Here is a 53,475-nt window from a genome sequence, read left to right on the forward strand (position 1 = left end):
ACCGCAGCATCCGACAAATGCCCCAGCGCTCCTTCATCTCTATGAGAGGAAAAGTGTAGAGTCGTCCTAGCTCCCTATCCACATCCCTCCAGCCGGACAAGATACCCTCTAGCAACACACTACTGGCATAATTTTCCCAGGGGCGCAGTTAGCTCTGCAATTCTCCAAACCCTTTAGGTGGGCAGCAGACTGGGTGAGTCATGACGGAAAGACAGCCAGCCATCGAGTTCAGAGTTGCAGTCGAGCGGGCGATCGCCCATCCCGAAACAGCAAACCTGGAGCAAATCTGGCACTACGCAGAACAGCAAATTGCTCGACTGGAGCGGGAGGAAAAACTGCGGGTGGCGGGCGAGGCGATCGCCCAACTGTGTGAGGTTCACGCCTCTCGCGCCGAGTGGCTGCTGCATTCCTGGGAGCAGCGGTGGCGCGATCGCTTGGATAAGGAACCCGTGTTGACCGACGAAATGCTGTCCTCGTTTTTGCGCCAGACGATGAGCCTGGGGTTAGACGAAATGCTAGAGAATTTCCTGCAAACCCACAGCCGCAATGCAGGCGGTGCCAGCGGTCATTCCACCGTCGAAGAGATCGAAAAAGATAAATTACTGAATTGGCTAGATCAGGAAGAAGCACATCAAAAAGCGCTCGCCGTGGCGCATGCGGAAAACGTCAGCGAATGGGCAAACCTGATTCGGGATTGGTTAAACACGCATGGACAAAGCAGTCGGTTTAGCGATTTGGCGCGGGGACTACAGCAACAACATCCGGATATGACGTGGGTTGCCATCTGGCTGGGGCTGTTGCTGGGTGGCTTTGTCTTGCAGCCCGGAGAACAGTTCTATGATGAACATTTTCGGGTCAGGATGGCTGATTAAACTCAGGACTTACGAGTAAGATGCGGCATGAAAAGATAAGCATTCTGTTTATTCAACTTCAATTCTCGATTCTGGTCTTCAGGGGGCACGGCTGAATCGGGCAGGCTTCAACTGGCAGTTGCTTGATCACATCCTCAAACCGAGACACGCCAAATTGCTGATGTAACTGTTCCAAAACGGACTGAATGTAATCCGTCACCTGGTTTCCCCGCATTCCCATACAGTGCATTGGCGATAGGGCAAGCACCTGGCGATCGCCCTGCCAGATTTCTGCACCCACGGCATGAACTGGTGCATCCTTATGGTTGCGGTATAGCACCAGCACGGCGGCATAGACCGAGGGCGGCGCGGGTAGAGCCATTGGTTCACCATCTTGCACAGGGAACGTCCGCTGGTCGCCCGGAGTGCCTTCCCTGACAGCTTTGCGGAGCCTGCGGCGGGTGCGATTATTGTCCTCTCGATATCGATAGTGCGATCGCCGCCGATGGCAGTCATAGCCCCAGCCCTGCTCGTTCGCCGGATTCCAGCAGTTGTCGCCCGTTGGGCCGTGGAGGGCGATCGCCTCTTCGACAGCAAGAATGGCGCACTGCTGGCACTTAGCATTAACACGACGAGCCATAGGCAAATCCAACGAGGCAAAAATCTTGTTCCTATTTTAGTGTAATTTTAGTGTAAGTTTTTTTTGACCCGACTAGATTGCAGTGACTTGCAGGTTAGTGACTTGCAGGTTAGTGACTTGCAGGATACGTCAGCGTCAGCGACTATCTCCAACCCTTGCGAGGCATTGTATTAAGACTATGCCTTGCAACCAGCGATTCCTGACGAAGCAATCGGCTACGTTCTATCAGCTTGCGAGGCATTGTATTACGACTATGCCTTGCAACGCCTAGCAGAACTTGTCAAATTCAAGAAACGCTTTCGCACCTACTGAAGCAAAGCCTCCATTTCCTCAAGGAGTTGCTTGAGTCGGGCACTTTTCTCTGGATCTTGCCAGAGCTTTGCCCGTTTCACAGCCCTGCTCGCAGACGACAGGCGAGCAGAAACCCGGTCAGGTTCAGCATTTTTTTTAGCTTCATCTAGTTTTTGGGACTGCCGCAGTTCTCTGACCCGCGCCTGAATTGCGTCTACAGATAGATTAGCGGCGATCGCCTCATTCAAGAGATGTCGCTGCTGCTCTGGATCTTTCACCTTCAGCACTTCATTGACCTTGGTATAGCTCAGCTTACCCTGCTGAAGAATTGCCTGAATTGAGTCCGGCAGCTTGAGTAAGGGCACTCGGTGCTTCCGAAAACTCTCTGGAGTCAGCCGCCCTACCAAATTAAACACATCTTCAATCACTGCCCAATCCTCACTACGGACAACGTTGTCCGTAAGTCCCCGCCGCTGGTTGGATGCTCGATTGAGAATACTCACAACTTCTTCAGGCGACTTTTGCAGATTGCGGCAGAGCATCCCCATAATGGCGTGAGTCTCTTCCCACTTGTTCAAGTCACCGCGCTGGAGATTGGATATCGCTTTAATATCCTCAGCAATATCATCATCCACTTCAAACACTCGACAGGGAACTTCTGTGAGCTTTGCAATTTCCGCTGAGCGATGGCGTTTTTCACCTGCCAGCAGGTCATATTCTCCTGGACTTCTAGGTCTCGGACGCACCGAGAGCGGATCGATAATCCCCACTGCCTGCATCGACCGAGCCATCTTCGCCAGTTCTTCTGGATCAAAGTAGCGTCGCGCCTGGTCTGGATCACGATGGATTTTAGAATGAGCAATCCAAATCACTGCTGGGGAGGCTTGGGATTCGACTTCAGAAACCGTGGGCGCGGGCTGTAGCGACTGAACTTGTCTTTCAACCTTGGCCCCGTTCGACTCCCCGTTCAACTTCTTGTTCAACAGTTGAGATGGACTATCAGGCTGCTCCAATATTCCTTCATCCGAAGGAGCCAAGGTGGACAATGGGGTAGCCGAGTCTGCGGATGGATCTGAGGGGATATCGGGTGGCACGTCTGATGCTGGCGATGCCATCTCTCTCTCTGAAGGATTGCCAATGACCGCCATCAGGGTTTTGAAGCGACTGACTCGCTTTTCTGCTTGCTTTTCAGCCATTTAGAATTTCCTCTCCTATTGCACAATACTCGTTCCAGGCAATGCGAGAGCGGCGATCGCCCTTCACCTGGTTGACCAGAATTCCATCATTGGCAGCTTTCTGAAAGGCGACGGCTTCCCGAATCTTGCCGTCAAATACCGGAAAGCCCATCTCTGTCAAGAAATCTCGTGCGTCTTCTCCTTCCCGGCGAGGCGCAGGCGGCACCCTAGTCAGCAGCACGCGATACTTGCCCGTGCCAATTTTCTGTAAAAGCTCAACTGTCTGGACTAGCGCATCCAGAGACAGGGTATCGGGCGTAGTCGGAAGCACTAGGAGATCGCAACCTTCGACAATTTCTTTCAAATCCTCTACTTCGGCCCGGGCCTCTGTGTCAATGATGAAATGTTCACAGTTTCGATATCGAGCGGCCTGGTTGACCCCGACAACCTTAAACGGTAAAGGCTGGCTATTGGCAACGCCGCGTTCCGCCCATCGACAGGCAGAGCGATTTGGATCTCCGTCGATTAGGAGCGTCGAACCTTTCGTTTGGAAGTAGGCAGCGAGATGGATGGCTGTTGTGGTCTTGGCTACACCGCCTTTGAAGCTTGCAGTAGTAATAATCATGCTGTCCGTAGTAGCGCTTTCTCAAGTCTAGTACGGACATTCAGCCTTGAGCCATTGACTTGAGAGAAGTTCTTAGATTTTGGCTGTTTTGCGCTACCGTTCTTTCGCTACAGAGCAAATCTGATCAGCAATCCTGTCAGAGCAAGCGCACAAAGCAATCAAAATAAAAGCAATCAAAATAATAGATAGCCCTTACGGACAACGTTGTCCGTAAAGCCCGTTTCTGGCTTGAAGCCTTACCAGCCTGAAGCATTGCTTACTTGAAGTTAAATCCATCCTCTATCCAGGGTGGGCGTTTGCCTACATATTGACTGCGTAATCTCCCGCCTTCTTTCCAGTAGGCATACCAGTAGGGGCCATGCCCAACTGTGGATAGATTTCCTTCACTACAGCGGCAGGCAGACTTTCCACAGCGGCGCTTTTCGTGTTGATAGGTTTTACCTTCATAATGGCGGCGATCGCCCACTGAAACCGTCGAACGCTGCGGAACTTCGAGCAGCATTTGGGATTCTTGAGCGGCGATCGCCCCCGTTAGCCAGTCGCGAATTTTCCGCTTTTGGTCGAGATCCAGTTGTTCTAGCAGGGTGTAGAGATCCGCAGAGAAAGTTGAGTCCGGCACGGGTGTTCTAAAAGCTCTTGTGTAACATTCTAACCAGAGTCCACAAGTTACACAAGAATTTTTTTAACCGTTCCGCATGATGCGCTTTAACCATGCTTTGGTTAACAGCCCCTCCAGATCCGCCCCTGCATCCCCGACATCCAGTAATCTTCGGTATAGTGAGTGCGGAAATCCTCCAGCCAAATCTCGCCGATGACCCAAGACCTGCTGCCTGCCAGCTACGATGCGTTCCTGAGCGGACTGAAAGAGCGAATTCGTCATGCCCAGGTGCGAGCGGCTCTGGCGGTCAACCAGGAACTTGTGATGCTCTACTGGCAGGTCGGACGAGAAATCTTGATTCGGCAGCAGCAGCAAGGCTGGGGTGCAAAGGTCATCACCCGGCTGGCCAAAGACCTGCAAAAAGCGTTTCCAGAGATGAAGGGCTTCTCGCGCACGAACCTGCTCTACATGCGTGCCTTTGCAGAGGCTTACCCGGATGAGCAATTCGTCCAGCAGGTTGCTGGACAAATCCCCTGGTTTCACAACTGCACGCTGCTGGACAAAATCAAAGACCCAGATGAGCGGCAGTGGTATATCCAGCAGACCATCCAGCAGGGCTGGAGCCGCAGCACCCTAATCCAGCGCATCGAAAGCAGGCTATATCATCGCCAAGGCGAGGCGCTGACCAACTTTGAGCAGACCCTACCACAGCCCCAGTCGAACTTAGCACAGCAGGTCTTGCGAGATCCCTACAACTTTGATTTTTTGAGCCTGGGGCAAGAGGCTCAGGAACGAGATTTAGAAGCCGCCCTCATTCGCCACATTCGCGAGTTTTTACTCGAGCTGGGGGTGGGCTTTGCCTTCGTCGGCAGCCAGTACCCCCTCCAGGTCAGCGGCAAAGAGTATCGACTCGATCTGCTGTTTTATCATTTCCGGCTGCACTGCTTTGTGGTCATTGATCTGAAGACTGTGGAGTTTGAGCCAGAATTTTCGGGCAAGATGAATTTCTACGTTTCAGCCGTGGATGACTTGCTGCGCGGCCCCGCCGATCAACCCACGATCGGCATCGTGCTATGCAAAACTCAGGATCACACCGTTGTTGAGTACGCGCTGCGTGACTTGAATAAACCCATTGGCATTTCTACTTATCAACTCAAGGATTCTTTGCCGGAGCCGCTGAAGGGAAATTTGCCTACCATCGAAGAGCTAGAAACTCAGCTAAATGTTTTGTCCGTAGAGATTGAAGAGGAATTGGAGAATTCATAACCTGTTGGCTTATGAAGGCACAGCCCGCAGAATGGCGATCGCCCTCACGGGTTCTTGTGTAAACCCTCGACAGTTACACAAGAACCTTGCAAAGCCATCAACGCCCCAACCCAGAAAATTCTCGGTGAAAACGGTTTCTACCAGAGAATACACTTGCTAACCAGCATCAGAGCTAGCCATGAGCCGGGCCAGACTTTAGCTTATCCGGATTGATTTGAAACTGAATGCTGGGCGTTTTCTTCTTTCCAGGTAATTCCTGAGCGCCGAGGATATATCCACCCTGGCGCAACTCCTCTACCGTGCGCCAGAAAATCTGATTATTGCGAGATGAATTGCTCCCCAACAAATCCAGATTCTTAAACAGATATTGCTTGGAAATAATCAGGTATTGCCCATCCTGCGGCGTGTCCCACTTCAGTCGGCTGGCTAAGTAAACTAGCAGTTTGGTTCGGTAGTCATTTTTAGCATTGCTGCCCAGCTTTTGCGTGATGTCAATGTCGCTGGCGAATAGCACATAGTCGCCCGTGCGACTTGGCCCCTCAAAAAACTCCAGCGACACCGTATAGGAGTCCGCCAGCTCATAGGTATAGTCGGCTGCCTTTGCCAAATCGAACTCACGGGAGAGATTCTCGATTTTATAGCTCTTGATGCGAAGGATACTTTTAATAATGACCTCTGCACCAATCTTATTTCCCTCTCGCAAGGACTTTGCCAACACTAGCTCTACCCGGTGCAGCGCAACTAAATCTCGATTCAGCTGCGATCGCACTTTGGCATGAAAGCTCCCCCCCTTGCTGCGGGTATAGCCCAGGCTTTCTAGCAAGTCATTTGAGCGGAATGTGACCACCGGCCCGTTATTTTGCTCGGCCGCCAGCCGATACAGATACAGCACAATACCAACCTGGCGCGGATTCAAAAACGTGAGCAGCGCCATGAACAAGCGCTGAATCTTTCGATCGGAAATCTTTTCCAATCCTTTACCAATGCCTTGATCGACCAGCGCATGAAAATCCAGGTTTTCATACTGCTGTTTAACCTCTTCCCACTCGTCCTGCGTCAGATCTTCCAGCGGCACGCGACGGGTTACGGCGACCTCGCCTGCATCTTGCGGATCAGACTCTACGCGCATTTCTAGATAATATCCGTCGCCATCCGACCGCAGCAGTGGCAGCCGCACATCTGGATTATTCAGCGATGCCCCTGCTCTGGGCAGCACCATCAATAGCTGTCCATCCACTGGAAAAACGGAGTCGGTTGGAATCGCTGTCATCGCCACAGATCCATGAGTGATGCAGGAATTGTACTAGATATAGCGGAGGGCGATCGCCATAATTTGAGCAAACCGCTATAGGGCTATCACTCCGGCGTATGATTTTGGGGGTCTGTTCTATCACTCCAGCGTATGGCTTGCTCTATCACTCCGGCGTATAGTTTCGACTGGTTCTATCACTTCGGCGTATGGCTTGCTCTATCACTCCGGCGTATAAACTGATTTACCTGGTTGTCTGAGTTACTCTTCTTCACTAGACTTTTCAATTTTGTTCTATCACTCCGGCGTATAGCTTGCTCTATCACTCCGGCGAATCTTGCAGCCTTGTTCTATCACTCCAGCGTATTCAAAGTTTTATCACTCCGGCGTAGATTCGCTCTATCATGCCGCCGTATTTTCTAATTCTTACCCGATTTTAAAGTGTTTCAAACTGATTTTTTGAGTGTTTAATGGATCGCGTTACGCCTTAGTTCCCCTGTTCTATGGACAAGCCGATCCGTTTATCTACGATTCTGAAATTCGGCGCATAAAAAAGCCGGAACAGAGCCTCGCCAAAGTCTCCATCGTTCCGACTGATGCATCTTGGTCAAAGAAGTACCAGCTTTTTTGACCTGTTTTGTTACGCAACTGAATGATAGCAGCCTTCACAAGCTGTGGGTAATATCTGTCAGAGATTTTTCCAATCCCTGGTTATGTTTGTTGCGTATGCAGAGGCCTGCATTGGGTCGTGAATGGGTAGTACGCAAGGATCTCTGATCTGGCTCCGTTGGTTCGGGAGCCTATATGATTAGCACTCAATCTCAAACGTCCTTTCGGTTTGTTGAAGAAGATCACGAACCGTTCTTGTCGCTATTTCCCCATCGCTATGACTATATTTGGGCAGAGCATTCCCCGCTGGCGACATCTGGAAAGCTGGCGTGGAGAACAGAAAGCCGGCATCCCCTGAGCGATCGCCTGATTCTTCAAGGTCGAGCATTCTATGGTGTGCGGTTTGGCGCAGAAACTCGCTACTGCCTTCTGGATATTGATGCCAATAGTTCCTATCATCCGGGCTGTGATCCCTTTGCCATTAGCCGTTTGGTTGCTGCATTAGAACCTCTAGGATTGGTTAGCTTTGTTGCCTGCACGTCTAGCTATAGCGGTGGCATCCATCTCTACTTTCCCTTCGACCAACCTGTCAAAACCTGGCAGTTGGCGATCGCCCTTCAGTTTGCTTTAGAAAGTGCCGGGTTTTGCATTGCGCTCGGTCAGCTTGAAATCTTTCCCAATCCCAAACTTTATGTATCTGGTGGGGAACCTAGCCTGTATGCAGCACATCGGCTACCGCTGCAATTGGGTTCTTATTTGTTAGACACCGACTGGCAGCCGATCTACAGCACTCGTCGTCTGTTTGTTGAGCGGTGGCAGTTTGCAGTGGCTCGGAATGCCGTCAGTTCCCAAGTGGTGGAGCATTACGCCAAGTCTGCACGTCGCCAGCGGCATGGGCTATCGGGTAAGGCAGATAAGTTTCTAGGCGACCTCAGTGCAGAAATTGAACCAGGGTGGACTGGATATGGACAAACGAACTATTTGCTGGGGCGAATTGCCCTGCGTACCTATATCTTTGGGCATTTGCTATATGGAACTCGTCCCCTAGAGGGAAAACCTCTGGTTGATACGATTGTCCGAGTCGCTCGGTCGCTTCCTGGCTACGGCCAGTGGTGTCGCCATCAGCACGAAATCGAAAAGCGAGCAGAAGAATGGGCGCGGTGTGTCGAAAACAGCCACTACTTTCATTTTCAGCGATCACAAAGGCGACTTAAAAGTTTGTCAGAAGACGCTCCGCCTGGATCACCAACCTGGAACCAGCAGCAGCAAGAAGTCGTGCGGGAAAAAATCCGAAGGGCGATCGCCGACTTGCTCAATCGCAATCATTTACCCGTGACAACCACGGCTCGATTTAAGGCTTTGATTGCCTACGGAATCAGCGGTGCGTCTCTTTATCGCCATCGGGATCTGTGGCATCCGAATGATCTGATTCACTCATCTCAAGTTCTGGAAAATTTTGCTGCATTTCAGGGAACTGAGGGGGATGCGTCCACAACGCAATCCCCCTCAGTTTACCCTACAAGCTTATTAGCTCAGGGAGGGTGTAATGGTTTGGCTGAAGGTCATTCCAGTAGCTTTGTGGAGTCAGAGAAAGCGGGGTTAGGGTGTAATTATTGCAAAGCCTCAGAGAGTTCAGCAGAGAGTTTAGCGGAGAGTTCGACAGGTATAGAGACAGCCGAACCGCGTCAGGTTCCACCAGAAACGCTAACCGATGTTGCAAATGCCTCGGATGTAAATGCCTCGGATGTAAATGCTTCGGATGTAAATGCCTCGGATGTAAATGCTTCGGATGTAAATGCTTCGGATGCAATATCGGGAATCCGCTATGTGCAGCGGGTGCTGAGGGCGATCGCCACTCGGGCACGCCAGCAGCCCGCCCATCTGCATGACGTAGCTGTTCAGTATGACCAAGCCCGTCGGTCTGCCCAGCAAGCCGCCTTTGCTGCCCGGATGCAGACCTACCTAGCGTCGGGCGACCCGATCCTGATGCGAGAGGCGATCGCCTGGATGCAAGCGCGATCGCCCAGCCCTCACCCATGACATCTCCACTCATAACATCCTCACCAATGACATAATGAAACCCAGGATCTAAGTAGGGATTCAATCAGGACGACCCTATGGTTTCACTGACGTTGCCCCTGGTGCTGGAGACGACCGAGGTTCATCTCACCGATGAGCAGTTTTATCAGCTTTGCCGCAGTAACCCCGACCTGTCCATTGAACGAAGTGCCAAAGGAGCTTTGATTGTTATGACTCCTGTGGGGGGAGAGGGCGGCAGCTATGAGATGGAATTGGGAGCAGATTTGACCCTGTGGAATCGACAAACCAAACTGGGCAAAACCTTCAGTTCCTCCACCTTGTTTAAGCTGCCGATTGGCGGTGGGGGCGAAGCCAGCGCATCCAGCTTTCGCTCTCCAGATGCCGCATGGGTGGAGCTATCCCGCTGGCAGGCGCTGACCCCAGAACAGCGGCGAAAATTTCCCCCCATTGCCCCTGACTTTGTGATTGAACTGCGCTCTCCTACTGATGACCTGGAACTGTTGCGGGCAAAGATGCAGGAATACATGGATGCCGGGGTTCGATTGGGCTGGATGCTAAACCCGCAGGAACAACAGGTGGAGATTTACCGCCAGGGGCAGCCCAAGGAGGTGCGCGAATTGCCCACAGAACTCTCTGGCGAAGACGTGCTGCCTGGATTTGTGTTGCCAGTGTCCCGCTTTGAAGATTGAGGCGTTATGGTTTCACTGACGTTGCCCCTAGTGCTGGAGACGACCGAGGTTCATCTCACCGATGAGCAGTTTTATCAGCTTTGCCGCAGTAACCCCGACCTGTCCATTGAACGAAGTGCCAAAGGAGCTTTGATTGTTATGACTCCTGTGGGGGGAGAGGGCGGCAGCTATGAGATGGAATTGGGAGCAGATTTGACCCTGTGGAATCGACAAACCAAACTGGGCAAAACCTTCAGTTCCTCCACCTTGTTTAAGCTGCCGATTGGCGGTGGGGGCGAAGCCAGCGCATCCAGCTTTCGCTCTCCAGATGCCGCATGGGTGGAGCTATCCCGCTGGCAGGCGCTGACCCCAGAACAGCGGCGAAAATTTCCCCCCATTGCCCCTGACTTTGTGATTGAACTGCGCTCTCCTACTGATGACCTGGAACTGTTGCGGGCAAAGATGCAGGAATACATGGATGCCGGGGTTCGATTGGGCTGGATGCTAAACCCGCAGGAACAACAGGTGGAGATTTACCGCCAGGGGCAGCCCAAGGAGGTGCGCGAATTGCCCACAGAACTCTCTGGCGAAGACGTGCTGCCTGGATTTGTGTTGCCAGTGTCCCGCTTTGAAGATTGAGGGGTCAACTCGGCGGAAATTTGCGTAAATTTTTTGCGTGAATTTTTTGCGTAAGTTTTTTGCGTAAATGTTAGAGAGGCGTAAACTTGGCTGGACTTTAGGGGACTTGGGGGCGTAGGTGTCCCTGCTGAAACTGCGTCCAGGCGGTTTGGAGCGCCGGGGGAGCAGGGGTGCGGGCATCGTAGACCGCGATCACATTCGTCAGGTTGCGCCCGGCAGGATAGACAATCGTGCCCCGCGCCGCCAGCGCCACGGACGCACCACCATCCAGGTTCATCGCCTGGTATGCGCCCAACTCTCGCAGGATTTCGGCGGCGCGACGCAGGGAGACTGCATCGATAAACGCCACCATCAGCAGCGTCCGACCGTCTTGGGAAAACCCGATGGCAGACCGCCCAGCGGCCGTCTGGGGATTGACCAGGTGGGCGGTGGTAAAGCCTTCGGCCCGCACCCGCTCCGCCGTCACCGACACCTGCCCATTCGTCACCAGTCGGGGCCCACAGGTGAGGGAAAGCCAGTATTCGCCCCACGCCCGCGGCCGGTTTTCCAGATTGGGCGTGATCATCTCTGGCTGCTGGTTTTGCCGCAGGCTGAGGGTAGTGCCCCGCGTTTCCCAGGCAAAATAACGCAGCAATCGCCCTGCTCCTACCATATTTCCCATGACATCCCGATGAGGCGCAGCGGTGTTGAAAAATGTGCCATTTGCCACCACGGCCGCCTGCATTCGCCGGACGATTTGCGGGAACGGCTCGTCGCCATAGGAGCGCTGGGGCGTGTTGGCCTGGGGCGCGTCGTTGGCCAGCCCAAGGGTGACCAGGGTTTCTGGCTGCGACAGGTCTACGGTGGTCAGGTGAAAGGCCACGCCCTGGAGCGATCGCCGCTGGGTGTCTACTGCGGCCGGGGGTTGGGCGATCGCCCTGCGAGACACGCCGTAGGCCGCGCCCAGGGCCGCGCTACCCAGGAGGAGTGAGCGTCTTGAGAGTTTGCGAGTGAAAGGTGAGTTGTTCATGTTGGCTGACCTGAGATTTCAATCTGTGCGGAGAAAGTGGCGATCGCCCTCGAAAAATCGTCTACAGCATTTTCTTGCGGGGTGAGGCACATGCTGCCCTCACGAGGCAAGGGCTTATTGACCATCCGTGTGCCTCACTAGCTTCAAAAACGCTGTATCTGAAGTAATCCAAAATCTGAAATAATCCAAAATCGCCCATCTGAACTCCAAAATGCAGTCGGGCGATCGCCCCCCAACCCGCCTGAGCTATCGCGCAAACTGGCGGATAAAGGCCACAATCGGGTCGATTTTAACCCCGTAGTTCACCACGCCCTCACGGACACGCTGACCGGGGTCATCTTCAGGGAAGAGGGAAGAACGAAGAAGGAAGAACGAAGAACGAAAATCTTTACAGTCCATTGCCGATGATCACAAATGCTGACCAGTAGTAGGGATGGGCGAAGCGGGTGTCTACGCTGATGCCTTCTAGGGGCACGATTGGCGCAGTGCTGGAACTACCAGAGGCATCGTGGCCGCTGCGGAGCATTTGCAGTTGGGCTTGCTGCATGGCCTGGGCGATCGCCATCGGCTGCTGTTCTGTGCCTTGCGCTAGCGTCTCGTAGAACTCCTGCATGAGTTCGCTGGTTGCGCCATCATTCACCTGCCATAGCGACGCAATCACCGTATTCGCTCCGGCATTGATAAACGCCTGGGCAATGCTCGACACTTCCCGTCCATCGGGCAGTTCCTTGCCGCCATCGGCATGAAAGCTGGCCCAGTCGTCTTGCCCCAGCCCGGTTTCGCAGGCCGACGGCACCACTAGGCTAATGTCGGCAAAGATCTGGCGCTCTAGGCGGATATCGGCAATGCGCCAGGGCTGCTTGTTGCCCAACACCAAAAAGGAGGCATACAGGCTTGCCGGGTCGAACTTGCCGTGGGTGGCGATGTGCAAAATCTGGTGACCGGGGGCCTCCAAAATCGACGCTTCGGTGAACTGCTGGTTTAGCCGCTGCCGTCCCCGATAGATGCCCTGTTCCCGCCCCGCCGATTGCGCCTTGACGATGCGGTTGAGTTCGTCGGGGACGTGATCCAGCGGATTAAATCCAGGCATCCCCACGGCTGGGTCGGCGGGCACGGGTTCCGATAGCCCCAGCGCCAGCACGGAGGTATCCGCCGGATGGCCAGACAAGGGGCGATCGCGGTTGGTGAGGCTTGCGCCATTTACCGTAGACACCGTGTAGCGCTCAATCAGATATTGCTTGCCATCGAACAGCGCCGCCGTGGGCACGTAGCGCAACGACTGGTCGAGGGCGAAGACCAGATGTTGGGTGCCGCTGTTTGCCAGTTCTGCCACTAGCAGGTCGGGAAATAGCCAGTTGTAGAGCCGTTGCGACACGGCTTGAAGCTTCTGAATATCGGCTTCGGTGCGGCAAGACGTGGCTTCGCAGTCGCGCATGAGCTGGCGAAACTCCAGCACGGCGGCATCGATCTGGCGCTTGCCCACGCCCTGCACCTCGATGGAGTTGGGCACGCCCGCCGCCGTCACCCACAAAAGCCACAGCCTGTCCTCCAGCACCACCGGATAGAGCAGCACCGTTCCGGGACGGGCGTTGACGATATCCTGCCCGATGCTAGTCAGTTGGTCGAGGCCTACGATTGGGTCGCCGCTGGCGATGCGCCGCCGCACCTCTGCGGCAAAGGCCGCCACGCGCTGGTCAAACTCGGCGGTGAGCCGTCGCCGCTGCGTTTGCAAGGTCTCCCAGCGGGGGCTTTGCCGACAGGCTGGGTCTTGTTGGCAGGCCGCCACCTGCTGACCAAAGGCGATGAGGCTGTCGTATTCTTTCAAGATTTCGGCTTCTAGCGGGCTGAGGGTGACTTGGCGCGTGCTGGGGTCTTGGACAGTGCCGCGGGTGTATTCGCGGATTTCCTGGATTTTCAGCAGTTCTAGGACTTGCTCGGCTTCTAGCAGTCGCCCCTGGGAAAGCAGCAGGTCGGCCAGCAAGCGGTAGGTGTGGGCAACGCTATCGGTGAAGGATTGTTGCAGGGCGGTATCCAGGCTGCGAATGTCGCCACGAATGGATTCGCGCACGTTGACGCTGGCTTTGAGGAAGGTGATGGCCAGTTCGGGTTGGTCTTGGGCGTTGAGCAGACGGCCAATGTTGCTGAGGGCAATGCCCTCTTCGGCCCGGTTGCCCCCAGTGCTAAAGATCGCCAGGGCTTGCTCATAGAACTCAATGGCGCGGCGATAGTCCCCCAGGCTGAGGTACGCAATGCCCAGGTTGCCCAGCGACCGCCCTTCCCCGCCCCGGTCGCCAATCTCCCGGGCGATCGCCAGGTCTTGCTCATAGAACTCAATGGCGCGGCGATAGTCCCCCAGGCTGAGGTACGCATTGCCCAGGTTGCCCAGCGACCGCCCTTCCCCGCCCCGGTCGCCAATCTCCCGGGCGATCTCCAGGGCTTGCTCATAGAACTCAATAGCGCGGCGATAGTCCCCCAGGCTGAGGTACGCAATGCCCAAGTTGCCCAGCGCCCGCCCTTCCCCGCCCCGGTCGTCAATCTCTCGATAGATTGCCAGCGCCTGCTCCCAGGACTGTAGCGCTGCTCGAAACTGGCCACTTTGGGCTTGCTGAATGCCCTGCTGCAACAGCCTATCCGCCTCGGCTTTGCGGTCTGCTGCGCTCTGGGCCAGGGCAGCGGGCGAAACAGGTCGGGACTGGGCGACGGCTGGACGGAGCGCAGGGACGATGCCAGGTGCAACTACGCCGAGGGCAATGGCCGCCCCCAGCCAGTAAGACTTCCGAAAGGACATGGGCAAATCCTCTAGGTTTAAGGGAGGGGTTGACAGGAGTATATAGTCCTGCATTCACGAAGCTATGCAGATCTCCTGAAGTGATGCAAGCGTTTCGTAAAGAATCAGGTTTCGGGCGGTTTGGGTCGCGGAGCCTCGCGCCAGGGGCGTGGCCCATCGGGGCAGTCTACTAGCACAGTCTAAGGGATGCTCTGCGGTCGGTTCGCAGCGGGCAAGCAGATGGGCAAACGGGTCAGTGGCAGCAATTCTCAGTATGGAAATTTCGCCCGAGCTTATTGCTACTAATCTCAACAAGCTCATTTGGAAAGCTTATTCTTTCGTTCAGGATTTTGCGGATTGGACAAGCTGTTGGTCAAAATGAGAATTGCGGTTCGCTCTTGGGATGAGGGGCTTCACTTCGATGCCGTTGGTAGAATGGGGCTATCGCTTCTACGCAAGGCTGCCTATGGCACCTACGGATACTGACCCTACCCTAGACCAGCAACAGCCTATAGATCGCAGGTTAAAGGCGATCGCCTACAGCCTCGACTGCCTGATTCCTGGACTGTATCTGTGGCTTGGCCCCCTCAAGCTTCGCCTGGGTGGCAGCCCTGCCGAAGAAACCTACCCCGGTACCATTGCCTTGTGGGGATTGCCCTGGTGGCACCGCGGCAGCCAGCAGGTCTAGATTGCCAGTGAATCGCCGACCGTTTTGCCCAGTGCCACTTCTACCCAGTGCCACTTCTACCCAGTGCCACAATGTGCAAGGGCTGAGAAAAGGGGCGATCGCCACTGGTGTTGTCTTTAGGCGAATCTGGCGCAGGACAAGTCGCTCGGTGATTAGCATCGCAAAATATCCAAAGGATCAACTGCGTTACTCAGTAGCACTCTAGAGACAGCGTAGAGACTGCATCGCTCTCCCCGATTGGCTAAAATAGCTGCATCTGAATGATTTGCGTCTGCGCTATGTCCCGCCCGCCCAAAATCCTCAAGCCCGACGAGACCTACACCTTTGCGCGGTATGCCGAGTTGCCCTACGAGCGCGACGATATCTTAGCTGACCTGGGCTGCACCCTATCCAGGCAGCAGGTGGAGTTGCCCTATTATATGGGGGCGTTGCAATTGCAAGCGTTGGACGATCAACTCAATGATGCCTTCCAGTTCACGACCATTAGCAGCGAACAGGCGCGGCGCGAGTTTCTAATTGCGCCCATCATTGCCCATGTCTGCCGCCAAACGGGGCAAAAGGTACGGGTAGAATATCCCCTGGCGGTGAGTGGCTGGCTGCGCGGCACACTGGACTACTACTTTCAGGCTAGCAACCTGCTGATCATCGAAGCCAAGCGCGAAAACCTCTACACAGGCTTCACGCAGCTTGGTGCAGAATTGGTGGCGCTGAGCCAGTGGATCGATAGTGATACGCCCCTCCTCTACGGCGCAGTCACCACGGGTCAAATCTGGCAGTTTGGCACCTTCGACCGGGCTACTCAACACCTCACAGAAGACCCCACCCTCTACCGCATCCCCGAAGAACTGGAGCAGGTGGTTCGCCTGCTAATGGGTATTTTGTCTCAACAGCCGACCCCGATATTGATGAACCCTACGCTTGCCTGAGAGCGCTCCACCACGCTTACCTCCACCCCGCCTACCATTGTGCAGTTACCCAAAGCTGATACTCACCGCGCTGCTGGGGTTCTGCCGTCTGCACCCGCAGGATGTAGTTACCCGGTTCCGACAGTGCAATTTCGTGAAGCATCTGGCGCGGTTCTTCCACACTACTCTGAGCGTGACTCCATGCCTGAATCAATTCCCAATTCTGTTCCGCAGATGAGGTTTCAGATGAGTTTTCAGAAGAATTGGAGGGCGATCGCAGCAGGGAGATCTGCATGTCGAAGTCTGTGCTTTGCACCAGAATTTCCACGGTTTGAGGCTGGCTGAGGGTGAAGCTGTGGTCGCGGTAGGGGCGGTTGTCGGATGTGCGGGTGGCATGGCCGTCGGAGAAGCGCCCGGAGGTGTTCACGAGCGGGCAGACCGCAGACACCACGTTGCGCTGGAGCGTCTTCCAGTCTGGCGAGGGATGCGGGTCTGACCGCACCACGGCCCAAAATTCTGACCAAAGCTGCTGGCTGGCGTAGTAATCGGCTCGACGGGCGATCGCCGCTTTGCCGCTGAGGGTTTCCTGGGCGATCGCCTGCTCTACCTGGGCTAACTCCGTCGAGAGGCGATCGCGCTCTGCCGTATCCATCACCCGAAACCGAAAAGACCTGGGCGCAAACTGCCCAAAGGACAGTAGCAGGTTGTAGGACTCGCCGGGTTGCAGCGCGATATCTGGCGTAATGCCGTAGATGGGGCTACCAGGAATGACCGCCTCTATCAGTTGGTCTGCCTCTGTCACCGGGCGGCTCCAGAGAATGTCGGTTGTCCCTGCCCGCTGAAGCGCCACCCGGTCTGCTACGCCCTGCCACACCAGCATTGGGCGGTTGCTGCTAACTCGCAGTTCCGTCGTTGCATCGGCATAGGGCGCAACCAGACACACCTGTTCTCCCCTGGAGGTCGCGGGTACTCGGGGTCGCGGCGGCGCACTGCGGCTAAACCACTGGCTCCAGAACCCCGCCTGAGCGGGCAGCGTCGGGGAAAAGCTGATGAGTAGGAAGGTGAGGAGGCTGAGGAGGAGGAAGGGGGGAGCGGTGTTTGGAGGAAGAGGGAAGAGGGAAGAGGGAAGAACGAAAATAGTGGGATGACTAATCGCTGACGTATTTCGCGAAGGCAGCCGGATTTCATTCATGGCGAGTGATTTAATCCCAACGTCGGAAGAGTCAGCCCAAGCGGCTGAGGCGAGGGCTGAGGCAGAGCAACAACGCAGGGAAAAGCTAGCGGCAAAGCTGCGGGAATTAGACATCGACCCAGATGCTTAAATGCATCATCTGTGCTCAAAGCTGATTCACTTGTTCAGTCGAGAGGCCCAGCAACTCTGCTACCTGGGCAGGGGGCATCCCGGTCGCCAAAAGATTTCGGGCCGCTTGCAGCAGTTGCGCCTGCGCCCGCTCTTTTTCCTGCTGCTCTCGTTCAGTATCCGTCAAGTACCAATTACCGTCTGCACCACACCACCGCAGCCAGCAGCTTGAGACCCCCTCAAAGACCCCCTCCCATAGCCCCAAGCCAATCTGCAAATCCTCCAGCCAGACCTGCGGAGGGGTCGGATTGAGGGGCTGCTCCCGGTAGCGACCGCCTGCCCATTGAAAATAGCGGAGTTGACGGGTTTGTCGGCTATAGGTCAGATAATGGGGCACCCGGAGATACTGCTCATAGACCTGAAACTTGGTCGGCGGTGAGGTATCCCGATAGGGCTGGGAAGACAACGACGTTGCCGCTTCTACACCTGCTTCAATCGCATCTTCGGCCCGATAAAAGCGTCCCAAATCTTCTGGCTCGGTTCCGGGCGACAGAAATTCAATCACCACATGGGGATTCCGCCCTTCTTGCCAGGTGACATAACTGCGGCGAAAGTCTTGTCCAGCATAGAGGCGAGGCACACCCACGGCCAAAAACCAGTCTGGGCGCTTGTACCAGAGGGGATGATGGACATCGTAGTACAGGTTGAGGTCAGCACCGGTAAACCACTGGTCGCGGGGATAGTCTGCCAAAGATAGGGTGCGGCTCAACAACTGCGGCTGGAGGTCGTGAAATTCGTCAGGCAAGCCGGGTTCCCCAATCACTTCACTGGGCAAATCATACATGGTGGGCAGTGTCTCGCGGGGTGGGCGCGGTGGTTCGGCTTGGGGAACGGCATGGCCAGTGGTGAAGCTCATAATGGCAATCAGGAAGCGCTGATCTTCAGTGTACCTACTTTATGTAGGCCGCTCAGCCTCTGGTTTTCAGAGATGGTGTTGGTTAGCAACAGCCAGAACTGCACCAAGTCGGGGTCTCGCAGGACGAAGGTGAGGGCAGCCCGAAAAGTTGTTAGGACGACTGCGATCGCCGCTGCCGTTTCCTCGGTGTTCAAGTGAGCGATCGCTACTTCGCGAAGCACCCAATCTCCAGCACAAACAGTTGGTGGGTTCTGGCTACTGCATCATCTCAGCAGGTCAAACCAAGGGCCATCATCGTTGTCAGTTATGCTAGCCGAGGGCGCTCGCTTGTGACATCAACCGAGCAACCCCTCGACTTATCAGTAGGCAATCAACCAAGCCACGAGTTTAGGAATCTCCTCAAGATGAAGAGCTTTCATGCAACTGATTTCCTCAACAAGATGGAACAGTCCAGATGCGCTAACTGGCAAATTAGCATGTACTCGTGTAGCGTGGTTCGTTGATAGCGGTATTAGTAGGAGTCAGATTGGTAGTAGTCAGCGGTACTGGCTCTACTCGAATAATGCTTATTGTTCGAGGAGGACGGTTTCGCAAAGTTGGATTAGAACTAGCATGTTCAGGAAGTAGATCATCCACTTGAACACGGATTCGAGTAAGATTACCTCCTGGTATGTCTTCCAGAATAATATCAATTCCTCGAATAGGCTCGCCTGCCGCCCGTTGTCCAAAACAGACTCCAGGGGGAGGAGAGGGAGGAACTGGCACATTAGGAGTTGCTGGAGGAGTTGCTGGCCTGCCTAAAGCAGGTCGAGAAGAGGGGATAGCTAGGGCTAAAGAGGCTTGCAGTGTTCCTATAAGTGCTAGCCCAGCAACTGCAAAAATTGATTTCACTGACTTCATGATCAATCTCCTTAACAATTCAAATCATGGAACCAACCCCCGCTGAACAAATCAAATCGCATGTGTTTCCATTGATGAATTGACTTCCCCAGAAAGTGGGAATTGGTTAGAGGATAGTATTAGGAATGCCCACCTTTTGGTAGTTTCCATCAATTCATTTAAAAACTTCACTTCTAACCCTGACTGCCTGACAGCGTGGATGAACGGTCTGAAAACTCCTAGCGCTAAGGAGAAAAGGTGAGGCGACATGAGACGCTGAAATTCGCGTCACATCAGGGACTGTACTATGTCAGTGTGGCGTTGCCGTCAGCAGTTCTGCCTAGTGCCCTCTATGGTGACGAGCTGCCTTTGGAATCCCATCTCCACTCACTGTAGTGCCCAGCCGCTAAGACAGCGTTCGATGGCTGTGGGTAGGGGCTTACATCATTGTGCGATCGCTCCACCCGCAATCAACGGAATCCTGGCCTTGCCGAATGAAGCGATGCACCCTAGAAGGACTGGGATAGTGTCGAATAATCCCTAAATAATCCCTAAATAATCCCTGAATAATCCCTGAATAATCCCTGAATAATCCCTGAATAATCCCTGCCATCAAGCCTGCTTAAACAAGGCCCAGAGCTTCTTGCATCCGAGTGCGATCGCTGGCTCCGAGGCTAAATCGGCCATTCTCCACATCGCGAATCCAGCTTTGGCTTTTGCCCAAGCGTTCGGCGAGGGCCCGCTGGCTCAGGTTTTGGCGCTGGCGGGCGGATTTGATGGCTGCGCCAGAGAGGGGAACGGCCTGCGGCGGGGGGGTGGATTTGGGCGATCGCCGTCGTTTGGGACGGGCTTTGCCGACGCTCTGTCGCCAGTCCTCTGAAAGCTCAAACCCCAACAGGCGGGCGTTGAGTAGTCGCTGCCCCTTGTCGCGGGGGGCGCGATCGGTGAGGCTGAGGTCGCTGTGGGCATCATCAGTCCAAAAGTTGAGGGCGGCCTCGGCATCGTCGGGAATGTCGGCCACCCTGGCCCATAGGGGCTGGATAACAGGCGGGTAGGTGTCGGGGTCGAACTGGGGCTTGAGGCCATAGTGGTAGAGAGCCTCTAGGTCGTTTTCAAAGGTTTTGATCAGGCGCTTATGGGCACCGCGCACGGTCAGCGCCTCAGTAAGGCGATCTTCGCCGTAGGCAATCCGCAGCAGGGTGCGTATGGTGATGCGGTGGTCGCTACCCAGGCGCAGCTTAAAGACCAGCCACAGCAGCAGGCGCATGGCCCCCTCGTGCTGTTGCCAATTGCCCATCACCTCGGTGAGCAAGGACTGAGGCAGAGTGCCGTACTGGTAAAAGGCCGTCTGGCGGCGGTAGTCCTGTCGGTTGAGAAAGCGCTGCGCCCAAGCCCCGGCCCGCACTGTGAAACTCAGGCCAATCAGGTGACGGCAGCCCTCGGCATCGGTTTCAAAGTAGTACTGGGTGTGGAGGAGTTGCCAGACGGGGTGTTCATCGAGGCTAAAGCCCTGCACCTTACCTTGGCGCGGCCAGTCGAGGGACACTAGCACCCGACAGGCTTGGTAGACTAGCGTTTTAATCAGCGTTAGCCGTTCCAGCTTGGTCAGGTCTTTGCGACGGTGTAGACCCAGGTACTGCTCGATGTGCTGGTCGTTGAGCACGAAAGACTCTGCCCAAGGGCGATCGCAGGTGGTGGTCTGGGCAGCAAAGATCAGGTGCAGACAGGCGGCCCGCAGGTCAAACTGGGTCAGGGATGCGATTCCCAGGGTGTAATCTATGGGGCGGATCTGGGGGGCTTCCGGGTCTGTGGCCAGGCGAAACCGGAGTTCCCCCCGTCCCCGGTGGATGGTGCGACGGTAGGTTAGGCAGCCGTCGTCGTCCGCCTGCCAGGGCAAGGACTGGCGCTGGGCTAGCAGATTGCAAGCTTCCCACACTACCATGCAGGAGGCAAAGGGGGTGGTTTTGCCGTTGAGGAAAAGGCTGGGAATAGCAGCGGGCAGCAGGGTACTTTTGTTGCGGCCTTTTTTGGGCTGGAGGGGAGCTAGGGAGCCGATAGTGCAGGCTTCCACACAGCGAGGCGTGTCCAGATCGGCGCAGCGATCGCACAGGGTAGGGTCAATCCAGTAGCCGTTATCGGCTTGGGTCTTGATGGCTCCGGTGGGACACTGGGGCCGACAGCGATCGCAGGCAATGCAGCCATCTTTCACGGTATAGACCATGGCTCAGTTCTTTCCCTTGACCAGTTGACTCTCCCAGGGATAACAACCTCAATAATCAATTTTTATGCTGATCGATACGGTTTAAGGATCTCTTTTTTATTGCCAAAAAGGGGTTCAGAATGGACGTTTGCGAGCGAAATTTGGTGACTTCAACAACAAGAATTCAGCCCCAAATTGATGGATTGATGACCCTATTTCATCTCACTTATCAATTCATTGAAAAACGCAACAAGACCTTGGGATTGGGTTACATTGGGTCAGGTTGGGTGGGTTTTGTGGGGGCAAAGTGGCGATCGAGCATTTCAGGCAGGTGCGACAGCTTTACCCGGCTATATCGGTACCCACCAGGCATGATGGTGAAAGTAGGGGCTTCAGAACAGCGCTTCTGGCAGCCAGTGTGCTGAATTTCGACCTGGGAGTGGAGGTTGCGATCGCGAAGTGCCTGCTGTAACGCTTCGACCAACTCGCGACCACCCCGCTTTTGGCAGCCAGATTTGCGGCAGACCTGAATTTTGAGGGATGGAGGGAATGGGGGAGTGGGTTGGGAAGATAAGGAGGGGTGGCGCACGGCTGTGCGTTTGCACAGAGGATCTGCCCCTGACAGGGTTGGAGAGAAATGACGATCAGTGCTGTTGGGAAGAGGCGGGAAGGTAAGGATGTGGTAGGCTTTGAGCTTGATGGTGCTGCCATCGAGCTTGGTGCGGCCAAGGCAGCGCAGGTAGTCGCCAGGTTGCAGGTGCGATCGCAGAATGGCTCGTCCTTCCTTTGGCAGTTTGATGGTTAGCACTTCGCCCTCTACGTCAAGGTAAATGGCCTTGGCAGTGGTAGAGTCTGCGCCTACAAAACCGAGGAAGGTGCCGTCGAGATTGAAGAGCCAGGGAAGACCGGAGAAAGGGGACATAGGGCCTATGAGGTACGAGGTGGTGAGGTAAATCGGTCTAAGCAGACCGGAGATTAGAAGTTTCCTTAGTTCAGTTTGCGGGCTTCGACGGTTTGGGGGGTTTGGATGGGGTCGCTGAGACCGGCGATCGCCAATTCCCAGCCGTTGGAAAGGGTGAAGATTTGAGCATCCTCCTGCTGGGTTTGGGAGATGACTTCTTCCTCAAGGTCTTTTTTGGCTACGTAGACCAGGAGCTTGCCTGCGGCGTTGGTGCGGAGCATGACTTTCATGAGTGGGTAGGAAGATAGGAATGGATAAAGAGTGGGTGAGGTAAGACGAAATAAGATATCGAAGCTCCCTTGTCATGCCATCATGCACGCTCGGTCTGCGGCGATGCTGAGCAGTTCTTCGAGGGTGAGGCTCCGTTTTAGGGAGACGGCGCGATCTCGAACGTCATTCAAGATGGACTGAGTGCGATCGCCGTCTAGGTGGATGCCTTGGGTGGCGAGAACCTGCTCGATTAGGTGGCGGCCAGAGTGCTTGCCCACGACTAACCGCCGCTGGCGGCCGACTTCGCGGGGGTCGAAGGGTTCGTAGGTACGAGAGTTTTGCAGAACGCCGTGGGCGTGGATACCGGACTCATGGGCAAAGGTGTTGTCGCCGACGATGGCCTTCCAGGGGGGAACGTCGCAGTGGACGGTTTTGGCCACAAAGCGGGAAAGTTCCAGGAAGTATTGGGTTTGGATGCCAGTTTTAAGGTCATAGAGGTGTTTCAGGGCCATCACCACCTCTTCGAGGGCGGCGTTTCCGGCCCGTTCCCCTAGCCCGTTGACGGTGGTGTTGACAGAGGTCGCGCCAGCCCGTATCCCGGCCAGGGCGTTGGCGGTGGCTAGACCCAGGTCGTTGTGGGTGTGCATTTCCACCGGAATGTCCAGGGCTTCCACCAGGGCTTTTACCCGTTCGTGGGTGGTGAACGGGTCAAGAATGCCGACGGTGTCGCAGAATCGGAATCGAAATGCGCCCCACTCTTGGGCATACTGGGCAGCGTCGATTAGAAAGCTCTCGTCGGCGCGGGAGCTGTCTTCGCCGCCGACGCTTACCGCCAGCCCGTGGTCGTGGGCAAAGGCAAGAGCATCGCGCAACTGCTCCAGCATGGCCCGCCAGCGACCTTGAAACTTTACCTGAATCTGGATCTCTGAGACTGGGATTGAGATGTGAATTCGCTTCAGCCCGCAATGGATTGATGCCTGAATGTCGGACAACACGGCGCGGTTCCAGCCCAGCAGGTGGGCGTTGAGGCCGAGGTCGGCGATCGCCCGAATCGCCCGGGCCTCATCCTGTCCCATAGCAGGAATGCCCACTTCTAGCTCATGGACTCCAATTGCATCAAGGAACTTGGCGATCGCAACTTTCTCCTCTAGTCCAAAGGCTATGCCTGCGGCCTGTTCGCCATCGCGGAGGGTGGTGTCGTTGATGTAGATCATGGTGAGGGGGCGGGTTGGTAAGGGGATGGGGGAGGTCGGGAGTGGGGAATTAGAGACCTACGACCGCTCTACAGCGTTTTTGAAGCTAGTGAGGCACACGGATGGTCAATAAGCCCTTGCCTCGTGAGGGCAGCATGTGCCTCACCCCGCAAGAAAATGCTGTATCACGCCGTCATAAACGCCGGGGTTAAACTGTCGTGGGCGAGGAAGTGGTTGATATGAAAGGCGCGGTCTTCGGTTTTGAGCAGGATTTCGTCGTAGAGGTAGCGGGTAGCGCGATCGCCCAAACTTTCAGCCTGGACAGAGAGGCGGCGCAGCAGGTCGATAACGGCCTGTTCGGCTGCAAGGTCGTGTTCGAGCATGGCGCGGCAGGTGTAGGCTCCATCCGCTTCGGGGGCGAAGCAGCAGAGGTCTGAGAGGGTGGCGAAGCTGCCCGCCGGAATGCCGCCTAGACCGTTGAGCCGCTCTGCTAGGTCGTGGGCATGGCTCTGAGTCGCGTTGTAGCTCTCCTGAAAGAACTCGTGGATGGAGTAGAACTCTGCCCCTTCTACTACAAAGTGATGCTTTTGGTATTGCAGGTAAAGAGCCTGGAAGCTGGCATAGGCAAGGTTCAGCCCTTCACAGATAGCAGTCGTGATATCAAGATCAAAGCCAACGGGGTTTGGGCCAACCTGGCCAAAGGCGCGGACAAGAGTTTCGGTGGTCATAGGAAATCCTAGAGTATAGAGCCACTGTGTACACACATCTCGACTCTTTGCGTAAGGCTCCGAAAGATCCCCCCTTACTGAGGGAACTTCTGATCCAGTTCGCCCCCCTTAAGCAAGGGGGGCAATCTGTGTCAATTCCCCCCTTGTTCAAGGGGGTCAGGGGGGGATCAAAGCATCGCCGCTCATGTCTAGAAGACTGGTGCGTTCACAGTAGGAGATACAGAGGGAGCATCAGGAAAGAGAGCGCACGGGAGATATTGGGTTGAGGATTGTGAGTGTCCTGAAGTTTTCGCCACCTATGATCCAGCCATCTCTGCAATCCTCACAGCATGACTACTCCTAATCGGTCATTTTTCGGTCATTCTGAGGGTGGCGAGTAAGTTAGAACCTAACCTCAATCCAAAGCTTCCTTACCACTGGCTGACTTCTGGGAACCGGGTGGCCAACTCTAGGCCTTTTTGCACCAGCCGTTCGCCTTCCTCGTTGAGTTTTTCCAAGGAGGCAAAGCCAAACCGCTGGGCATCGCGCAGGGTTTTGGAGACCAGCAGCAGGCGACCGGAAAACACCAGTGCCCAGCCAAAGCCCTCGTGGCTGAGGTCGATGACTACCTGGGAGAGCAGGCCGGTTTCTTGCTCAATGCGATAGGCGACGGCCCGGAAAAATGCCAGAATGCGGCCCTGGGTGAGGGGGTCTACCTCGCCCTCGACGGAGATTTCGCGCTTTTGGGCTTTGGTGAGGATGTAGGGCTTGAGCAGAAGTTCGTCGGTCCAGTGGCGATAGGTGCCGTAGGCATCGTTGGCGCGAATTTGCTGGGCGATCGCCTGCAAAAAGGGCGCATCGGCTACGGTCAAACTGGGGGGCAGGGTGGAGGTTTCAGCGGTGGTCATAGCAGGATTTCCTCTTCGGTTTCGATGTAGGCGTTTTCAAAGTGGGTGGCTTGTTCCTGGCGCAGCACCTTGCGTAGCCAGGGTGGCGGGCTGCCCTGGAGGGTTTGCATAAGCTGAGCCAAAATCGCTGTAATTTTGTCATTCTCAGAGTTGGACTTCATCGGGGTAATGCGGCGATTGATCAGCCGGGCCGCCGCACTGCCGCCAATGTCAGCCACGTAGACAATGGTGCAGCCCTCCAGCGCTTTGAGCTTAGGCTCTAGCTTGTCCTCGTTGCCGTCCTCCTTCAGCGTGCCGCCAAAGGTGAGGGTTTCGAGAAAGGTGAATCCGTCTGGGGTCAGGTCGTAGACATCGATTTTGCTGGCCCAGCCAAAGTGGGCATTGATGTGGATGTTGTCTTGGGTGGCGAAGGCTATTTTCATGGCAAGTCTCCCTTGGATTTTGGATTGGGGATTTTGGATTTTGGATTGGCTTCCATCGCCCAAAGGGCGAGGGGTTGGGGGTGAGGGTCTGCGGAAATTTTGCGTCTCCGATTCCCCTCCTCGGAGGGGCTAGGGGTGGGTTAGCGAGAAATTCTGGATTGGGGTTTTGGATTTTGGAAAGGCTGTTGACTCAATCGCAAATCCAAACTCCCTTCATTTCCCTCCTTCCCGCCATTGATGTACCAGCCTATGGGTGCGCTCTTCGTCGGCTGCTAGCAGGATGTTGCCGATCGCAAACAGCAGATCCAGGGTGCCGCGATAGCCGACGGTGCAGCGGTGGCCGTTGCCCAGGTGCTCTAGCATGGGGAAGCCGTGCAGGTAGAGGGGAATGCCGAGGCGGCGGGCGATGGGGCGGGCCTTGGAGTTGGTGATCCAGAGATCGGCGGTGGCTCCGAGGTCTTCCAGGTCTTCCAAGTCGCCGATGGTGACCTGCTCGATGGGCAGATCTTTCAGCAGAGGGGCTGGGGCCGGGGCAATGGCGGTCTGAATCTCGGCTCCGGTGCTGTGCAGCCACCAGGCGACGTTGTGCAGCAGGTCGGGTTCGAGGGCGATCGCCACCCGTTTCCGCCCAAAGAAAAAGTGGGTGTCGAGCATGGCATCCTGCACCTGGCGGCGCTGGCGCTGATACTTGGCGGGCACGGGCTGGCCGCTGAGCTGGGCCAGGGTGTGAAGAAACTCATCCACTGCCCCCAGACCAGTCAGCCGGGTGAAGGTCTGGGCGGGGGTGCCGGAGCGTTCCGTCAAAATCTTCGCCGCCCCGGCCATGCTGCCGCCCAGGGCCAGGGTGAGGGCAGAACGGCCCACGGCCTGGAGGTCTGCGATCGGAGTGCCACCTGTGGGGGTGGTGTAGTGGTCGGCATCGTCTAGGTGGCCGTCTAGGGAGGTGGACAGGTCGGGCACGGCGATCGCCCTCAATCCAAACGCCTCCACCATCTCCTTCAGCTCCGCCACATCCCCAGGGCCGAAGGCGGCACTGGCCAGCAGAGTGACCTGTTTAGGGTTAATCTCCCCTGGTTCAGGGATGGTCTGCACCAGGCTCTCCACCGCCCGGGCAAAGCCATCCTCCAGGCTGCCCTTGTAGTCGGGGGTGGAGGCAAACACGATGGGCACCGTGACTTCCGGATTCGCCGTGTGGAAGTCCCGCAGAATGCCCTGCATGTCGTCGCCCCGGGTTTCCGTCAGCCCGGTGGTAAACAGCCCCACCAGCTCTGGCTGAGAGTTCTGGATCACCGTCAGCAGACCGCCGTGGACGTTGTCGTCGCCCCCCAGCACGGTGCTGACCTCGCTCATGGCCGTGGTCGCTAGGGGAATGGCCTCCTGAAAGTGGTTGACTAGCAGTACCTTGGCAAAGGCCGTGCAGCCCTGGGACCCGTGGAACAGCGGCATCGCCCCCTGAATGCCCAGGAAGGCTAAGGCCGCCCCCAGGGGCTGGCTCTGCTTTAGCGGGTTGACGACCACGGCCTTGCGGCGGGCAATGATCTTGGTAGCAGTCCTCTCTCCACTTTCGGTCCCCCGCTCCCCAAGGGAGCGGGGCTGGGGGTGAGGGCTTGCCCAGGGTGCTTCCCGCCGCACCTCCGCCCACACCGGGCTGTGCAGACTCTCGTCCAGTTCCTGGGCCATCTCCAGCAGGCCGCCGTAGCCGGAGTAGGGGTTGTGGCGCTCCTGGTTGATATGCAGAAAGGGGATGCGGGCCTTGAGGGCAGTGTACTGGTTGCGCCCGCCGGCGATCAGCATGTCGGCGTTGGTTTGCTCGATTACCTTCAGCAGTTCGGCAGCCCCGCCCTTTTCCAGCATGATGCCGTCCTGGCCCAGTAGAGTTTTGATCCGGGCTTTGTCCTCCTCGGTGCTCTTTTTGCTGCTGGTGGCGACCACTTTGATGCCTAGATCTTGGGCCGCCGAGATGATCGACCAAGACTTGACGCCGCCAGTGTAGAGGACCACGCGCTTGCCCTGGAGGCGATCGCGGTAGGGGGCCAGTTGCTGGTTCAGCTTCTCGGTTTCTTCAGCGATCACGGCTTCGACGCGGGCCTGCATGGTCTCGTCGCCCAGCTTGGCGGCGATCGCCCGCAGGCAGTGGTTCATATCCGCCACGCCGTAGAACGACTCTTCTACATAGGGAATGCCGTAGCGCTCCTGCATCTTGTGGGCCAGGTTGATCAGCGCCTTAGAGCAGATCATCACGTTCAGCTTGGCCCGGTGGGCGTAGGCCACCTCCCGGTAGCGGGCATCGCCCGTGATCTTGGAGAGCACCCGAATCCCCACCTTCTCGAACACGGGCAGCACGCCCCACAGTTCCCCAGCGATGTTGTACTCGCCGATCAGGTTGATGTCGTAGGGGGTAGTGAACTCCGGTTCCGCGGTGCCAATCACATGCTCCAACAGGGCCTCCCCAGCCAGGCGGTTGCCCAGATTTTTGCTACCCACAAAGCCAGGGGACTGCACCGGCACCACCGGCAGACCCAGCTTTTCTGTAGCCGTCTTACACACCGCCTCCAAGTCGTCGCCAATCAGCGCCGTCACACAGGTGGAATAGACAAACACGGCGGCGGGGCTGTAGCGCTCCTGCACATCCTGAATAGCCTTGTAGAGCTTCTTCTCGCCACCGAAAATAATGTCGTTCTCGCTCAGGTCGGTGGTAAAACCCATTTTGTACAGGGTTTTGCCGGAGGACAGACTGCCCCGCCCGCCCCAGGAGTTGCCCGCACAGGCGATCGGCCCATGCACCAGGTGGGCTACATCGGTAATCGGCACCAGAGCAATGCTGGCCCCATCAAAGGCACAGCCCCCTTGGGCAGCCCCAGGCTTGGCCTGCTGCTGACACACCTTGTTGTGGCCCTTGCCGTTTTTCTTGTGGTTGTGCTCGCAACCCGGCTGGGTCAGGAGTTCTGTCATGGTGGCTTTGGTGGAAGGCATGGCAGGGAGGGGGTAAGGGTTGGTGAGTTGAATGGGTGGATGAAGGGAACCATCAGGGCACAGCGCTGATGAGCAGTTTCGTCAACGCGAAGCAATACATCGTCAAGAACCTTGCGGCTCAGCACAAATACTGGGTCACGTCTTCGCCGCAGGTGTCGGCAAGATAAGTCAGCGCCCTCAGGCGCAGCGCTACCAGCTCGTCGTACACCGGGTTGAGTTTGCACAGGGCTGGAATGTGAATGGTGCGACCCAGCACTGTCAAATCGCGCTCGAAGGGGCAGCAGCAGGGAATCAGGCGGCAGATCCGGTGGGCGAAGCGGCGGTTGGTGACCTCCAGCCCGCTAATCCAGTGGCGCAGGGGGGCGAGGGGGGTGGGCGGGTGGAGGGGTGGGTGGGTGGAGGGGTGGCGAGTGAGGGTAGCCATGACTGTGCTCGGTAGGTGAGGGCGAGAACGTGGTGGGTTCTGGTTCCGGCTCCCCTCTCCCCTGGGGAGAGGGGTTGGGGGTGAGGGCTAGTTACCAGGTGTGATCGTCGTCCTGGGCAATGAGAGGTGGGCGGTCTTCGGTGAGTTCCAGTTCGCGGCCCAGGCAGCCGACCACGTAGTTGCTCTCCAGAAAATGCACCGAGTAGATGTAGGCCCGTTGCAGGTAGGTGCCAATGCCGACGATGTAGCCGATGTCGCCCTTTTTGGCCAGGGGTGTCCCCACCTCTTTGCCAGGGAAGGTTCCGTCATTGCGGATCAGCTTCAGGACGCGGACGCGATCGCCCATGTCAAAGGTCGGCGGATCGTCGATTTCGATAGTTTCAGGAAGACGCATGGGAGTAGGTGGGTGAGGGGATGGTAGGGGCGAACCGCCGTTCACCCCCATCGAGGAACTAGCGGATCAAATCAAACGAGATGTCCGTCTTGGCGGGCACGATGGTCTGGCGATCCAGCTCATCCAGAATGGTGTTCACAATCCAGTTGAACTGATTGATCGCGCCCTGGTAGCCCAGGGTGGCGTAGCGGTGCATGTGGTGGCGATCGAAGATCGGGTAGCCAATCCGCACTAAGGGAGTGCCGGTGTCGCGCCACAGATACTTGCCGTAGCTGTTGCCAATCAGCAGATCCACAGGCTCGGTGAAGAGGAGCGATCGCAGGTGCCACAGATCCTTGCCGCCCCACACCGTCGCACCCTGGCCGTAGGGGCTGTTGGCCAGCAGTTCGCGGGCTTCGGCCTCAAACTCGTCATTGCTATTGGTCACTACAATGTGGGTCGGCTCCGCCCCCATCTCCAGCAAGAACTGAACCAGCCCCAGCACGTGGTCGGGGTCGCCGTAGAGGGCGATCTTCTTGCCATGAATCCAGGCCTGGGAGTCGGTCAGGGCATCCACCGCCCGGCCCCGCTCCTGCTGGAGTTCCAGCGGAATCGGCTTGCCAGTCATCGCCGACAGCGCTATCAAGAACTCGTCGGTGCCCTTGATGCCGAAGGGCCGGAAGTTGTAGGTCTTTTGGCCCCACTCGTTGGCAATGTATTCCTGGGTCTTCGGCGTAGTGTACTTCTGGAAAAACACGGTGCCCTCGGCGTTGATGCTGTCGGCGGTATCCGCCAGGGTGGTAAGGCCGTTGTACATCTTGAACTCACCCGTGTTGGGGGAGTCAAAGGCATCGGAGTTGTCCGATAGGATGGTGTAATCAATCCCAAACAGACCCAGAATCCGCTTCAGTTCGCGAATGTTGCCGATGTAGGGATCAAAGCCCAGGTTGAAGTTGAACTTGCCATTGGTGGTCTCGGCTTTTTCATCCTTAGTCAGGGTCTTGAGAATGCCCTTCAGCATGTTGTCGTAGCCAGTGATGTGGGACCCTACAAAGCTCGGCGTGTGGGCGTAGGGCACCGGAAATTCCTCAGGAATGTGGCCTTCGTTCTTCGCAGTGGTAATGAACGCACCCAGGTCATCTCCAATCACCTCTGCCATGCAGGTGGTGCAGAGGGCGATCATCTTGGGCTTATAAAGGGCGTGGGCGTTTTCCAACCCCTGCTTCAGGTTGTTCAGTCCGCCAAACACCGCCGCATCCTCAGTCATCGACGATGACACCGCCTGGAAGGGCTCCTTGTAGTTGCGGGTCAGGTGGGTGCGGAAGTAGGCCACACAGCCCTGGGAACCGTGGCTGTAGGGGAGGGTATCTTCAAATCCGGCGGCCACAAACAACGCCCCCAGCGGTTGGCAGGCTTTGGCGGGGTTGACGGTCAGGGCTTCGCGGGCAAAGTTCTTCTCCCGGTAGTCCCAGCTTTTTGTCCATTCGGCAATTTCTGCAACCTTTTCAGGACTGTGGGCACCCTCAAACTGGCGCTTGTACTCAAACAAGTTCTGATAGGTATCGGTGTGGAACAGGTCAAAGTGGTCTTTAATCTGACCTGGGTCGTCGCCCCCACAGGAGGGTGTGGGGATAGTGTTGTCAAGATTGTCAGTCATGGCTTTAAGGGGGATGGGTGGATGCGGGCGTGAGTGATAAGAGGCATTGGAGCGAAGTACCCATTGGGGCGCACTGCTGTGCGCCCGTACAAGGCTCAAATTTCGCCTAGTCCTGGGAGATCTGCCAGGGTGGGCTGATCAAACTCCAGGTGGGGTTGTTGATGGCCATGTCCATATCGCGGGCAAAGACTTCAAAGCCGTCGTAGCCGTGGTAGGGGCCGGAGTAATCCCAGGAGTGCATCTGGCGGAAAGGCAGGGCCATCTTCTGGAAGACGTACTTCTCTTTAATGCCAGAGGCAATTAGGTCAGGCTTGAGGTTCTTGGCAAGTTCCTCGAACTCGTAGCCGCTGACATCGTCGTAAATTACTGTGCCTTCGTCGATGTATTCGGTAGTGCGCTTATAGTCGTCGCCGTGGCCAAACTCATAGCCGGTGCCAATCACCTCCATGCCCAGGTCGGTAAAGGCAGGCACCACGTGGCGGGGGCGCAGGCCGCCGACCATCAGCATTACCTTCTTGCCTTCGAGGCGGGGGCGATACTTGGCCACAATCGTATCCATGCGTGGCTGGTACTTGGCAATGACCTCCTCCGCCTTGGCTTGAATGGTTTCGTCAAACTGGGCGGCAATCTTCCGTAGGGATTTGGCAATCTGGGTGGGGCCAAAGAAGTTGTACTCCAGCCAGCCAATGCCGTACTTCTCTTCCATAAACCGGCAGATGTAGTTCATCGACCGATAGCAGTGGATTAAGTTGAGCTTGGCTAGGGGTGTCATCACCACTTCATTAAAGGTGCCGTCCCCCGAAAACTGACAGATCACCCGCAAACCAATCGCCTCCAGCAGCAAACGACTGGGCCAGGCATCGCCGCCGATGTTGTAGTCGCCAATGATGTTGACATCGTAGGGGCCAGGTTCGTAGCCCTCAGGTAACTTGCGGTACTCGTCGGCCTTGGGCAGCACCCAGTCCCGCACGGTGTCGTTGGCGATGTGGTGGCCCAGGGATTGGGACACCCCCCGGAACCCTTCACAGCGCACGGGCACCACGGGCTTGCCATACTCCTTCGCCTTCTTGCGGGCTACGGCCTCAATGTCGTCGCCAATCAGGCCCACCGGGCATTCCGATTCGATGGTGGTACCCTTGCTCAGAGGAAACAGAATTTCCAGTTCATCGATCAGTTTGTCGAGCTTTTTGTCGCCGCCAAAGACAATGTCGCGCTCCTGAAAGTCGGAGGTGAACTGCATAGTGCCGAAGCTATCGACCCCGGTGGTGCCAATGTAGTAGTTGCGGCGGCCCGACCAGGAGTAGTAGCCGCAGCCTACTGGCCCGTGGCTAAGGTGGATCATGTCTTTGACCGGGCCCCAGACCACTCCTTTGGCCCCTGCATAGGCGCAGCCACGAGTCGTCATTACACCGGGGACGGACTTTTTGTTGGACTTTACGCCACAGTCGGTCTTTTCGGCCTCTTGGACGCTGATGTGCTTGGCCCGCAGCTTTTTGGCTTTGTCGGGGTAGGCCTCTAGCACCTCGTCGATGAGTGCTTTTCTATCTTCTACGGTAGTCATGGTGCCCTCTCGGGTAGGGGTGGATGGGTGGGGTCTTCCGCAGCTCCCCTCCTGGGAGGGGTAGGGGTGGGTCTGCGGGAATGTTGGATTGGCGATTTTGGATTTTGGACGGGTGGCCAGGTTTAGCCCTCATCCCCCAGCCCCTTCTCCCTGGGGAGAAGGGGAGCCGGATTCAAAGTCCCTCTTCGTCGGTGAGAGGGATTTAGGGTGAGGGTCAGGGAACCTAGACCGCTGCCAGGGCCTTGTCGGCCTCCAGAGCCTTCTGGTACTCTTCATCACCATCGAGAATGCCGAATTCAATCAGCAACTCCTCTAGCTCGTCCATCGAGATGGGAGTGGGGATGGTGAGATTCTTGTTGTTGATGATTTTGTCGGCCAGTTGGGCATACTCCTTCGCTTGGTTGCTGTTGGGGGCGTACTCGTTTACCGTCATGCGGCGCAGTTCGGCGTGCTGCACCACGTTGTCGCGGGGCACGAAGTGGAGCATCTGGGTGTTGAGCTTGGCGGCCAGGGCTTCGATCAGCTCAATTTCCCGGTCGGTGTTGCGGCTGTTGCAGATCAGGCCGCCTAGGCGGACGCCGCCGGAGTGGGCATATTTCAGCACGCCCCGGGCGATGTTGTTGGCCGCGTACATAGCCATCATTTCGCCCGACACCACGATGTAGATTTCCTGGGCTTTGCCTTCCCGGATGGGCATGGCGAAACCACCGCAGACCACGTCGCCTAGCACGTCGTAGGAGACGAAGTCTAGGTCTTCGTATGCGCCTTCTTCTTCTAGAAAGTTGATGGCGGTGATGATGCCCCGTCCAGCACAGCCGACACCGGGTTCGGGGCCGCCGGACTCGACGCACTTAACGCCGCGATAGCCGGTGAGCAGCACCTCGTCCAGTTCCAAATCTTCCACCGCGCCGCGCTCGGCGGCTAGGTGCAGGATGGTGGTTTGGGCTTTGCTGTGGAGCATCAGGCGGGTGGAGTCGGCCTTGGGGTCACAACCGACGATCATGATCCGCTGGCCCTTTTCGGCCATGGCGGCAAGGGTGTTTTGGGAGGTGGTGGACTTGCCGATGCCGCCTTTTCCATAGAATGCAATCTGTCGCATGGGGGGATTTCTCCTTGGGTTTGATTTCGGATCGAGGGGTAATGAAACGTTCGTCAATTCGGATCAGGCAAGGGCCTGGAGGAGGGCCGGCGGGTCGCGCCCGGCGCGGGGGATAGAGGGGTGCATGGGTGGGAGGAGGGGTGAGGGAATCTTGGACTGGTGATTTTGGATTTTGGGAAAACTTATGGAGTGTCGAAATTTAGATTGCTTCGACGATGAGGGAGGGCAAGACTAGATCTTTCAACTTGGCCTCGATTGCGTACTTCAGGGTTTCTGTGCTGCTGGGGCAGGAGCCGCACGCCCCTTGGAGCTTGACTAGGACGCGATCGCCCTCCACATCGTGCAAACTGACATCGCCGCCGTCGGCCAGCAGGAGGGGCCGCACCTCGGTGTCGATCACCTGCTGGATCAGGGTAATTTTTTGCAGGTTAGTGAGGGTGGTGGAGGGATAAGGTAAGGCTTGGGTGCTCTGCTCCTTATCTAGGGCGAGGGCGGGGGCAACTTTTACGGATTCTGCCGGGTGTTGAATTTCCAGCAGAATGTCCTCAATGTCCGCTAGGCAGGAGCCGCATCCACCCCCGGCTTTGACGTAGTTGGTGACTTGCTCTACGGTGGTTAGGCGGTTTTCGGCGATCGCCCGCCGGATCTTCTTCTCGCTGATGCCGTAGCAGGTGCAGACCAGGGTGCCATCGTCGTCCTCGTGATGCTCCACTTCGATGCCGCGATACTTGTAGATCGCCGCCTCCAGGGCTTCCTGCCCCATCACCGAGCAGTGCATTTTGGCTTCGGGCAGACCGCCGAGGAAGTTGGCAATGTCTTGGTTGGTGATGTGCAATGCCTCGTCTAGGGTTTTGCCCTTGATGATTTCGGTCAGGGCCGAGGAGGAGGCGATCGCACTCGTGCAGCCAAAGGTCTGGAACCGTGCATCCAAAATACTGTCGGTGGATTGCTGAATCTTCAGGTGCAGCCGCAGGGCATCGCCACAGGCAATGCTGCCCACTTCGCCGTAGACCACCGCCACATCGGGTTCCTGTGGGTCATCGATGGTGCCCTGGTTGATGGGGTTGTAGAAGAGTTCGAGTACCTTTTCGGAGTAGTCCCACATGGCAGTTTCGGGGGAATGAAGGAATTGTGGATTTGGGATTGGCGATTTTGGATTGTGGTGGGGGCGGTCCCCTCCTGGGAGGGGTGCCCGGAGGACAGGGTGGGTCGGCAGGAATTTGGGGTTGGCGATTTTGGATGAAGCAAGCAATCCAAAATCCAAAGTCCAAAACCCAAAATTGCCTCAGGTTGCAACGGCTAAATCTCGCTCCTGCAACCACTCCACTTGATCGTTGTTAAAGGGCGATAGGGCCCGCAGGCGTTCCACAATTTCGGGCATGACGGTGAGCACCTGACGGATTTCGGCTTCGGTGGTGTAGCGGGAAAGGCTGAAGCGGATAGAGCCGTGGAGGATGGTATAGGGCAGCCCCATGGCCGTCAGCACATGGGAGGGGTCGAGGCTGCCGGAGGTGCAGGCGGAGCCGGAGGAGGCACAGATACCCTCGCGGTTGAGCATGAACAGGATGGCTTCCCCTTCGATGTACTTGAAGCCGATGTTGGTGGTGTTGGGCAGCCGGGGGGCACCGCCGCCGTTGACTACGGTATCGGGGATAGTGGTCAAAATGCCGTGCTCCAGCAGGTCCCGCAGTTCGGCTTCGCGCTGGACGTGGGCCAGGTGGGTTTGGGCTAGTTCCGCTGCTTTGCCCAAGGCAACGATACCTGGCACATTGTGGGTGCCCGCCCGGCGGCCCCGCTCCTGGTGGCCCCCCAGCAAAAAGGGGCGGAAGCGGAAGCCTTTACGGACGTACAATGCGCCGATACCCTTGGGGGCGTGGAGCTTGTGGCCCGAGAGGGTGAGCAGGTCGATGGGGCTGGTGGACAGGTCAATAGGCACCTTGCCGACGGCCTGCACGGCATCGACGTGGTAGGCGGCTCCGTAGGCTTTGGCGATCGCCCCAATCTGCTCCACCGGAAAGATCACCCCGGTTTCGTTGTTGGCATACATCGTAGTAACCAGGGCCGTGCCGCCGGTCATTGCCGCCTCCAGTTCCATCAAGTCCAGCTCGCCGCGCCCGTCCACGGAGAGGTAGGTGACGGTGTAGCCCCGCTTCTCCAGGTGCTTGCACACCGCCAGAATCGCCGGGTGCTCGACTGCTGTGGTGACGATGTGGCGCTTCTCCGGCTGGGCCGCCAGGGCAGCGTGGATGGCGGTGTTGTTGCCCTCACTGCCGCAGCTATTGAAGATAATCTCCGTCGGCTCGGCCCCCAGCAGAGCAGCCACCTGCTCCCGGGCGGTTTCAATTGCCGCTCCTACCTGGCCGCCAAAGCTGTGCATCGACGACGGGTTGCCGTATAGCTCGCTCAGGTAGGGCAGCATCGCCGCCAAAACGTCGGGGTCGATGCGGGTGGTGGCGTTGTTGTCGAGATAAGTGACCATGGCAGTTAGAGAATTTTGGATTGGGAATTTTGGATTGGGAATTTTGGATTAGAGATTATACTTCCGGCTCCCCTCTCTCTGAGGGAGAGGGGCTGGGGGTGAGGGTCAATGGGCCGTTTGCAATCGCTTCAAAGCCTGCGAATAGGTATCAAACCAGTGGTGCCAATAGCTCGACTCCTGCACCCCCCGGAGCCTGGCCACCATGCGGGTGTAGGTGGCAAACCAGGCCTCCCAGTAGTCGGGCGATCGCTCTGACGCTGAGGACAATGGCACCGCCGCCACGCCACTGGTCAGAGGCACACAGCCCTCGTTAGTAGGGCAGATAGCCCAGCACTGGGCCACCCCGTAGGTTCCCTGACACTGGTTGCAGCGATCGCTCGCAATCCAGAATTTTGTGCCATCGGTCTGAATCGCCCCCGTGGGGCAGGCGGAGAGGCAACGCCGACAACCGATACAGCTTTGGGTGATGGTGTAGCTCATTGGGGGCCTCCGGGGGTGGGCAGGTGGATGGGTGGGCGGGTGGATGGGATGGTGGGGTAGTGGGTTCGGTTCGGTTCCCCTCCTCGAAGGGGCTAGGGGTGGGTTCGATCCGGTTCCCCTCTCCCCTAGGGAGAGGGGCTAGGGGTGAGGGACAGACCTATCGTTTCAACACATGCTCGTCGTAGAACCTGCGGGCTACGGTCTCGATCACGTCGTAATCTTCGACCACCACCAGGCCCGCTTCCTGCAACCGCTTGCTGGGGCAGGGACCGACTTTGGCCGCTAGCACCGCTTTGCAGTCAGCAATGGTGTCGATGATGCCCGTCAGCATCGCCTCTTCGCCATAGCCGCCCTGGCAGTAATCAGCCACCTTGCGATGGCTGATGAACCGAGCCTCGGCAGCATCCACTTCGTAAATCATGAATTCCTTGGCATGGCCAAAGTGCTGGTTCACAATGCCGCCGCCCTTGGTGGCTACAGCAACGAGAACCTTGGGCGAATCCTCCGAACGCTCACCGGGAATGCGGGCGGCGGAGCGCTTTTTGGCAGCGACGGCAGCCTTGGCCTGCTCAATGCTAAGATGCACCGCCTGGCGGGTTTCCAGGCTATAGTCCACGGGCATTTCCATAAACTTCTGCTTGGTGAATTCCTGGCTGCGGTCTTCCCCCAGCAGACCCACGGCATCGGCCCGGCACTGGCGACAGTGGCGCATCAGCTTCAGGTTGCCAGCACAGTTGTCCTGCACCTGCTTCAGTTCCTTGGGGCTAGGGCCGCGCTGCCCATTCAGTCCAAAGTAGGTGCCGTGCTCCGGGGCCGAAATCAGCGGCATGATGTTGTGCAAAAACGCGCCCCGCTCCCGAATAGCGGCATTCACCTCGGGCATGTGCTCGTCGTTGATGCCAGGAATCAGTACGGAATTGACCTTGCAGAGAATGTCAGCCTCTTTCAAAGCCTGCAATCCCTCCATCTGCCGCTCGTGGAGGATGCGTACCCCCTCAAGACCCCGATAGCGCTTGCGGCGGTAGTGAACCCAGGGATAAATCTTCTCGCCCACGCTGGGGTCCACCATATTAATAGTGATGGTGACATGATCGACATTTAGCGCTTTGATGCGATCCACATAATCCGGCAGCATCAGGCCGTTGGTGGAGAGGCAGAGCTTGATGTCCGGGGCCCGCTCGGCGATCAGCTCAAAGGTGCGGAAGGTTTTTTCGGGGTTCGCCAGGGGATCGCCAGGGCCAGCGATGCCCAGCACCGTCATCTGGGGAATTTTGCCTGCCACCACTAAGACCTTGTGGGCGGCCTCTTCGGGAGTAAGCAGTTCGCTGACCACACCGGGGCGGCTCTCGTTGGCGCAGTCGTACTTGCGGTTGCAGTAGTTGCACTGAATGTTGCAGGCGGGGGCTACTGCTACATGCATCCGGGCATAGTGGTGGTGGGCCTCTTCGCTGTAGCAGGGGTGCTTTTCAATGCGGGCCTGCAAGCTCTCGCTGAGGGCGGTATCGGTCTTGGTGGTGCAGCCAGAGGCGGTCGTGCCACAGCCGCCGCCCGCCGGTTTGACCCCGGTTTTGGTCTTGGTCAGGGTAATGTCCAGATCGGGCGTCGCGGTGGGCGCGGAGGTCAGGGCAGAGGATGGCGGTGGCGTCATGGGTTTGGGGAGGTAGGGGTGGATAGGGCGGGGTTGGAACGCATGGCGGCGCAGCCAGACAAGGGTTGGAGAATTTCCGTCGCTGGCTGGTGGGTGCCCTTGGGGGAGCAGAACCCATCAGCCAGCGACGTGCTGATAAAGGCGATTCCCCTGCGTGGGTGGTGTCGCGAGGAAATCGGTGGGCCGTTCGATTGCTGTTTAGGTACTGACAGGGCAACGTGTCAAAGTTATTAGCTTTAACCAAGCTGGGGTTGACGTTGCCATCTGCTGAGTACCTTTTCAGGTATCGAGTAACGCTGGTGTGTTCGGCGTTGAAAGAGTTATAGCAACGGGAATTTTGCTACTTTGGTCGCTTGTCCCGGTAGAGTTGATTGAATGATTAGCGGTGTACTCAACTGTCAGACACCCGGATTACAGAAACCTTGATCTTTTTTGACAGGGTGGGGGGCTAGTATTTCCCAAGAGCAATGCTGGTATTTCAATAGCCGAATGCTGTATTTCTGTACTCAGATGAAGTGCCCATTGGAGAAAGGATTTAGCATTGGTCTAACGCTTTAACGAGCCGAGGTTTCTGAGTACTCAAAGCTCGCATTTTGGCATCATTTACTACAGAATGAAGCGTTGTTTTCAAGTGCCAAATATTAAACCGTATCGATCTTGGCTGTCTGCTTAGCGCAATGGTTATCAACGTTACTTTTAGTGGGTTAAGAAATGTTTTGGCAGCCCGGAGCGTGATGGGTTTGCCGACTTGGATGACTGGGTAATCTCAATCCCAAATCTCTCTTAGAGAGGGACTTTGAAATTTCAGTTCTCCGCTTCTCTCAGGGGTTAGGGAGATAGAAGCAGACTTCAGATATTTCAGACGGTTTACCAGACGGTTTACTAGTTGGCTTACTTTCTTCAAGGGCAACAGATGTAGGGCAACAGATGTTAAGGATTTCTGAATTAAATAGAGGAGCTTCTGATAAATCTGCTACAGTTTTTTGTGTTAAAGGTCAATTGCAGGCTTGGAAGCCTCTATCTTGAGTGCATAATTGACAGAATCTTGACCCACTTGCTAAATCATCTAAAGCCTTTGCTGAGTCAGACTTTTTGGTGAGTACATAATGCTTGAACCTAGGGGTAAAAATGCGTCTTCCCGCCATGAGAAATACCCGTCCCCTGACCATCAAAAACTTTTTTCCCTTGAATTGATAGGGGATTTGGGGTTGAGTGCAGTCGTAATTGGTTTAGTCATCTGGATGAGTTAGCCCTCAACTAGCAGTCTTGAAGTCATTGCTATAAGCAGAGAAACAAAACGCCTCCACTGGAGCTATGTTTCTCTCTTTTTCTCGCAGTTTTACCCAGCCTTCGGTCGATATCCCCAAGCGGTTGCCCATTCTGGCCGCTTTACGAGAGGACTTTGCCATCATTTTTGAACGCGATCCGGCGGCGAGTCACTGGCTGGAGGTGCTGTGCTGCTATCCCGGCCTGCACGCCCTGGCCGCCCACCGCCTAGCCCACGAACTGCGCGATCGCGGCATCCCTTTTCTGCCCCGGTTTATCGCCCACCTCAGCCGCTTTTTCACGGGCATCGACATTCATCCCGGTGCCCAGATTGGCCGGGGTGTCTTCATCGACCACGGCATGGGCGTGGTGATTGGTGAGACGGCGATCGTGGGGGATTACTGCCTGATTTACCAGGGAGTCACCTTGGGGGGCACTGGCAAAGAGACTGGCAAGCGCCACCCTACTGTAGGCAACCACGTGGTGATTGGCTCCGGGGCCAAGGTACTTGGCAACATTACCCTTGGCGACTATGCCCGCATTGGGGCCGGGGCGGTGGTGCTGCAATCGGTGCCTGCCCACTGCACTGCTGTCGGCGTGCCTAGCCGCAACGTTTGCCGCTGCAATACCGCCACCGCTCCCCTGGATCATGCCCAACTGCCCGATGCCGAAGCGAGGACGATCCGCGCCCTACTCGATCGCATCGAAACCTTGGAAACTCAGGTGAGCCAACTTAGACAGTCTGCCCCTATCCCCGTGGAGCTCGTGCCATGAACTCGTCTTCTTCTGTCTCCGGTTGGGGACAAGTGATTTCAGTGAACCGATGCGATCGCTGGTCGATCTTCCTCCGCCTGCGAGATTTGAATATCCCCTGCGCTTGCCCGGCAGATGGCACGCTTCGAGTAGAGGTCAACCACGCCCTTGCGCTATTGCTAGTTCGCAGTGCCCTATTTCAGTTTTCCTGCTCTCGCCAGGAACGGGTGGACTGGCTGGAAAGATGCTGGCGGAGCCGAGAGGAATGCGTAGCTAATTCGTGACATTTCTGATTCTAAAAATTATCCAAATCCCCAATCGCTAACTCTCAGTTTTTGTTTTGCCTAATCTCTTGCCTGATCCGAAATTCCCAATCGAAAGTCTCCAATGCTAACCACTGACTCTTCTACCATTGACGCTCTCAAGGCCCAAATCAAAAAGCTCAATAGCAAAGCTGGGCAACTCAAGATGGATCTGCACGATATTGCTGAAGGTCTGCCCGCCGATTTAGATCTTTTGCCTGCTGCGGCAGCCCGCACCTACGAGGTCTATTGCCAACTGCGTGACTTGAAACAACAACTGCACACCCTGGAGCAAGCCCAATGAGTTCTAAAGTAACGACCTTTAATGAAATTACCCAGGCTGAAGACTACTTTGCGTTTTTTGGACTGTCCTACGACCCGCAGTTTCTCAATGTCTATCGCCTGCACATCTTGCAAAAATTCTCCCGACTGATGCAAGAGAAGGGGGTCGAAAATCCAGATATGGCGAATGATGCCACCTTTAACCAGTACCGAGAACTGTTGCAGGAGGCTTACAGCCTGTTCCAAACCTCGTCGCCTCTTCAGCAAAAACTGTTCAAAGTTTTCAACAACAAACCCCAAAATGTCGTGCTTCTCTCTGAAATTGAAGTCGAGTAAGACATTAGGACTTACGCAGTTGGACAATTGCTTGCAGGCTGCACCCGTAAGCAATTGTCCAAAACCCAGAAAACTTATCGCAAGTACGCAAGTCCTGACATTTTGAATTTTCAGGTTTGAACTGTGAGTTTCAGTCAAAGCTTCAAGCTGCAATCTCAAAATTTTCCATCCCTATCTCCCTATCTTTCTATCATGACAACACCCCACGCTATGCTCTCACCTACCGAGCGCGATCGCTACCGTCGTCAAATGCAAATCCCTGGCTTTGGCCAGGAGTCGCAGGAACGACTGAAATCCACTACTGCCCTAGTGACTGGGGTGGGCGGACTGGGCGGCACAGCAGCGCTGTATCTGGCGGCGGCGGGGGTGGGGCGGTTGATTTTGCTGCGGGGGGGCGACCTTCAGCGGGATGACTTGAATCGTCAGGTGCTGATGACCGATGACTGGGTGGGTAGACCCAGGGTACTCAAGGCCCAACAGACCTTGGCCGCCTTTAACCCCGACATTGAGATTGAAGCGGTGTGCGAGTACGTTACTGCTGAAAACATCGATGCTCTGGTGCAGCGGGCAGACATCGCCCTAGACTGCGCCTTTGACTTCAAAGAGCGCGATTTGCTCAACGCCGCCTGTGTGCGCTGGGGCAAGCCGATGGTGGAAGCGGCGATGAACGCAATGGAGGGCTACTTGCTCACCGTGATTCCGGGGAAAACCCCCTGCCTGTCGTGCTTGTTTCCCGAAAAACCGGAGTGGGATCGCTGGGGCTTTGGAGTGCTGGGGGCGGTGTCGGGCACCCTGGCCTGCTTGGCGGCCCTGGAAGCGATCAAACTTGTCACTGGGTTGGGCGAGCCGCTGCTGGGTCAGCTCCTCACTATGGATCTGGCGCGGGCAGAGTTTGCTAAACGCCGTGCCTACCACGACCCGGATTGCCCGGTGTGCGGTGGGGTGAAGGCAAAGGGCGATCGCACTATTCCTGTAGCAATGGCGAGGAGGTAGCCCATGACCTTTTCTCGCGATCCACCTTGAGGTAGCGGTGGGCAATGCCTATCCTACAGCAGCACTGCCAAAATCCAGAATCGCCAATCCAAAATTCATCTACCCCTTTACCCATCCAATTCTTACCTATCCATTTGCTATGACTATCACGATTACCGAACTCGCCGAACTGCGCTTGCGTACCTTCCTACGCGGCACCCCGAACTACACTCCCGAACGCGGCGTTCGTTTGGCGGTGAAAGACGGCGGCTGCAACGGCTACGAGTACGATATTAAGATTGCCAACGCTCCTAAGCCCGACGATCGGGTTGTGGAATCGGGCAGTTTGAAGGTTTTTGTGGACCCCATAAGCTGGCCCCTGCTGGACGGCATTGTGGTGGACTACATCGATAGCCTGCTAGAGAGCGGGTTTAAATTCACCAACCCCAACGCCGCTGCCACCTGCGGCTGCGGCAAGTCGTTCCAGGCGGCGGGCGATTGCAGCCCTGCTGGGGTGCCCTGTAGTTAAAGGCTTTGAGCATTGAGTTTTTGGGCTGCGTTTTTAGGCTTGAATGCAGGAATTTGACTCAGCACTCAAAGTTCAACATCCACAAACTGCCTCTCAAAGGAGTCCTACCATGACGAAAACCTATCAAGTTCGTCTAATCAACAAGAAGCGTAATATCGATGTCACTATTCCGGTGGATGAGAACACTTACATCATTGACGCGGCAGAAGAGAACGACATTGACCTACCCTTCTCCTGTCGGTCGGGCGCTTGCTCTAGCTGCGTTGGCAAACTGGTCGAAGGTGAGGTTAATCAGGAGGAGCAGTCTTTTCTAGACGACGAGCAGATTGCCAAGGGCTTTATCGTACTTTGCTCATCGTATCCGCGATCGGACTGCACGATTAAGACCCATATGGAGGCGTATTTAATTTGACGATTAAGGGGGTGCATTGCTCCGTGGATGCAGCCTACGGTTGACCCAATCTTTTCGCTGGAGTTGCGTCATGTTTAATCGATTTACGGTTGCAGGAGCAGCATTACAGGTTCTCAATGTGGGCGATCGCGGCACGATTGCTCGCTTCACCCAGACCGATTCCCAAATTCTTTCTCACCTGCAATCCCTTGGTTTAACTCAAGGAAAAACCATTGCCGTTACCCAGCGCTACCCCAACTTCATGATTCGCACCGAAAACGGACATCTTACCTTGCCGCCTTTGCTGGTGAGCGCGATCTACGTGCGACTGGTCGGCCCTCAATCTGATTTGGAGGAAAGAAACAGCCGCCAAAATTTAGACGATAGTGGCTCTACGAATTAGGCAATGCCCAACCTATCCCCTCTACCTTCTACCTGTTTTCAAGGAGTAAACCCGTGGCAGACATTGGACTTTTCTACGGCAGCACTTCTGGCGTTACAGAAGAAATTGCTGAAAAAATTCGAGATGCAATCGGTGAAGATCGCTGTGATCTCTACAGTATGGAGTCTGACTACGACAGCGTAGATGACCTGCTCCAGTATGACTACCTGATCCTCGGCTGCTCCACCTGGGGGGCGGGCGAATTGCAGAACGACTGGCGCGAACCCATATTCGACATGGAAATGGACAAGCCCGACTTTTCGGGGAAGACCATTGCCCTGTTTGGCCCCGGCGATTGTGAAGGCCACAGCAAGCATTTTGTTGGGGCTTTGGGCATTCTATACGACCAGTTCAAGGCGCTAGGGGCCACTATCGTCGGGGCGGTTTCTGCGGAAGACTACACCTTTGAAAAGTCCACTGCTATCCGCGACGGCAAGTTTGTGGGGCTGCCCCTGGATGAGGTAAACGAAAGTGAGAAAACTGACCAGCGCATTGCCAACTGGCTGGAGATTTTGAAGGCAGACTTTCCGGCGATCGCCCGCTAACCCCATCTCCCCTAGCCCACCCGCAGACCCCGACCCAACCCCACCCATCCAAGAGGTTCCCCATGGCCACAGTCACCTTCTACGAAAAGCCCGGCTGCTTTAACAACGCCCGCCAACAGCGTTTGTTGGAAGCCGCAGGGCATCGGGTGATCGTCCGCAACCTGCTGACCGAGCCGTGGATCTGCGATCGCCTGCGCCCCTTCTTTGCTGGGCTGCCCGTGCCCCAGTGGTTCAACGCCAGCGCCCCGGCGATCGCCTCTGGGGTGGTCGTGCCTGCCCAACTTGATGCTGACACTGCCCTAGAACTGATGGTGCTGAACCCATTGCTGATCCGCCGCCCGCTGCTGGAGGTGGAGGGCGATCGCCGTGCTGGCTTCGACTCCGAGGCGATCGATCGCTGGATCGGCCTTACTGTTGCCACCCCGACCCCCGATCTCGAAACCTGTCCTCGAACCCTTGCACTTCGGAGGGGCTAGCCAGCCTAATCCCCATGTGTGACTTTCTAAAGCGTTGGCCGATGGGCGATCTGTCCTCAGCCGCAGAGGCAGCAATGAACTTTGAAACCCGGTGGCAGCAATACTATCAGGCAGTGGAAGGGCGGCCTCCCCGGACGACCCTGACCCGAGCGCTGGATTCCATTGCCCAAGACCCCAACCCCCTGCCTCGGTTTGCGGTGGACCTGGGCTGCGGCGACGGGCGCGACACCGTGGAACTGCTGCGCCGGGGCTGGCGAGTGCTGGCTATCGATGGTGAACCCGAGGCGATCGCCCGCCTGCGGCAGCGGGATGACTGCGATCGCACCTACCTAGAGACCCGTGTCCAGCGCTTCGAGAACCTCACCCTACCCCCAGCGGTGAGCCTGATCAACGCCAGCTTCTGCCTACCCTTCTGCCCACCCCAGCACTTTGCCCACCTGTGGGAGGAAATTGTGGTGGCCCTGGTACCCGGCGGGCGCTTCTGCGGACAACTCTTTGGCGACCAGGATTCCTGGGCGGTCTATGCTGACCTCACCCACCACAGCCGCATCGAAATCAATCAACTGCTAGAACCTTTTGCCGTCGAATGGCTGGAGGAAGAAAACCACCCCGGCAAAACTGCCTTGGGGGAAGACAAGCACTGGCACATCTTCCACATCGTGGCCCGAAAGCAGTAGCCTAATCCACAGCCACCATCACGTCGGAGGCTTTGACCACGGCGTAGGCTTCGCCGATGACTTGGTGATGACAGCGGCCACCTCCAGCCCTGGAGCTACTTCGATGTTGGCAATTAAAATGCCCGGCTCGATACCCAGCATGGGCTGAGAAACATGAGAGAAAACCTTGGACAACAGACTTGAGGCATGTTTCTCGCTGAACTCGATTAAGTCGCCGCACAAAGACGTAGATTCTACTCCTAGAAAAGTGACAATGCTCAGATTAGGCACTGAAAAGTTTCCTCAGAGCGATCGCCCTTGTGGGCATTATTGCTTCTGGTCAGAATCTCGAATCGCAGCGAACTCATTTGTTCTTGAATGTTCTTGAACCACTGGGTTTCAGACCTTTCATCTCAACTCGGTCTTCTGGCCAGTTTGACTTTGATCTGCTGTCCATTTTTGAGCGAGAGAACCCACAATCATGCCCATCAAGAACAAAACCGGATTCCAAACTCCTAAAACCAGTGCTGCGATTGCTGGCCCTGGGCAGTAGCCCGAAATCCCCCAACCGATGCCAAAAATTGCCGCACCCACAACCAGCGGCGAGTCAAGCTCTCGTTTAGTAGGGAGATAAAATTTATCGGCAAATAAGGGACGCGATCGCTTGAGTACAAAACGGAACGCAATCACCGTAACGCCAACTGCGCCTCCCAAAACGAACAGCAACGTTGGGTCCCATGCACCTGCTACATCGAGAAACCCGAGAACGCGATCGCGATCGATCATTTGTGATAGTCCTAGCCCAAAGCCAAACAGAATGCCCGAAATGAGTGCTGCTAGATGGTTTTTCATAAATCTAGATTGATTTGTTGGGTTTTGCGATCACAGTTACAAAGACAAACCATGTCTAATCAAAAACCATGTCTAATCACAAACACTGTCAGCATTCCAGTGATTAAAAACGTGAGGACAGCCACCAGCGATCGCCCCGATAAGCGTCCCAACCCGCAGACCCCATGACCGCTCGTGCAGCCGTTTCCCATGCGGGTTCCCCAGCCAACCAACAGTCCCCCCACAAGCATGGCGATTGGTGCAAACGTAGAACGAGGTGTGGGCTGCACTGCAAAGCCATACTCATACAGCGCAGCGCCCAACAACAACCCAGCGATAAAACTCCATCGCCAAGCTTCTGCTTTGCGAAAGGTAACTGCCCCATTCACCATGCCGCTAATGCCCGCAATTCGACCACTCAGCAACAACAAAATGGTCGCGCTGAGACCAATCAGCCCGCCGCCCAATAATGCCGATAGTCTGTCAAACAGCGCCATCTTTGTACTCTCCGTTAATTGTGCAGGTTCTACTACCGTGTGGTAATATAGTGATAATAAATAGATCTGTCCAAGTTGCGGAATGCCTCCCATGCCTACAAAATCATCCAGAAAGCCTGTTGCGGTTCAAGAAAGAGCGCCAGAACAAGTAGATGCAAGCCTAGCCCATGCAAACCTAGTCAATGAGTGCGGTATTTCTAAACTCACTCCCCAAGCATTGAGCCTGATGGCAGACTTCTTCAAAGTTTTATCAGAAGTGAGTCGCCTTCAGATTGTATGTTCTCTGAAAACAGGCGCTAAGAATGTAACAGAGATTATCGAAGAAACAGGCTTGGGACAGGCGAATGTTTCTAAGCATCTGAAAATGCTGACTCAAGCTGGGGTGGTTGCTCGCGAACAGCGTGGAGTCTGTGTTTACTATCGCATTGCCAATCCATTTCTGTTTGAACTGTGCGATTTGGTTTGTGATGCGTTGACGATGCAAGTTGAACAGCAGAGTCAACAGCTTCAGCAGTTATCACAGCTAAGGCAGAGCCGCTAGCGTTTGCTGAGATCATCAAATGCAATTCCGACAACTTGCTCGAGACGAGTCGTTTGACAGACGACTCGCCTCGTTTTTGCATCTAGGGCGATGATTTCTAGCACTTGGTTTCCGTAATCGCACAGAAGCTTGGCATCTGAACCAGTGTAGTAGACGCGATCGCCAACCTTAAAACACAGGGAACTGCCCGATCCTTGAGGGGATGGGCAGCGACCATCCCCTCCGCAATCTCGTTTAGCGCCGGAGCAGTCGGTTGATGGGCTTGAAAATATCCGCTTCAAATCCTTCACCCTTTAGCATTCGATTCCAGTACAACCAGGGCAACACATGGGCCTTTGCCAAATACATTGAGTAGCGCTCTTGGGTGGGATCGAGCGGAAACGAGGGAGCCAGCTTTCCCCCATAGGCAAACTCTGCCATGATGGTTGAGTTGTAGCCTGTGATGAGGGGACAGCAGGTATAGCCGTCGTATTCTTCGGTTATCGGCTGCGATTGAATCAAAGACAGCAAGTTCTGAACGAGAATCGGCGCTTGCTTACGGGCGGCTGCGGCCGTCTTAGAGGTCGGCAAAGAAGACGCATCGCCGAGTGAAAACACGTTGGCATAGCGAGTGTGTTGCAGCGTTGCCTTATCAACATCCACCCAGCCACCGGCTCCAGCCAGCGGGCTTTGCTTGATAAAATCAGGGGCACTCATGGGGGGAGCCACATGGATCATGTCGTAGTGAATGCTGACTTCCTCAGTGCCGTTATCGGTGGTGACATCAAAAATTGCCTCTTGTGTGTCTGCCTTGATTTCCTTGAGGTTGTGCTTGAACTTGGTAACAATGCCGCGCCGCGCCACTACTTTATCCAGAGCGGCTGCATATTCTGGTACGGCAAACATAGAGGCCCCAGCAGTGCAGAACATCACCGTGGTGTTCACTCCGACACCGCTCTTGCGCTTGAAGGTGTCATCGGCCATATACATTACTTTCTGAGGCGCACCGCCACACTTAATCGGCGTGGCAGGATAGGTGAAGAGGGCGTTCCCGCCTTTGAAGTTTTGGATGGTTTCCCAGGTGTAGGGGGCGTATTCTTTGGAGTAGTTACTGGTGACTCCGCCTTTACCCAGGGCTTCTTTCAAGCCTTTGATTAGATGCCAGTCAATTTGAATGCCGGGGCATAGTACCAAGTACTCATACTCAATGGCTTGGCCGGCTTCGGTGATGACCGTGTTGCGATCGGGGTCTAGTTTTGCGACTCGCGCTTGAATCCAGCTTGCTCCCTTGGGAATGACATCTTTTTCATCTCGAATGAATTTCTCAATCGGAGCCACGCCGCCGCCCACCAGCGTCCAGCCAGGTTGGTAGTAGTGTTTGTCGGACGGTTCGATGATGGCAATATCTAGAGCGCGGTTTCGCTTCAGCAGTTGGGCCGCAACCGTGATTCCGGCGGCTCCTCCCCCCACAATCACAATTTGGTGGTGCTTTACGGGCGGGGCGATCGCCTCGGCGGTCGAGAGATTTTGACGAAGCTGTTCAGCAGGGTGGGTTGGTTGGGTTTGCTGTGCAGTCGGTGACACGGTAGTTCCTCAAATGTAACGAAAGGTGTAGAAAATGAGTCGATGACGTAAGATATTTACTATGTGTACCATACTACCAGTTGGTAATATAGTTGTCTCTTCTGAAGAAAATCTTAAATCCATTTCAGCGGCTTGACGAAAATTAAACCTTAAACTACATTACTATATGGTAATTAAATTGAAAACCAGAATCCCTAAGTCAACGCTACGGGGCGATCGCAGTCATGGTTGCTGGCTATCTCACGTTTTTCTCAATCCTGGTTGTTGTCGCCATTCTGTTTGTAGCAGGCGACCTCTAGAACACAACCCTTCTGCACAACACCGTCTCACGAGGTAACGAACGATGCTATTTCGACAACTTTTTGATCAAGACACCTGGACTTACACCTATTTGATTGCTGACCCCAAGACCAAGGAAGCAGTTTTGGTGGACTCCGTGATTGAACAGGTCGAGCGCGATTACAAGCTGATTAATGAATTGGGATTGACCTTGAAATACTGCCTAGAAACCCACGTCCATGCTGACCACATCACGGGGGCTGGCAAACTTCGGGAGCTAACGGGCTGTGAAACGATTGTGCCGGAAAAGGCGCAGGTTGCTTGTGCCAACCGCCACATCCAGCATGGGGAAGTCTTGAAGGTCGGAGAAGTTGAAATTCGGGCGATCGCCACTCCAGGACATACCGATAGCCATATGGCGTATCTGGTGAATGGCGACCGAGTACTAACGGGCGATGCATTGTTTATTCGGGGCTGCGGACGGACTGATTTCCAAAGCGGCGATGCAGGGACACTGTATGACTCCGTAACAGAGAACCTGTTTACGCTGCCAGATGGTACGCTCGTGTACCCTGCCCACGACTATCGCGGCCACAGCGTCTCCACGATTGCTGAAGAAGAACACTGGAACCCGCGCTTTGCTGGGCGAACCCGCGATCAGTTCATAGAGTTTATGAACGGGCTGAATCTGCCTGATCCCAAAAAAATCATGGAAGCCGTTCCCGCAAATGAACAGTGTGGCAATGTACTTGTAACCAGCTAGAGGACTCAGTTTGGCAGGGCAGTAGGACGGCTTAAACACAGAAATGGGAATGCAGAAATGAACGAAACGCAGCTAGTTGGCATCCACCGGATAGACGCAGACGTTTCTGTGGCCGGAGAGCTTAGCCCAGAGCAATTGCAGCAGGCATCTCAACAGGGCTTCAAATCAGTGATCAATCTGAGGATGCCAAAGGAAAAGGGATTTCTGCCCGATGAGCCGCAGATAGTGGAATCGTTGGGAATGCAGTATGTCCATGTTCCTGTAAATCCCTCTAGTCTGAGCGGTGAGATTATCGCTCAGGTGTGTGAGCACGTTGATCAGCTCCCAAAGCCAGTTTTGATGCACTGCTCACTGGGGCTGCGCTCGGCTGGGATTGCGCTGTTGCGGTCTGGCATTGAGCAGGGCATGACCGTCGAAGAATTTCTGCACCGAACAACGGCGATGGGCTTGGACTTTAAAAGTCGCCCGGGTGTCAAGCGATTTTTTGTAGACTACATCACTCAAAATTTTGAACAGTTAGGAGCGTCCAATGACGAGCATGAATGAGATTGGTTTCAACTATTCCAGTCAAACTCAGCGCGATCGCCTAAAAGCCATTGATCCATCTTTCCTGAGTACCTTGTTGAGCCAACAAGCCGTCACGCTAGTTGATGTTCGCGAACCCTCTGAACATGCAGGCGAAAAAATCCCTGGCTCAATCCTAGTGCCGCTGTCCAAATTCGATCCGAATCGCATTCCGTTTGGTGGCAACAAAGATGGCAACAAAACTGTGGTGTTGTATTGCCGAACAGGCAATCGATCGGCTCAGGCAGCACAGAAATTATTCGCAGCAGGAATCGATGAAGTGACCCATTTGGAAGGCGGATTATCGGCTTGGGTGCAGGCTGGGTTTCCAACTGAGGTAAACAAACGTGCCCCCATTAGCCTGATGCGCCAGGTGCAGATTGTCGCAGGTTCGCTGGTTGTAACTGGCACTTTACTGGGTGCGTTTGTCTCTCCCTGGTTTTTGCTCCTCAGCGGTTTTGTGGGTGCTGGTCTGGTGTTTGCTGGGATTACGAATACCTGTGCATTAGGAATGCTGCTGGCTAAACTGCCTTACAACCAGCGCGTTTGAGTTTAAGGTTTTAGGGCGCTCATCGAGCGTCCTAATTTTTTGGAGTGGTGATTGCAACGAGTCTTCTAAGGCTGGGCGATCGCCCAGTTTTGCATGGCTTAGCAAACAAATCTAGAACCATACATCTCTAGGACGATACATCAATGTTAATTACTGTTATTGGGCATTTGCTGGCAATTTGTATTGGCATTAGCCTGGGGTTGATTGGTGGGGGTGGGTCGATCTTGGCGGCTCCTGTGCTGATCTATGTCATGTCCGTCCCTGCAAAATCTGCCTTTGCCATGACTTTGGTCATTGTGGGAGTTGCGAGCTTGATCGGTGCGATTCCTCACTGGCGGCAAGGCAATGTCAATCCTAAAATTATCGCGCTGTTTGCGCCTGCTTCCATGCTAGGGGCTTATCTAGGAGCGAGGATAGCCTCGTTGCCATTTATTAACCCTACAATTCAGCTTGTGACCTTTGGAGTCATGATGCTGATTGCCTCAATCACCATGATTCGCAAAGGAGCCAGCAAATCAGAAAACCCGCTCGATAAGGCCGATCATTCTGATCACCACACAGTCATTCCTAAGTGGTTGGCAATTGCTCTGGAAGGTCTTGCCGTTGGCACCCTCACAGGCTTCATCGGTATTGGGGGTGGGTTTCTGGTGATTCCGGCCTTGGTGCTGCTAGGAAAAACCCCCATGAAAGAAGCTGTGGGAACGTCCCTAATCATCCTGGCGCTAAAATCCGTTACTGGGTTTGCCGGATACTTTGGTCACGTTCCGATTGATTGGAACTTGCTTTTGTCTTTTACAATCGCCTCTAGCGTTGGGATTCTTTTGGGATCTTACTTAAATCAATTCGTCAGCGCCAAGCAGCTTGAAAAAGGGTTCGGTTACTTCGTGTTAGCGGTCGCCGTTTTTGTTCTCATCAAGCGATGAGAATTGTCCCTTGCCTGTTCGTTCCGATCCGTTCTAAACCTTTGTCTAAACCCTTGTCAATGAGGCAACTATGGCTATCTGGGCTGATACTGTCGCACTGTCGCGAATGCAGTTTGCTTTGACGGCTATCTTTCACATGCTCTGGCCCGTTCTTACAACAGGTATGGCAATCTACCTTGTTGTGGTTGAAGGATTATGGCTGAGGACAAAAAATCCAGATTACTACCGCCACGCCCGCTTCTGGTCGAAACTATATGTTCTAAACTTTGGCATTGGTGTTGCCTCTGGCTTGCCTATGGAGTTTCAGTTCGGCACAAACTGGGCTCCTTTTTCAGAAGCAGTGGGCGATTTTTTTGGCAGCATTCTGGGGTTTGAAGGCGCAATGGCCTTCATGCTCGAAGCAGGATTCCTAGGCATTATGCTCTTTGGCTGGGGGCGAGTACATCCAGTCATTCATTATTTCTCCACCATTATGGTTGCTTTTGGTGCGAACCTTTCCACATTTTGGATTTTGGTGGCAAATTCCTGGCTGCAAACACCCGCAGGTGGAGAGCTTGTCAACGGAAAGTTCATTGTGGATGACTACTTTCAGGCGATTTTGAATCCCTTCATGTTCATCAGCGTTTCCCATATGTTCTTCGCAACCTTGGAAACGTCGCTGTTTGTCATTGGCGGAATTAGTGCCTGGTATATTCTCAACCACCGCTATCCTGAGTTCTTTGCCCGATCGCTCAAAATTGCTGTGGCAGTGGCGATCGCCGTCACTCCCTTGCAGATTTACATTGGGCACCTCAGCGCCGAGCAGGTAGCGCACTATCAGCCAACTAAGCTAGCCGCAATGGAGGCCAAGTGGGAAACCAGCCCAGCGGGACAACCTGCGGATTGGAGCTTGGTGGCGTTGCCCAACAACAAGCTAGAGCGAAACGACTGGGAGATTTCTATTCCCAATGGACTGGGCTACATTTTGGAATTCAAGAAAAACCTCTCTGAACCTGTTTTGGGCCTTAAAGAATGGCAGCCAGACGACCGACCCAAAATGGTGGGCTTGGTTTATTACTCGTTCCGCATCATGAGCGGGATTGGCTTTTTCTTGGCGGGCTTGATGGGGGTGAGTGTGATCCAATGGCTGCGGGGCAAGTTTGCACCAGAGGCGATCGCCCACCAAAAGTGGCTATTGCGAACCTGGCTACTAGCGGCTCCCTTGGGCTACATTGCCGTAGAGTCGGGATGGATTGTGCGCTGTGTAGGACGACAGCCCTGGGTGGTGTACGGGCAAATTCGCACAGCGGAGGGGGTTTCCAACTTGCCTGCGAGCGAGGTGTTGACATCCCTGCTAATTTTTGCAGCCGTGTATACGACTCTGTTTATCTGTGCGCTATTTTTTGGCAGTCGCATTATTCGTCGGGGCCCCAACCTAGAATTGCCTGTGCCGGGAATCAAGAATCAACCTGCGGTAGAGACAGAACCCGCTAAATTTATTCCTGACCAACGCCCTATTGAAGCCCAGCAGTAAGGTTGAGCCTATGGAGTAAGTATCTGGCAAGGGTAGACCCTGGTTGACTGACAAAAATTGACTTTAAGAGCCGGAATACCCTGCTGCGAGG

57 protein-coding genes are annotated in these 53,475 nt (G+C 55.5%); 25 read left to right on the top strand and 32 right to left on the bottom strand.

Annotation, left to right across the window (positions count from 1 at the left end):
• The first annotated feature begins 200 nt into the window (after positions 1–200).
• Entirely contained in the window at positions 201–872 is a 672-nt protein-coding gene (locus IGS16_RS00470) for a hypothetical protein (RefSeq protein WP_297082366.1), read from the top strand.
• A 58-nt stretch (positions 873–930) separates the two neighbouring features.
• On the opposite strand, the gene IGS16_RS00475 is transcribed toward IGS16_RS00470, so the two are convergent.
• The 4 genes from IGS16_RS00475 to IGS16_RS00490 form a co-directional block, all read right to left on the bottom strand.
• Positions 931–1,491: a hypothetical protein gene (locus IGS16_RS00475; protein ID WP_297082368.1), complete on the bottom strand. Its 561-nt coding sequence runs from the start codon at positions 1,489–1,491 to the stop codon at positions 931–933.
• Positions 1,492–1,796: 305 nt separating this feature from the next.
• Positions 1,797–2,978: a ParB/RepB/Spo0J family partition protein gene (locus IGS16_RS00480; RefSeq protein ID WP_297082370.1), complete on the bottom strand. Its 1,182-nt coding sequence runs from the start codon at positions 2,976–2,978 to the stop codon at positions 1,797–1,799.
• Positions 2,971–3,582, bottom strand: coding sequence for a ParA family protein (locus IGS16_RS00485; RefSeq protein ID WP_297082372.1), 612 nt, complete (start codon positions 3,580–3,582; stop codon positions 2,971–2,973). The genes IGS16_RS00480 and IGS16_RS00485 overlap by 8 nt, the downstream gene beginning before the upstream one ends.
• Before the next feature lie 256 nt (positions 3,583–3,838).
• On the bottom strand, positions 3,839–4,201 hold the full coding sequence (locus tag IGS16_RS00490) for a DUF6788 family protein (protein WP_297082374.1): 363 nt from the start codon (positions 4,199–4,201) through the stop codon (positions 3,839–3,841).
• A 192-nt stretch (positions 4,202–4,393) separates the two neighbouring features.
• Here IGS16_RS00490 and IGS16_RS00495 point away from each other — a divergent pair, with 192 nt between their 5' ends.
• A complete protein-coding gene (locus tag IGS16_RS00495; RefSeq protein ID WP_297082377.1) occupies positions 4,394–5,446 on the top strand; it encodes a PDDEXK nuclease domain-containing protein in 1,053 nt (350 codons plus the stop codon).
• 172 nt (positions 5,447–5,618) lie between these two features.
• On the opposite strand, the gene IGS16_RS00500 is transcribed toward IGS16_RS00495, so the two are convergent.
• Complete coding sequence (locus IGS16_RS00500) at positions 5,619–6,716, bottom strand: hypothetical protein (RefSeq protein WP_297082380.1); 1,098 nt, start codon at positions 6,714–6,716, stop codon at positions 5,619–5,621.
• A 783-nt stretch (positions 6,717–7,499) separates the two neighbouring features.
• Between IGS16_RS00500 and IGS16_RS00505 the strand changes: the two genes are divergently transcribed.
• From IGS16_RS00505 to IGS16_RS00515, 3 genes are all read left to right on the top strand, one after another.
• A complete protein-coding gene (locus IGS16_RS00505) occupies positions 7,500–9,344 on the top strand; it encodes a hypothetical protein (protein WP_297082382.1) in 1,845 nt (614 codons plus the stop codon).
• 77 nt (positions 9,345–9,421) lie between these two features.
• A complete protein-coding gene (locus tag IGS16_RS00510; protein ID WP_297082383.1) occupies positions 9,422–10,033 on the top strand; it encodes a Uma2 family endonuclease in 612 nt (203 codons plus the stop codon).
• Between the two features lie 6 nt (positions 10,034–10,039).
• Positions 10,040–10,651, top strand: coding sequence for a Uma2 family endonuclease (locus IGS16_RS00515; protein ID WP_297082383.1), 612 nt, complete (start codon positions 10,040–10,042; stop codon positions 10,649–10,651).
• Between the two features lie 97 nt (positions 10,652–10,748).
• Here the strand turns inward: IGS16_RS00515 and IGS16_RS00520 are convergent, their stop codons facing one another.
• From IGS16_RS00520 to IGS16_RS00530, 3 genes are all read right to left on the bottom strand, one after another.
• On the bottom strand, positions 10,749–11,660 hold the full coding sequence (locus IGS16_RS00520) for a phosphodiester glycosidase family protein (RefSeq protein WP_297082385.1): 912 nt from the start codon (positions 11,658–11,660) through the stop codon (positions 10,749–10,751).
• Between the two features lie 246 nt (positions 11,661–11,906).
• Positions 11,907–12,059, bottom strand: a complete 153-nt coding sequence (locus tag IGS16_RS00525; protein WP_297082387.1) for a hypothetical protein — start codon at positions 12,057–12,059, stop codon at positions 11,907–11,909.
• Positions 12,049–14,448 carry a CHAT domain-containing protein gene (locus IGS16_RS00530; RefSeq protein WP_297082389.1) on the bottom strand — a complete coding sequence of 800 codons (2,400 nt, stop codon included), beginning with the start codon at positions 14,446–14,448 and terminating at the stop codon, positions 12,049–12,051. Before IGS16_RS00530 ends, IGS16_RS00525 begins: the two co-directional genes overlap by 11 nt.
• Positions 14,449–14,893: 445 nt before the next feature.
• On the opposite strand from IGS16_RS00530, the gene IGS16_RS00535 reads away from it, so the two are divergent.
• Together IGS16_RS00535 and IGS16_RS00540 are read left to right on the top strand one after the other, a co-directional pair.
• On the top strand, positions 14,894–15,115 hold the full coding sequence (locus tag IGS16_RS00535) for a hypothetical protein (protein ID WP_297082391.1): 222 nt from the start codon (positions 14,894–14,896) through the stop codon (positions 15,113–15,115).
• A 278-nt stretch (positions 15,116–15,393) separates the two neighbouring features.
• Entirely contained in the window at positions 15,394–16,041 is a 648-nt protein-coding gene (locus IGS16_RS00540) for a hypothetical protein (RefSeq protein WP_297082393.1), read from the top strand.
• A 31-nt stretch (positions 16,042–16,072) separates the two neighbouring features.
• Here the strand turns inward: IGS16_RS00540 and IGS16_RS00545 are convergent, their stop codons facing one another.
• A complete protein-coding gene (locus IGS16_RS00545) occupies positions 16,073–17,212 on the bottom strand; it encodes a hypothetical protein (protein ID WP_297082395.1) in 1,140 nt (379 codons plus the stop codon).
• On the opposite strand from IGS16_RS00545, the gene IGS16_RS00550 reads away from it, so the two are divergent.
• Positions 17,211–17,342: a hypothetical protein gene (locus tag IGS16_RS00550; RefSeq protein ID WP_297082396.1), complete on the top strand. Its 132-nt coding sequence runs from the start codon at positions 17,211–17,213 to the stop codon at positions 17,340–17,342. The genes IGS16_RS00545 and IGS16_RS00550 overlap by 2 nt on opposite strands.
• A 15-nt stretch (positions 17,343–17,357) precedes the next feature.
• Here the strand turns inward: IGS16_RS00550 and IGS16_RS00555 are convergent, their stop codons facing one another.
• The 19 genes from IGS16_RS00555 to nifB form a co-directional block, all read right to left on the bottom strand.
• Positions 17,358–18,236, bottom strand: coding sequence for a Uma2 family endonuclease (locus IGS16_RS00555; RefSeq protein WP_297082398.1), 879 nt, complete (start codon positions 18,234–18,236; stop codon positions 17,358–17,360).
• An 8-nt stretch (positions 18,237–18,244) separates the two neighbouring features.
• Complete coding sequence (locus IGS16_RS00560; protein ID WP_297082400.1) at positions 18,245–18,457, bottom strand: hypothetical protein; 213 nt, start codon at positions 18,455–18,457, stop codon at positions 18,245–18,247.
• 1,280 nt (positions 18,458–19,737) lie between these two features.
• Entirely contained in the window at positions 19,738–21,336 is a 1,599-nt protein-coding gene (locus tag IGS16_RS00565) for a helix-turn-helix domain-containing protein (protein WP_297082402.1), read from the bottom strand.
• Positions 21,337–21,583: 247 nt separating this feature from the next.
• Positions 21,584–22,237 carry a (2Fe-2S) ferredoxin domain-containing protein gene (locus tag IGS16_RS00570; RefSeq protein ID WP_297082403.1) on the bottom strand — a complete coding sequence of 218 codons (654 nt, stop codon included), beginning with the start codon at positions 22,235–22,237 and terminating at the stop codon, positions 21,584–21,586.
• A 65-nt stretch (positions 22,238–22,302) separates the two neighbouring features.
• Positions 22,303–22,506 carry a putative nitrogen fixation protein NifT gene (gene nifT / locus IGS16_RS00575; RefSeq protein ID WP_068515251.1) on the bottom strand — a complete coding sequence of 68 codons (204 nt, stop codon included), beginning with the start codon at positions 22,504–22,506 and terminating at the stop codon, positions 22,303–22,305.
• A gap of 72 nt (positions 22,507–22,578) precedes the next feature.
• Positions 22,579–23,700: a homocitrate synthase gene (gene nifV / locus IGS16_RS00580; RefSeq protein ID WP_297082405.1), complete on the bottom strand. Its 1,122-nt coding sequence runs from the start codon at positions 23,698–23,700 to the stop codon at positions 22,579–22,581.
• Between the two features lie 164 nt (positions 23,701–23,864).
• Complete coding sequence (locus IGS16_RS00585; RefSeq protein WP_297082407.1) at positions 23,865–24,407, bottom strand: ferritin-like domain-containing protein; 543 nt, start codon at positions 24,405–24,407, stop codon at positions 23,865–23,867.
• A gap of 410 nt (positions 24,408–24,817) precedes the next feature.
• On the bottom strand, positions 24,818–25,294 hold the full coding sequence (locus IGS16_RS00590; RefSeq protein WP_297082408.1) for a NifX-associated nitrogen fixation protein: 477 nt from the start codon (positions 25,292–25,294) through the stop codon (positions 24,818–24,820).
• Positions 25,291–25,716 (bottom strand): nitrogen fixation protein NifX, encoded by a 426-nt coding sequence (gene nifX, locus IGS16_RS00595; protein ID WP_068515278.1) that lies wholly within the window; start codon positions 25,714–25,716, stop codon positions 25,291–25,293. Before nifX ends, IGS16_RS00590 begins: the two co-directional genes overlap by 4 nt.
• Before the next feature lie 213 nt (positions 25,717–25,929).
• Positions 25,930–28,689 carry a bifunctional nitrogenase iron-molybdenum cofactor biosynthesis protein NifEN gene (locus IGS16_RS00600; RefSeq protein ID WP_297082411.1) on the bottom strand — a complete coding sequence of 920 codons (2,760 nt, stop codon included), beginning with the start codon at positions 28,687–28,689 and terminating at the stop codon, positions 25,930–25,932.
• A 118-nt stretch (positions 28,690–28,807) separates the two neighbouring features.
• Positions 28,808–29,113 carry a Mo-dependent nitrogenase C-terminal domain-containing protein gene (locus tag IGS16_RS00605; protein WP_297082413.1) on the bottom strand — a complete coding sequence of 102 codons (306 nt, stop codon included), beginning with the start codon at positions 29,111–29,113 and terminating at the stop codon, positions 28,808–28,810.
• A gap of 91 nt (positions 29,114–29,204) precedes the next feature.
• Positions 29,205–29,507, bottom strand: coding sequence for a nitrogen fixation protein NifZ (locus tag IGS16_RS00610; RefSeq protein ID WP_297082415.1), 303 nt, complete (start codon positions 29,505–29,507; stop codon positions 29,205–29,207).
• Between the two features lie 58 nt (positions 29,508–29,565).
• Complete coding sequence (gene nifK / locus IGS16_RS00615; RefSeq protein WP_297082417.1) at positions 29,566–31,143, bottom strand: nitrogenase molybdenum-iron protein subunit beta; 1,578 nt, start codon at positions 31,141–31,143, stop codon at positions 29,566–29,568.
• Positions 31,144–31,249: 106 nt separating this feature from the next.
• On the bottom strand, positions 31,250–32,704 hold the full coding sequence (gene nifD / locus IGS16_RS00620) for a nitrogenase molybdenum-iron protein alpha chain (RefSeq protein WP_297082419.1): 1,455 nt from the start codon (positions 32,702–32,704) through the stop codon (positions 31,250–31,252).
• A gap of 223 nt (positions 32,705–32,927) precedes the next feature.
• Positions 32,928–33,803 (bottom strand): nitrogenase iron protein, encoded by an 876-nt coding sequence (gene nifH / locus IGS16_RS00625; RefSeq protein ID WP_068515290.1) that lies wholly within the window; start codon positions 33,801–33,803, stop codon positions 32,928–32,930.
• A 199-nt stretch (positions 33,804–34,002) separates the two neighbouring features.
• On the bottom strand, positions 34,003–34,908 hold the full coding sequence (gene nifU / locus IGS16_RS00630) for a Fe-S cluster assembly protein NifU (protein ID WP_297082421.1): 906 nt from the start codon (positions 34,906–34,908) through the stop codon (positions 34,003–34,005).
• Between the two features lie 180 nt (positions 34,909–35,088).
• Complete coding sequence (gene nifS, locus IGS16_RS00635; RefSeq protein ID WP_297082423.1) at positions 35,089–36,282, bottom strand: cysteine desulfurase NifS; 1,194 nt, start codon at positions 36,280–36,282, stop codon at positions 35,089–35,091.
• A 105-nt stretch (positions 36,283–36,387) separates the two neighbouring features.
• Positions 36,388–36,762 carry a 4Fe-4S binding protein gene (locus IGS16_RS00640; RefSeq protein ID WP_297082424.1) on the bottom strand — a complete coding sequence of 125 codons (375 nt, stop codon included), beginning with the start codon at positions 36,760–36,762 and terminating at the stop codon, positions 36,388–36,390.
• 157 nt (positions 36,763–36,919) lie between these two features.
• A complete protein-coding gene (gene nifB, locus IGS16_RS00645) occupies positions 36,920–38,410 on the bottom strand; it encodes a nitrogenase cofactor biosynthesis protein NifB (protein ID WP_297082426.1) in 1,491 nt (496 codons plus the stop codon).
• Positions 38,411–39,724: 1,314 nt separating this feature from the next.
• On the opposite strand from nifB, the gene cysE reads away from it, so the two are divergent.
• The 11 genes from cysE to IGS16_RS00700 all read left to right on the top strand — a co-directional run bounded on the left by cysE (position 39,725) and on the right by IGS16_RS00700 (position 45,381).
• On the top strand, positions 39,725–40,450 hold the full coding sequence (gene cysE, locus IGS16_RS00650) for a serine O-acetyltransferase (RefSeq protein WP_367185687.1): 726 nt from the start codon (positions 39,725–39,727) through the stop codon (positions 40,448–40,450).
• The gene (locus IGS16_RS00655; RefSeq protein ID WP_297082428.1) at positions 40,447–40,713 is read left to right on the top strand and encodes an Asr1405/Asl0597 family protein; all 267 of its coding nucleotides are present in this window, start codon (positions 40,447–40,449) and stop codon (positions 40,711–40,713) included. Before cysE ends, IGS16_RS00655 begins: the two co-directional genes overlap by 4 nt.
• Before the next feature lie 103 nt (positions 40,714–40,816).
• A complete protein-coding gene (locus tag IGS16_RS00660) occupies positions 40,817–41,035 on the top strand; it encodes a CCE_0567 family metalloprotein (RefSeq protein ID WP_297082430.1) in 219 nt (72 codons plus the stop codon).
• Complete coding sequence (gene nifW, locus IGS16_RS00665; RefSeq protein WP_297082432.1) at positions 41,032–41,349, top strand: nitrogenase-stabilizing/protective protein NifW; 318 nt, start codon at positions 41,032–41,034, stop codon at positions 41,347–41,349. The genes IGS16_RS00660 and nifW overlap by 4 nt, the downstream gene beginning before the upstream one ends.
• 210 nt (positions 41,350–41,559) lie before the next feature.
• On the top strand, positions 41,560–42,342 hold the full coding sequence (locus IGS16_RS00670) for a HesA/MoeB/ThiF family protein (protein ID WP_297082433.1): 783 nt from the start codon (positions 41,560–41,562) through the stop codon (positions 42,340–42,342).
• 139 nt (positions 42,343–42,481) lie between these two features.
• Positions 42,482–42,850, top strand: coding sequence for an iron-sulfur cluster assembly accessory protein (locus tag IGS16_RS00675; protein WP_297082436.1), 369 nt, complete (start codon positions 42,482–42,484; stop codon positions 42,848–42,850).
• Positions 42,851–42,959: 109 nt separating this feature from the next.
• On the top strand, positions 42,960–43,262 hold the full coding sequence (locus IGS16_RS00680) for a 2Fe-2S iron-sulfur cluster-binding protein (RefSeq protein WP_068516893.1): 303 nt from the start codon (positions 42,960–42,962) through the stop codon (positions 43,260–43,262).
• Between the two features lie 70 nt (positions 43,263–43,332).
• On the top strand, positions 43,333–43,644 hold the full coding sequence (locus IGS16_RS00685) for a ferrous iron transport protein A (RefSeq protein ID WP_297082438.1): 312 nt from the start codon (positions 43,333–43,335) through the stop codon (positions 43,642–43,644).
• Positions 43,645–43,697: 53 nt separating this feature from the next.
• Complete coding sequence (locus IGS16_RS00690) at positions 43,698–44,228, top strand: flavodoxin (protein ID WP_068515319.1); 531 nt, start codon at positions 43,698–43,700, stop codon at positions 44,226–44,228.
• Positions 44,229–44,290: 62 nt separating this feature from the next.
• Positions 44,291–44,704 (top strand): ArsC/Spx/MgsR family protein, encoded by a 414-nt coding sequence (locus tag IGS16_RS00695; RefSeq protein WP_297082441.1) that lies wholly within the window; start codon positions 44,291–44,293, stop codon positions 44,702–44,704.
• A gap of 74 nt (positions 44,705–44,778) precedes the next feature.
• Positions 44,779–45,381, top strand: coding sequence for a trans-aconitate 2-methyltransferase (locus tag IGS16_RS00700; protein WP_367185688.1), 603 nt, complete (start codon positions 44,779–44,781; stop codon positions 45,379–45,381).
• 18 nt (positions 45,382–45,399) lie between these two features.
• Here the strand turns inward: IGS16_RS00700 and IGS16_RS00705 are convergent, their stop codons facing one another.
• The 3 genes from IGS16_RS00705 to IGS16_RS00715 form a co-directional block, all read right to left on the bottom strand.
• Complete coding sequence (locus IGS16_RS00705; RefSeq protein ID WP_297082445.1) at positions 45,400–45,555, bottom strand: hypothetical protein; 156 nt, start codon at positions 45,553–45,555, stop codon at positions 45,400–45,402.
• Between the two features lie 213 nt (positions 45,556–45,768).
• A complete protein-coding gene (locus IGS16_RS00710; protein ID WP_297082446.1) occupies positions 45,769–46,212 on the bottom strand; it encodes a YeeE/YedE family protein in 444 nt (147 codons plus the stop codon).
• A gap of 59 nt (positions 46,213–46,271) precedes the next feature.
• Complete coding sequence (locus IGS16_RS00715; RefSeq protein ID WP_297082448.1) at positions 46,272–46,781, bottom strand: YeeE/YedE family protein; 510 nt, start codon at positions 46,779–46,781, stop codon at positions 46,272–46,274.
• Between IGS16_RS00715 and IGS16_RS00720 the strand changes: the two genes are divergently transcribed.
• Entirely contained in the window at positions 46,780–47,229 is a 450-nt protein-coding gene (locus IGS16_RS00720; RefSeq protein ID WP_197673272.1) for a helix-turn-helix transcriptional regulator, read from the top strand. The genes IGS16_RS00715 and IGS16_RS00720 overlap by 2 nt on opposite strands.
• 234 nt (positions 47,230–47,463) lie before the next feature.
• Here the strand turns inward: IGS16_RS00720 and IGS16_RS00725 are convergent, their stop codons facing one another.
• A complete protein-coding gene (locus IGS16_RS00725; RefSeq protein ID WP_367185689.1) occupies positions 47,464–48,714 on the bottom strand; it encodes an FAD/NAD(P)-binding oxidoreductase in 1,251 nt (416 codons plus the stop codon).
• A gap of 421 nt (positions 48,715–49,135) precedes the next feature.
• On the opposite strand from IGS16_RS00725, the gene IGS16_RS00730 reads away from it, so the two are divergent.
• The 5 genes from IGS16_RS00730 to IGS16_RS00750 all read left to right on the top strand — a co-directional run bounded on the left by IGS16_RS00730 (position 49,136) and on the right by IGS16_RS00750 (position 53,384).
• Positions 49,136–49,834: an MBL fold metallo-hydrolase gene (locus tag IGS16_RS00730; protein ID WP_297082452.1), complete on the top strand. Its 699-nt coding sequence runs from the start codon at positions 49,136–49,138 to the stop codon at positions 49,832–49,834.
• Positions 49,835–49,891: 57 nt separating this feature from the next.
• Positions 49,892–50,380, top strand: a complete 489-nt coding sequence (locus IGS16_RS00735; protein ID WP_297082454.1) for a protein tyrosine phosphatase family protein — start codon at positions 49,892–49,894, stop codon at positions 50,378–50,380.
• On the top strand, positions 50,364–50,948 hold the full coding sequence (locus IGS16_RS00740; RefSeq protein WP_297082456.1) for a rhodanese-like domain-containing protein: 585 nt from the start codon (positions 50,364–50,366) through the stop codon (positions 50,946–50,948). The genes IGS16_RS00735 and IGS16_RS00740 overlap by 17 nt, the downstream gene beginning before the upstream one ends.
• A gap of 143 nt (positions 50,949–51,091) precedes the next feature.
• Positions 51,092–51,871, top strand: a complete 780-nt coding sequence (locus tag IGS16_RS00745) for a sulfite exporter TauE/SafE family protein (protein WP_297082458.1) — start codon at positions 51,092–51,094, stop codon at positions 51,869–51,871.
• A 70-nt stretch (positions 51,872–51,941) separates the two neighbouring features.
• Positions 51,942–53,384: a cytochrome ubiquinol oxidase subunit I gene (locus IGS16_RS00750; RefSeq protein WP_297082460.1), complete on the top strand. Its 1,443-nt coding sequence runs from the start codon at positions 51,942–51,944 to the stop codon at positions 53,382–53,384.
• Positions 53,385–53,475: the final 91 nt, after the last annotated feature.

The sequence above is a fragment of the Thermoleptolyngbya sp. C42_A2020_037 genome, assembly GCF_015272455.1.
Taxonomy (GTDB): Bacteria; Cyanobacteriota; Cyanobacteriia; order Elainellales; family Elainellaceae; genus Thermoleptolyngbya.

Excerpts from the sequence above, each read along its gene's own strand:
- IGS16_RS00660 (WP_297082430.1), top strand. The coding sequence starts at position 40,817 with ATGCTAACCACTGACTCTTCTACCATTGACGCTCTCAAGGCCCAAATC.
- IGS16_RS00500 (WP_297082380.1), bottom strand. The coding sequence starts at position 6,716 with ATGACAGCGATTCCAACCGACTCCGTTTTTCCAGTGGATGGACAGCTA.
- IGS16_RS00590 (WP_297082408.1), bottom strand. The coding sequence starts at position 25,294 with ATGACCACCGCTGAAACCTCCACCCTGCCCCCCAGTTTGACCGTAGCC.
- IGS16_RS00670 (WP_297082433.1), top strand. The coding sequence starts at position 41,560 with ATGCTCTCACCTACCGAGCGCGATCGCTACCGTCGTCAAATGCAAATC.
- IGS16_RS00505 (WP_297082382.1), top strand. The coding sequence starts at position 7,500 with ATGATTAGCACTCAATCTCAAACGTCCTTTCGGTTTGTTGAAGAAGAT.
- nifB (WP_297082426.1), bottom strand. The coding sequence starts at position 38,410 with ATGACGCCACCGCCATCCTCTGCCCTGACCTCCGCGCCCACCGCGACG.
- IGS16_RS00540 (WP_297082393.1), top strand. The coding sequence starts at position 15,394 with ATGTCCCGCCCGCCCAAAATCCTCAAGCCCGACGAGACCTACACCTTT.
- nifW (WP_297082432.1), top strand. The coding sequence starts at position 41,032 with ATGAGTTCTAAAGTAACGACCTTTAATGAAATTACCCAGGCTGAAGAC.
- nifS (WP_297082423.1), bottom strand. The coding sequence starts at position 36,282 with ATGGTCACTTATCTCGACAACAACGCCACCACCCGCATCGACCCCGAC.
- IGS16_RS00510 (WP_297082383.1), top strand. The coding sequence starts at position 9,422 with ATGGTTTCACTGACGTTGCCCCTGGTGCTGGAGACGACCGAGGTTCAT.
- IGS16_RS00675 (WP_297082436.1), top strand. The coding sequence starts at position 42,482 with ATGACTATCACGATTACCGAACTCGCCGAACTGCGCTTGCGTACCTTC.
- IGS16_RS00545 (WP_297082395.1), bottom strand. The coding sequence starts at position 17,212 with ATGAATGAAATCCGGCTGCCTTCGCGAAATACGTCAGCGATTAGTCAT.
- IGS16_RS00730 (WP_297082452.1), top strand. The coding sequence starts at position 49,136 with ATGCTATTTCGACAACTTTTTGATCAAGACACCTGGACTTACACCTAT.
- IGS16_RS00530 (WP_297082389.1), bottom strand. The coding sequence starts at position 14,448 with ATGTCCTTTCGGAAGTCTTACTGGCTGGGGGCGGCCATTGCCCTCGGC.
- IGS16_RS00735 (WP_297082454.1), top strand. The coding sequence starts at position 49,892 with ATGAACGAAACGCAGCTAGTTGGCATCCACCGGATAGACGCAGACGTT.
- IGS16_RS00610 (WP_297082415.1), bottom strand. The coding sequence starts at position 29,507 with ATGCGTCTTCCTGAAACTATCGAAATCGACGATCCGCCGACCTTTGAC.
- IGS16_RS00565 (WP_297082402.1), bottom strand. The coding sequence starts at position 21,336 with ATGGTCTATACCGTGAAAGATGGCTGCATTGCCTGCGATCGCTGTCGG.
- IGS16_RS00525 (WP_297082387.1), bottom strand. The coding sequence starts at position 12,059 with ATGGACTGTAAAGATTTTCGTTCTTCGTTCTTCCTTCTTCGTTCTTCC.
- IGS16_RS00535 (WP_297082391.1), top strand. The coding sequence starts at position 14,894 with ATGGCACCTACGGATACTGACCCTACCCTAGACCAGCAACAGCCTATA.
- nifH (WP_068515290.1), bottom strand. The coding sequence starts at position 33,803 with ATGCGACAGATTGCATTCTATGGAAAAGGCGGCATCGGCAAGTCCACC.
- IGS16_RS00605 (WP_297082413.1), bottom strand. The coding sequence starts at position 29,113 with ATGGCTACCCTCACTCGCCACCCCTCCACCCACCCACCCCTCCACCCG.
- IGS16_RS00655 (WP_297082428.1), top strand. The coding sequence starts at position 40,447 with ATGAACTCGTCTTCTTCTGTCTCCGGTTGGGGACAAGTGATTTCAGTG.
- IGS16_RS00520 (WP_297082385.1), bottom strand. The coding sequence starts at position 11,660 with ATGAACAACTCACCTTTCACTCGCAAACTCTCAAGACGCTCACTCCTC.
- IGS16_RS00710 (WP_297082446.1), bottom strand. The coding sequence starts at position 46,212 with ATGAAAAACCATCTAGCAGCACTCATTTCGGGCATTCTGTTTGGCTTT.
- IGS16_RS00715 (WP_297082448.1), bottom strand. The coding sequence starts at position 46,781 with ATGGGAGGCATTCCGCAACTTGGACAGATCTATTTATTATCACTATAT.
- IGS16_RS00495 (WP_297082377.1), top strand. The coding sequence starts at position 4,394 with ATGACCCAAGACCTGCTGCCTGCCAGCTACGATGCGTTCCTGAGCGGA.
- nifU (WP_297082421.1), bottom strand. The coding sequence starts at position 34,908 with ATGTGGGACTACTCCGAAAAGGTACTCGAACTCTTCTACAACCCCATC.
- IGS16_RS00680 (WP_068516893.1), top strand. The coding sequence starts at position 42,960 with ATGACGAAAACCTATCAAGTTCGTCTAATCAACAAGAAGCGTAATATC.
- IGS16_RS00485 (WP_297082372.1), bottom strand. The coding sequence starts at position 3,582 with ATGATTATTACTACTGCAAGCTTCAAAGGCGGTGTAGCCAAGACCACA.
- IGS16_RS00585 (WP_297082407.1), bottom strand. The coding sequence starts at position 24,407 with ATGACCACCGAAACTCTTGTCCGCGCCTTTGGCCAGGTTGGCCCAAAC.
- IGS16_RS00570 (WP_297082403.1), bottom strand. The coding sequence starts at position 22,237 with ATGTCCCCTTTCTCCGGTCTTCCCTGGCTCTTCAATCTCGACGGCACC.
- IGS16_RS00740 (WP_297082456.1), top strand. The coding sequence starts at position 50,364 with ATGACGAGCATGAATGAGATTGGTTTCAACTATTCCAGTCAAACTCAG.
- IGS16_RS00640 (WP_297082424.1), bottom strand. The coding sequence starts at position 36,762 with ATGAGCTACACCATCACCCAAAGCTGTATCGGTTGTCGGCGTTGCCTC.
- IGS16_RS00555 (WP_297082398.1), bottom strand. The coding sequence starts at position 18,236 with ATGAGCTTCACCACTGGCCATGCCGTTCCCCAAGCCGAACCACCGCGC.
- IGS16_RS00720 (WP_197673272.1), top strand. The coding sequence starts at position 46,780 with ATGCCTACAAAATCATCCAGAAAGCCTGTTGCGGTTCAAGAAAGAGCG.
- nifD (WP_297082419.1), bottom strand. The coding sequence starts at position 32,704 with ATGACTACCGTAGAAGATAGAAAAGCACTCATCGACGAGGTGCTAGAG.
- IGS16_RS00685 (WP_297082438.1), top strand. The coding sequence starts at position 43,333 with ATGTTTAATCGATTTACGGTTGCAGGAGCAGCATTACAGGTTCTCAAT.
- nifT (WP_068515251.1), bottom strand. The coding sequence starts at position 22,506 with ATGAAAGTCATGCTCCGCACCAACGCCGCAGGCAAGCTCCTGGTCTAC.
- IGS16_RS00600 (WP_297082411.1), bottom strand. The coding sequence starts at position 28,689 with ATGCCTTCCACCAAAGCCACCATGACAGAACTCCTGACCCAGCCGGGT.
- IGS16_RS00475 (WP_297082368.1), bottom strand. The coding sequence starts at position 1,491 with ATGGCTCGTCGTGTTAATGCTAAGTGCCAGCAGTGCGCCATTCTTGCT.
- cysE (WP_367185687.1), top strand. The coding sequence starts at position 39,725 with ATGTTTCTCTCTTTTTCTCGCAGTTTTACCCAGCCTTCGGTCGATATC.
- IGS16_RS00550 (WP_297082396.1), top strand. The coding sequence starts at position 17,211 with ATGGCGAGTGATTTAATCCCAACGTCGGAAGAGTCAGCCCAAGCGGCT.
- IGS16_RS00745 (WP_297082458.1), top strand. The coding sequence starts at position 51,092 with ATGTTAATTACTGTTATTGGGCATTTGCTGGCAATTTGTATTGGCATT.
- IGS16_RS00695 (WP_297082441.1), top strand. The coding sequence starts at position 44,291 with ATGGCCACAGTCACCTTCTACGAAAAGCCCGGCTGCTTTAACAACGCC.
- IGS16_RS00750 (WP_297082460.1), top strand. The coding sequence starts at position 51,942 with ATGGCTATCTGGGCTGATACTGTCGCACTGTCGCGAATGCAGTTTGCT.
- IGS16_RS00470 (WP_297082366.1), top strand. The coding sequence starts at position 201 with ATGACGGAAAGACAGCCAGCCATCGAGTTCAGAGTTGCAGTCGAGCGG.
- nifV (WP_297082405.1), bottom strand. The coding sequence starts at position 23,700 with ATGATCTACATCAACGACACCACCCTCCGCGATGGCGAACAGGCCGCA.
- IGS16_RS00700 (WP_367185688.1), top strand. The coding sequence starts at position 44,779 with ATGAACTTTGAAACCCGGTGGCAGCAATACTATCAGGCAGTGGAAGGG.
- IGS16_RS00480 (WP_297082370.1), bottom strand. The coding sequence starts at position 2,978 with ATGGCTGAAAAGCAAGCAGAAAAGCGAGTCAGTCGCTTCAAAACCCTG.
- nifX (WP_068515278.1), bottom strand. The coding sequence starts at position 25,716 with ATGAAAATAGCCTTCGCCACCCAAGACAACATCCACATCAATGCCCAC.
- IGS16_RS00515 (WP_297082383.1), top strand. The coding sequence starts at position 10,040 with ATGGTTTCACTGACGTTGCCCCTAGTGCTGGAGACGACCGAGGTTCAT.
- nifK (WP_297082417.1), bottom strand. The coding sequence starts at position 31,143 with ATGACTGACAATCTTGACAACACTATCCCCACACCCTCCTGTGGGGGC.